Origin of the sequence: Pseudolabrys taiwanensis, assembly GCF_003367395.1 — a bacterium.
In the GTDB taxonomy this organism is placed as follows: domain Bacteria; phylum Pseudomonadota; class Alphaproteobacteria; order Rhizobiales; family Xanthobacteraceae; genus Pseudolabrys; species Pseudolabrys taiwanensis.
In genome coordinates this window covers 5,074,112-5,130,441 of the sequence record NZ_CP031417.1, presented here as the reverse complement: position 1 = coordinate 5,130,441, position 56,330 = coordinate 5,074,112, and the positions used below count along the sequence as shown (strand labels likewise).

General features: G+C 65.3%; 51 protein-coding genes and 2 pseudogenes (2 of these 53 running past the window's edge). 27 read left to right on the top strand and 26 right to left on the bottom strand.

Annotated elements, in window-relative coordinates; genetic code table 11:
* From DW352_RS24435 to DW352_RS24420, 4 genes are all read right to left on the bottom strand, one after another.
* On the bottom strand, positions 1–34 hold the 5' end (the start) of the coding sequence (locus DW352_RS24435) for a hypothetical protein (protein ID WP_115693771.1). 263 nt of this gene lie to the left of the window's left edge; 34 of the gene's 297 nt are visible here — the first part of the coding sequence; its start codon is at positions 32–34; its stop codon lies beyond the left edge, outside the window.
* A 124-nt stretch (positions 35–158) separates the two neighbouring features.
* On the bottom strand, positions 159–1,016 hold the full coding sequence (locus DW352_RS24430) for a 4-(cytidine 5'-diphospho)-2-C-methyl-D-erythritol kinase (RefSeq protein ID WP_115694590.1): 858 nt from the start codon (positions 1,014–1,016) through the stop codon (positions 159–161).
* A gap of 208 nt (positions 1,017–1,224) precedes the next feature.
* The gene (locus DW352_RS24425) at positions 1,225–2,964 is read right to left on the bottom strand and encodes a tetratricopeptide repeat protein (RefSeq protein ID WP_425374621.1); all 1,740 of its coding nucleotides are present in this window, start codon (positions 2,962–2,964) and stop codon (positions 1,225–1,227) included.
* A gap of 168 nt (positions 2,965–3,132) precedes the next feature.
* Positions 3,133–4,782 (bottom strand): electron transfer flavoprotein-ubiquinone oxidoreductase, encoded by a 1,650-nt coding sequence (locus DW352_RS24420; RefSeq protein ID WP_115693770.1) that lies wholly within the window; start codon positions 4,780–4,782, stop codon positions 3,133–3,135.
* Between the two features lie 79 nt (positions 4,783–4,861).
* On the opposite strand from DW352_RS24420, the gene DW352_RS24415 reads away from it, so the two are divergent.
* Positions 4,862–5,659: a uracil-DNA glycosylase gene (locus tag DW352_RS24415; RefSeq protein WP_115693769.1), complete on the top strand. Its 798-nt coding sequence runs from the start codon at positions 4,862–4,864 to the stop codon at positions 5,657–5,659.
* A 199-nt stretch (positions 5,660–5,858) separates the two neighbouring features.
* Here DW352_RS24415 and DW352_RS24410 read toward each other — a convergent pair whose 3' ends face one another.
* Positions 5,859–6,284: an EamA family transporter gene (locus tag DW352_RS24410; protein WP_115693768.1), complete on the bottom strand. Its 426-nt coding sequence runs from the start codon at positions 6,282–6,284 to the stop codon at positions 5,859–5,861.
* A 165-nt stretch (positions 6,285–6,449) separates the two neighbouring features.
* Between DW352_RS24410 and DW352_RS24405 the strand changes: the two genes are divergently transcribed.
* Together DW352_RS24405 and cydB are read left to right on the top strand one after the other, a co-directional pair.
* A complete protein-coding gene (locus tag DW352_RS24405; protein WP_115693767.1) occupies positions 6,450–7,841 on the top strand; it encodes a cytochrome ubiquinol oxidase subunit I in 1,392 nt (463 codons plus the stop codon).
* 18 nt (positions 7,842–7,859) lie between these two features.
* Positions 7,860–8,861, top strand: a complete 1,002-nt coding sequence (cydB, locus tag DW352_RS24400; RefSeq protein WP_115693766.1) for a cytochrome d ubiquinol oxidase subunit II — start codon at positions 7,860–7,862, stop codon at positions 8,859–8,861.
* Between the two features lie 34 nt (positions 8,862–8,895).
* On the opposite strand, the gene DW352_RS24395 is transcribed toward cydB, so the two are convergent.
* Positions 8,896–10,410 (bottom strand): glycosyltransferase family 39 protein, encoded by a 1,515-nt coding sequence (locus DW352_RS24395; protein WP_115693765.1) that lies wholly within the window; start codon positions 10,408–10,410, stop codon positions 8,896–8,898.
* A 163-nt stretch (positions 10,411–10,573) separates the two neighbouring features.
* Positions 10,574–11,305, bottom strand: a complete 732-nt coding sequence (locus DW352_RS24390; protein WP_245434236.1) for a ribonuclease HII — start codon at positions 11,303–11,305, stop codon at positions 10,574–10,576.
* Between the two features lie 196 nt (positions 11,306–11,501).
* On the opposite strand from DW352_RS24390, the gene DW352_RS24385 reads away from it, so the two are divergent.
* Positions 11,502–12,473, top strand: a complete 972-nt coding sequence (locus DW352_RS24385; RefSeq protein ID WP_115693763.1) for a tripartite tricarboxylate transporter substrate-binding protein — start codon at positions 11,502–11,504, stop codon at positions 12,471–12,473.
* 151 nt (positions 12,474–12,624) lie between these two features.
* On the opposite strand, the gene DW352_RS24380 is transcribed toward DW352_RS24385, so the two are convergent.
* Both DW352_RS24380 and DW352_RS24375 read right to left on the bottom strand, forming a co-directional pair.
* The gene (locus DW352_RS24380; protein WP_115693762.1) at positions 12,625–13,065 is read right to left on the bottom strand and encodes a VOC family protein; all 441 of its coding nucleotides are present in this window, start codon (positions 13,063–13,065) and stop codon (positions 12,625–12,627) included.
* Positions 13,062–14,252: a PA0069 family radical SAM protein gene (locus DW352_RS24375; RefSeq protein WP_115693761.1), complete on the bottom strand. Its 1,191-nt coding sequence runs from the start codon at positions 14,250–14,252 to the stop codon at positions 13,062–13,064. Before DW352_RS24375 ends, DW352_RS24380 begins: the two co-directional genes overlap by 4 nt.
* A gap of 143 nt (positions 14,253–14,395) precedes the next feature.
* Here DW352_RS24375 and DW352_RS24370 point away from each other — a divergent pair, with 143 nt between their 5' ends.
* From DW352_RS24370 to DW352_RS24350, 6 genes are all read left to right on the top strand, one after another.
* Positions 14,396–14,971, top strand: a complete 576-nt coding sequence (locus DW352_RS24370; RefSeq protein WP_115693760.1) for a glycosyltransferase family protein — start codon at positions 14,396–14,398, stop codon at positions 14,969–14,971.
* 115 nt (positions 14,972–15,086) lie between these two features.
* Positions 15,087–15,308 (top strand): hypothetical protein, encoded by a 222-nt coding sequence (locus DW352_RS27000; RefSeq protein WP_162827176.1) that lies wholly within the window; start codon positions 15,087–15,089, stop codon positions 15,306–15,308.
* Positions 15,309–15,315: 7 nt separating this feature from the next.
* The gene (locus DW352_RS24365; protein WP_115693759.1) at positions 15,316–16,248 is read left to right on the top strand and encodes a bifunctional helix-turn-helix transcriptional regulator/GNAT family N-acetyltransferase; all 933 of its coding nucleotides are present in this window, start codon (positions 15,316–15,318) and stop codon (positions 16,246–16,248) included.
* Positions 16,249–16,329: 81 nt separating this feature from the next.
* Positions 16,330–16,566, top strand: a complete 237-nt coding sequence (locus DW352_RS24360; protein WP_115693758.1) for a hypothetical protein — start codon at positions 16,330–16,332, stop codon at positions 16,564–16,566.
* Between the two features lies 1 nt (position 16,567).
* Positions 16,568–17,584 (top strand): MvdC/MvdD family ATP grasp protein, encoded by a 1,017-nt coding sequence (locus tag DW352_RS24355; RefSeq protein ID WP_115693757.1) that lies wholly within the window; start codon positions 16,568–16,570, stop codon positions 17,582–17,584.
* 76 nt (positions 17,585–17,660) lie between these two features.
* Positions 17,661–18,455: an SDR family NAD(P)-dependent oxidoreductase gene (locus DW352_RS24350; protein ID WP_115693756.1), complete on the top strand. Its 795-nt coding sequence runs from the start codon at positions 17,661–17,663 to the stop codon at positions 18,453–18,455.
* A 110-nt stretch (positions 18,456–18,565) separates the two neighbouring features.
* On the opposite strand, the gene moaB is transcribed toward DW352_RS24350, so the two are convergent.
* Together moaB and ypfJ are read right to left on the bottom strand one after the other, a co-directional pair.
* Complete coding sequence (moaB, locus tag DW352_RS24345; protein WP_115693755.1) at positions 18,566–19,129, bottom strand: molybdenum cofactor biosynthesis protein B; 564 nt, start codon at positions 19,127–19,129, stop codon at positions 18,566–18,568.
* A gap of 11 nt (positions 19,130–19,140) precedes the next feature.
* Positions 19,141–20,064, bottom strand: coding sequence for a KPN_02809 family neutral zinc metallopeptidase (ypfJ, locus tag DW352_RS24340; protein ID WP_115693754.1), 924 nt, complete (start codon positions 20,062–20,064; stop codon positions 19,141–19,143).
* 253 nt (positions 20,065–20,317) lie between these two features.
* On the opposite strand from ypfJ, the gene DW352_RS24335 reads away from it, so the two are divergent.
* Positions 20,318–21,457 (top strand): site-specific DNA-methyltransferase, encoded by a 1,140-nt coding sequence (locus tag DW352_RS24335; protein WP_115693753.1) that lies wholly within the window; start codon positions 20,318–20,320, stop codon positions 21,455–21,457.
* A 122-nt stretch (positions 21,458–21,579) separates the two neighbouring features.
* On the opposite strand, the gene DW352_RS24330 is transcribed toward DW352_RS24335, so the two are convergent.
* Positions 21,580–21,930: a RidA family protein gene (locus DW352_RS24330; protein ID WP_115693752.1), complete on the bottom strand. Its 351-nt coding sequence runs from the start codon at positions 21,928–21,930 to the stop codon at positions 21,580–21,582.
* A 116-nt stretch (positions 21,931–22,046) separates the two neighbouring features.
* Here DW352_RS24330 and DW352_RS24325 point away from each other — a divergent pair.
* Positions 22,047–22,544 (top strand): annotated as a pseudogene (locus DW352_RS24325) (YciE/YciF ferroxidase family protein); the annotation flags it as partial.
* Positions 22,545–22,788: 244 nt separating this feature from the next.
* Here DW352_RS24325 and mutY read toward each other — a convergent pair.
* Entirely contained in the window at positions 22,789–23,823 is a 1,035-nt protein-coding gene (gene mutY / locus DW352_RS24320; RefSeq protein WP_245434512.1) for an A/G-specific adenine glycosylase, read from the bottom strand.
* 324 nt (positions 23,824–24,147) lie between these two features.
* Here mutY and DW352_RS24315 point away from each other — a divergent pair, with 324 nt between their 5' ends.
* The 3 genes from DW352_RS24315 to smc all read left to right on the top strand — a co-directional run bounded on the left by DW352_RS24315 (position 24,148) and on the right by smc (position 29,249).
* Entirely contained in the window at positions 24,148–24,639 is a 492-nt protein-coding gene (locus DW352_RS24315) for a DUF721 domain-containing protein (protein ID WP_115693750.1), read from the top strand.
* A 100-nt stretch (positions 24,640–24,739) separates the two neighbouring features.
* Entirely contained in the window at positions 24,740–25,414 is a 675-nt protein-coding gene (locus tag DW352_RS24310; protein ID WP_245434235.1) for a DsbA family protein, read from the top strand.
* A gap of 382 nt (positions 25,415–25,796) precedes the next feature.
* Positions 25,797–29,249 (top strand): chromosome segregation protein SMC, encoded by a 3,453-nt coding sequence (gene smc, locus DW352_RS24305; protein ID WP_115693749.1) that lies wholly within the window; start codon positions 25,797–25,799, stop codon positions 29,247–29,249.
* A 200-nt stretch (positions 29,250–29,449) separates the two neighbouring features.
* On the opposite strand, the gene DW352_RS24300 is transcribed toward smc, so the two are convergent.
* Positions 29,450–32,323 (bottom strand): autotransporter family protein, encoded by a 2,874-nt coding sequence (locus tag DW352_RS24300; RefSeq protein WP_115693748.1) that lies wholly within the window; start codon positions 32,321–32,323, stop codon positions 29,450–29,452.
* A 754-nt stretch (positions 32,324–33,077) separates the two neighbouring features.
* Here DW352_RS24300 and DW352_RS24290 point away from each other — a divergent pair.
* The 3 genes from DW352_RS24290 (at position 33,078) to DW352_RS24280 (ending at position 35,602) form a co-directional block, all read left to right on the top strand.
* Positions 33,078–33,641: a LemA family protein gene (locus DW352_RS24290; RefSeq protein WP_115693746.1), complete on the top strand. Its 564-nt coding sequence runs from the start codon at positions 33,078–33,080 to the stop codon at positions 33,639–33,641.
* Positions 33,642–33,766: 125 nt separating this feature from the next.
* Entirely contained in the window at positions 33,767–34,960 is a 1,194-nt protein-coding gene (locus DW352_RS24285) for a M48 family metalloprotease (RefSeq protein WP_115693745.1), read from the top strand.
* A gap of 282 nt (positions 34,961–35,242) precedes the next feature.
* The gene (locus DW352_RS24280) at positions 35,243–35,602 is read left to right on the top strand and encodes a hypothetical protein (protein WP_115694586.1); all 360 of its coding nucleotides are present in this window, start codon (positions 35,243–35,245) and stop codon (positions 35,600–35,602) included.
* 27 nt (positions 35,603–35,629) lie between these two features.
* Here DW352_RS24280 and DW352_RS24275 read toward each other — a convergent pair whose 3' ends face one another.
* The 6 genes and pseudogenes from DW352_RS24275 to petA all read right to left on the bottom strand — a co-directional run bounded on the left by DW352_RS24275 (position 35,630) and on the right by petA (position 41,605).
* On the bottom strand, positions 35,630–36,325 hold the full coding sequence (locus DW352_RS24275) for an SDR family oxidoreductase (protein ID WP_115693744.1): 696 nt from the start codon (positions 36,323–36,325) through the stop codon (positions 35,630–35,632).
* A 28-nt stretch (positions 36,326–36,353) separates the two neighbouring features.
* Positions 36,354–36,899 (bottom strand): adenine phosphoribosyltransferase, encoded by a 546-nt coding sequence (locus DW352_RS24270; protein ID WP_115693743.1) that lies wholly within the window; start codon positions 36,897–36,899, stop codon positions 36,354–36,356.
* 23 nt (positions 36,900–36,922) lie between these two features.
* Positions 36,923–37,885, bottom strand: a complete 963-nt coding sequence (locus DW352_RS24265) for an ABC transporter substrate-binding protein (RefSeq protein ID WP_115693742.1) — start codon at positions 37,883–37,885, stop codon at positions 36,923–36,925.
* A 28-nt stretch (positions 37,886–37,913) separates the two neighbouring features.
* Positions 37,914–38,789 carry an S-methyl-5'-thioadenosine phosphorylase gene (locus DW352_RS24260; protein ID WP_115693741.1) on the bottom strand — a complete coding sequence of 292 codons (876 nt, stop codon included), beginning with the start codon at positions 38,787–38,789 and terminating at the stop codon, positions 37,914–37,916.
* Between the two features lie 183 nt (positions 38,790–38,972).
* A pseudogene (locus DW352_RS27520) lies at positions 38,973–41,044 on the bottom strand (cytochrome c1).
* 33 nt (positions 41,045–41,077) lie between these two features.
* Positions 41,078–41,605 carry a ubiquinol-cytochrome c reductase iron-sulfur subunit gene (gene petA / locus DW352_RS24245; protein ID WP_115693738.1) on the bottom strand — a complete coding sequence of 176 codons (528 nt, stop codon included), beginning with the start codon at positions 41,603–41,605 and terminating at the stop codon, positions 41,078–41,080.
* Between the two features lie 275 nt (positions 41,606–41,880).
* Between petA and DW352_RS24240 the strand changes: the two genes are divergently transcribed.
* The 3 genes from DW352_RS24240 to DW352_RS24230 all read left to right on the top strand — a co-directional run bounded on the left by DW352_RS24240 (position 41,881) and on the right by DW352_RS24230 (position 43,583).
* Positions 41,881–42,372 (top strand): tRNA (cytidine(34)-2'-O)-methyltransferase, encoded by a 492-nt coding sequence (locus tag DW352_RS24240; RefSeq protein ID WP_115693737.1) that lies wholly within the window; start codon positions 41,881–41,883, stop codon positions 42,370–42,372.
* The gene (hemF, locus tag DW352_RS24235; protein WP_115693736.1) at positions 42,369–43,253 is read left to right on the top strand and encodes an oxygen-dependent coproporphyrinogen oxidase; all 885 of its coding nucleotides are present in this window, start codon (positions 42,369–42,371) and stop codon (positions 43,251–43,253) included. Before DW352_RS24240 ends, hemF begins: the two co-directional genes overlap by 4 nt.
* Positions 43,254–43,325: 72 nt before the next feature.
* Positions 43,326–43,583 (top strand): YodC family protein, encoded by a 258-nt coding sequence (locus DW352_RS24230; RefSeq protein WP_115694585.1) that lies wholly within the window; start codon positions 43,326–43,328, stop codon positions 43,581–43,583.
* A gap of 9 nt (positions 43,584–43,592) precedes the next feature.
* On the opposite strand, the gene DW352_RS24225 is transcribed toward DW352_RS24230, so the two are convergent.
* Positions 43,593–44,351, bottom strand: a complete 759-nt coding sequence (locus DW352_RS24225; protein WP_115693735.1) for a sulfite exporter TauE/SafE family protein — start codon at positions 44,349–44,351, stop codon at positions 43,593–43,595.
* Positions 44,352–44,709: 358 nt separating this feature from the next.
* On the opposite strand from DW352_RS24225, the gene DW352_RS24220 reads away from it, so the two are divergent.
* The gene (locus DW352_RS24220) at positions 44,710–45,375 is read left to right on the top strand and encodes an outer membrane protein (RefSeq protein ID WP_245434234.1); all 666 of its coding nucleotides are present in this window, start codon (positions 44,710–44,712) and stop codon (positions 45,373–45,375) included.
* Positions 45,376–45,461: 86 nt separating this feature from the next.
* Here DW352_RS24220 and DW352_RS24215 read toward each other — a convergent pair whose 3' ends face one another.
* Positions 45,462–45,710, bottom strand: coding sequence for a hypothetical protein (locus DW352_RS24215; protein ID WP_115693733.1), 249 nt, complete (start codon positions 45,708–45,710; stop codon positions 45,462–45,464).
* 314 nt (positions 45,711–46,024) lie between these two features.
* On the opposite strand from DW352_RS24215, the gene DW352_RS24210 reads away from it, so the two are divergent.
* Positions 46,025–46,717, top strand: coding sequence for an outer membrane protein (locus DW352_RS24210; protein ID WP_115693732.1), 693 nt, complete (start codon positions 46,025–46,027; stop codon positions 46,715–46,717).
* A 66-nt stretch (positions 46,718–46,783) separates the two neighbouring features.
* On the opposite strand, the gene DW352_RS24205 is transcribed toward DW352_RS24210, so the two are convergent.
* The 4 genes from DW352_RS24205 to DW352_RS24190 form a co-directional block, all read right to left on the bottom strand.
* Positions 46,784–48,022 carry a CCA tRNA nucleotidyltransferase gene (locus DW352_RS24205; protein WP_115693731.1) on the bottom strand — a complete coding sequence of 413 codons (1,239 nt, stop codon included), beginning with the start codon at positions 48,020–48,022 and terminating at the stop codon, positions 46,784–46,786.
* Between the two features lie 88 nt (positions 48,023–48,110).
* Complete coding sequence (locus tag DW352_RS24200; protein ID WP_115693730.1) at positions 48,111–48,374, bottom strand: DUF6111 family protein; 264 nt, start codon at positions 48,372–48,374, stop codon at positions 48,111–48,113.
* Positions 48,375–48,529: 155 nt separating this feature from the next.
* Positions 48,530–49,192 (bottom strand): CoA pyrophosphatase, encoded by a 663-nt coding sequence (locus DW352_RS24195; RefSeq protein WP_115693729.1) that lies wholly within the window; start codon positions 49,190–49,192, stop codon positions 48,530–48,532.
* The gene (locus tag DW352_RS24190; protein WP_115693728.1) at positions 49,192–49,776 is read right to left on the bottom strand and encodes a DUF1285 domain-containing protein; all 585 of its coding nucleotides are present in this window, start codon (positions 49,774–49,776) and stop codon (positions 49,192–49,194) included. The genes DW352_RS24195 and DW352_RS24190 overlap by 1 nt, the downstream gene beginning before the upstream one ends.
* Positions 49,777–49,996: 220 nt before the next feature.
* Here DW352_RS24190 and DW352_RS24185 point away from each other — a divergent pair, with 220 nt between their 5' ends.
* The 4 genes from DW352_RS24185 to DW352_RS24170 form a co-directional block, all read left to right on the top strand.
* Positions 49,997–51,001, top strand: coding sequence for an AAA family ATPase (locus DW352_RS24185; RefSeq protein ID WP_115694584.1), 1,005 nt, complete (start codon positions 49,997–49,999; stop codon positions 50,999–51,001).
* A 3-nt stretch (positions 51,002–51,004) separates the two neighbouring features.
* The gene (locus DW352_RS24180; RefSeq protein ID WP_115693727.1) at positions 51,005–51,958 is read left to right on the top strand and encodes a DUF58 domain-containing protein; all 954 of its coding nucleotides are present in this window, start codon (positions 51,005–51,007) and stop codon (positions 51,956–51,958) included.
* On the top strand, positions 51,958–54,828 hold the full coding sequence (locus DW352_RS24175; RefSeq protein ID WP_115694583.1) for a DUF4159 domain-containing protein: 2,871 nt from the start codon (positions 51,958–51,960) through the stop codon (positions 54,826–54,828). The genes DW352_RS24180 and DW352_RS24175 overlap by 1 nt, the downstream gene beginning before the upstream one ends.
* Positions 54,829–54,974: 146 nt before the next feature.
* A protein-coding gene (locus DW352_RS24170; RefSeq protein ID WP_115693726.1) for a hypothetical protein crosses the window boundary here: on the top strand, positions 54,975–56,330 show its 5' portion. 711 nt of this gene lie beyond the right edge of the window; the window shows 1,356 of its 2,067 coding nt (coding positions 1–1,356); it begins with the start codon at positions 54,975–54,977; its stop codon lies off the right edge, out of view.

Sequence of the window (56,330 nt, the reverse complement as noted above, 5' to 3'; positions counted from 1 at the left end):
CCGCAACGGCAACGATAAGCCAACGGACTTTCATGGTTCTCTCCACTGACGCGCCGGTGCCTATCGGCAATTCGGCGGCTTGGCAACCGTTCCCGTCAAAACGGTCATTTCGAAGACACAACGATTCGAAGACACGGATAAATGTCGCGGTCGTACGGCTAACCGAAGACGGTATCGGCGACCCACCAGCGCGGATGCTCGCTCCGGAGTTGCGCCGCGACCGCAGCGGCTTCCGCGGCCGTCGGCAAAAGCGCAAAGCAGGTCGAGCCCGAGCCCGACATGCGCGCCAGCAGAACGCCCGGCAGCGCGGCGAGCGTCGCCAGAACCTCCCCGACCGCCGGCGCACAGGCCACCGCGGCCTCGGTGAGATCGTTGCCGTGCGCGGTGAGATAATCGATCACCCCTTCCGACCAGTTCGGCGGCGCCGTGAGCGGCTTCTTGCTGGTGCGCTCCAACGAGAGCTTCGCGAAGACGTCGCGTGTCGTCAGCGGCACGCCCGGATTGACGAGGACGCCGAACAACTCGGGCAACCAAAGCGCTTCCGACAGATCCTCACCGATCCCGCGCATGATGCGCGGACGCGGATCGAGGCAGACCGGCACGTCGGCGCCGACCGCGAGCGCGGCAGCGGCCAGATGCGGATCGTCGGCCAGGACGCCATTGGCACGCGCGAGCAACCGCAAAGCCGCCGCGGCATCGGACGAGCCGCCACCAATACCCGCGGCCACCGGCAGATTCTTTTCGAGATGGAAATGACCCGCCTTGAGACCCGGCACACGCTCACTCAGCGCGGCCACGGCCTTGAGCACCAGATTGTCGGCGGCGCGGCCGCAGGCCCCGGCATAGGGGCCGCTGATATCGAGGCCGAGCGGGACGCCGGGCTCGAGACGCACCTTGTCGCCAACGGTCGCGAAGACGACCAGGCTTTCCAGCAGGTGATAGCCGTCGGCGCGGCGTCCGACGATACGCAGCGTCAGATTGATCTTGGCAGGAGCCTGTTCGACCAGCGAGGTCACGCGCAATAAACCTTGAAATGCCTGATTAAAGAAACGCGCCGACGCATCTCCTTCCCTCCCCCCAAGAGCTCTTGCGAGTGGTGGGGGACGGGCCGGGGGTGAGGCAAATGGTTCTACGCAGCCAATCGAAGACGCCCCACCCCGGCCGCGCATCGCTTCGCTTGCGCGGTCGATTCTCCCCACCGCTATGCGGGAGGAGGGAAAGAACTCAGCCGCCGTCGCCGGTCTTCTTCGTCGCCTTGGCCTGGTTGGAGCTTTCGGCAGCGAGACCGTTCTTCAGCTTCTCTTCGATCTTCGGCAGTTCTTCCGGCTCGGGCTTGAGATCGCGCGCATGCGCCCATTGGAAGCGCGCCTCGAGCTCACGGCCGACGCGCCAATAGGCGTCGCCGAGGTGATCGTTGATGGTCGGATCTTCCGGCTTGAGCTCGATCGCACGTTCGAGCTGCTTCACCGCCTCGTCGTAATTGCCGATGCGGTAATAGGCCCAACCGAGCGAGTCGACGATGTAGCCGTCGTCCGGGCGCTGCTGCACGGCTTTCTTGATCATGGACATGCCCTCGTCGAGGTTCACGCCCTGATCGATCCACGAATAGCCGAGATAATTGAGCACGTGCGGCTGATCGGGGTAGAGCTCCAGCGCCTTCTTGAGATCGGCTTCCGACTTCGGCCACTGCTTCGAGCGCTCGTAGCAGATGCCGCGGAAATAGAAGATCACCCAGTTCGACTTTTCCGGGTTCTTGATGAGATCGACGCCCTTGGAATAGACGTCGGCGCATTCGGCGAACTTCTTGTGCCCGCGCAGCACATTGCCGAGCGCCATGACCGCTTCGATGTCGTCGGGATGCCGCTTGATCAGCGCCTGAAGGTGTTTCTCGGCCTCGTCGGAGCGATCGAGCGTGTCGAGGTTCGCCGCCATCTGGATCTCGGCGTTGCGATGCAGCGGCGAGCTCGCGGGGACGCGCTCGTAAGCCTTGATCGCCAGTTCCGGCTTCTTCAGCGACTCGTACAGATCGGCGAGCGACAGCAGCGCCAACGGATGATTCGGCGAGAGGTGCAGCGCGAGCTGGAGATAGACGAGCCCCAGATCCTCGCCGCCGCGGCGGCCGAGCGAAGCACCGAGGCCATAAAGCGCCTCGGCGGCGCCGGCCTGCGCCGACGATACCAGGATCGGCAGCTTCTCGCCGGCCTTGAGCTTGGTCATCGCGTCGACGATCAGCGGATGGCGCGGCAGCACCTTGTCGAAGGCCTCGTAGACCGCCAGCGCCTCCTGCGGCGACTTGTTGCGCGACAGCCAGCTGCCATAGGCCTCGACCACGCGCAGCGCGGAGGCGTCGGCTTTGTAGGCGCGCTCAAACCGCTTGCCGGCTTCCTTCTCCTGCCCGGCGAGATCGAGAATCATGCCGGCGTGCAGATCCTTGAAGATCGCGTACCAGTCGGGACCGGCGAGACGATCGATCGCCGCTACCGCGCCCTTGGTATCTTTGGCTCCGAACTGCGCCCACGACGACAACAAGGTCGCGGTCAGATCGGTGATCGGGCCGCGCACCGACTGCGACAGTTCGCGACGGGCGGCGGTGTACTGCTTCTTCTTCAGTGCGTTCACGCCAAGCACGAGGCGCGCGACGCGATCGCTCTTGTCGGCCGCCGCAACCCGGTCGGCGTATTTGACCGCGTCATCGATGTTGCCGCCGACCAGCAGCGACAGGAAGGTACGATCGAGCAACTCGCCGTTCTTGGGGTCGCGGTTGAGCGCCACCCGGTAGTAAGCGGCGGCGGCGGCGGCATCACGCATCTGCCCGGCATGGCGGGCGGCGAGATAGCTGCCCGATGCCGTCAGCCCGATCAGGTCTTGGTCGCTCGGCTGAGCGGCAAGCTCGATCGGTGCCGCCGCCAACAGGGCGGCGAGCGCGGTGCCGGCAAAGTACCGGCCGAGGCTCCAAGAATTCACTGGCGACGCTCCAAATGGGCGATGGCGGCCGGCTGCTCACGCACCGCCGAGGTTGTGCCGAGAATGGACTTTTTGCGCCGCCCCCGCAAGAACAGCCATCGACGGCGCAGACCGGCAGCTTGAATGGCCCCGTGTGGCAGCATCGTGGCCGTCTGGACCGGCTTCGGCTCACATATTCGGATAATTCGGCCCGCCCGCACCCTCCGGCGGAACCCAGGTAATGTTCTGATTCGGATCTTTGATGTCGCACGTTTTGCAGTGGACGCAGTTCTGGGCATTGATGACGAATTTCGGATTGCCGCCCTCTTCCACCCATTCGTACACGCCGGCCGGGCAGTAGCGGGATGACGGCCCCGCATAGACGTCATGCTCGGAACGCTTCTGCAGGTCCATGTCCTTGACCTTCAGATGCGGCGGCTGGTCTTCCTCGTGGTTGGTGTTGGACAGAAACACCGAGGAGAGCCGGTCGAAGGTCACCTTGCCGTCCGGCTTGGGGTAGGCGATCGGCTTGCATTCGGACGCCGGCTTGAGCGTCGCATAGTCCGGCTTGCCGTGGCTGAGGGTGCCGAACAGCGAGAAGCCGAGGGTCCGCGTCCACATATCGACACCGCCAAGGCCGATGCCGAGCATCGTTCCGTATTTCGACCAAAGCGGCTTGGCGTTGCGCACGCGCGACAGATCTTGGCCAATCGCCGAGCCACGCCAGCCGGCATCGTAATCCGCAAGCTCGTCATGCGCCCGGCCACCTGCCAGCGCCGCGGCAGCGGCTTCCGCCGCCTGCATGCCGGAGAGCATGGCGTTGTGGCTGCCCTTGATGCGCGGCACGTTGACGAAGCCGGCGTCGCAGCCGATCAGCGCGCCGCCGGGGAACGTCAGCTTCGGCACCGATTGATAGCCGCCTTCGGTGATGGCGCGCGCGCCGTAAGAGAGACGCTTGCCGCCTTCGAACGTGTCGCGCACCAGCGGATGCGTCTTGAAGCGTTGGAATTCCTCGAACGGCGACAGATAAGGATTCTGATAGTTGAGATGGACGACGAAGCCGACCGACACCAGATTGTCGTCGAAGTGATAGAGGAACGAGCCGCCGCCGGTCGAATTGTCCAGCGGCCAGCCGAACGAGTGCTGCACCAGCCCCTTCTTGTGCTTCTCGGGCGCGACCTGCCACAGCTCCTTGAGGCCGATGCCGAACTTCTGCGGTTCGCGGCCTTCCTGCAGATTAAATTTCGCGAGAAGCTGCTTGCCGAGATTGCCGCGCGCGCCCTCCGCGAACAACGTGTACTTGGCGCGCAATTCCATGCCGCGGGTGAAATTGGCGTTCGGCTCGCCGCTCTTGCCGATGCCCATGTCGCCGGTGGCGACGCCGACCACCGCGCCGTTGTCGTCGTAGAGCACCTCGGCCGCGGCGAAGCCCGGATAGATCTCGACACCGAGCGCTTCCGCTTTGGTCGCCAGCCAGCGGCAGACATTGCCGAGCGACACGATGTACTTGCCGTGATTGCTCATCAGCGGCGGCAGCATGAGGTTCGGCAGCCGCACCGAGCCGCTCTGGCCCAGCCAATAGAAGCGGTCGTCGGTGACCGTCGTCGTGATCGGCGTATCCTCCGAGCGCCAGTCCGGCAGCAGCTTGTCGAGGCCGACCGGATCGATCACCGCGCCGGACAGAATGTGGGCGCCGACCTCGGAACCCTTCTCGACCACGACCACGGAAATATCCGCGTTGATCTGCTTGAGACGGATGGCGGCGGCCAGGCCCGAGGGACCGGCGCCCACAACCACCACGTCGAATTCCATCGCCTCACGCGCGGGCAGCTCTGTCATGAATGGTCTCCCTTGGGTTTCCTTTTTCCATTTTTAAACACGGGCGGCAATCGTCCGGGCTTCGTGCTAAGGTGCAAAAATGGTTTCAGCCGACATTAAACCCGCGCGGGAGTTGCTCGACTTCTATCTGGAAGCCGGCGTCGATGCCGCGCTGGGCGAAGAGGCTGTGGATCACTTCGCCGAGGAGACGCCGCCGCTCCAACCGGCGCGCACGGCTCCCGCCATATCCGAACCGCGCATCGCCCCACCCGCGGCCCCCTTCGTACCCCCGGCGCCCGACGCCGCCGCGATGGAGGCCCGCGTCGCCGCCAGAAGCGCCCAGACGCTCGAGGAACTGCGCGACATTCTCCAGCGCTTCGACGGCTGCGCACTCAAGGCGACGGCCACCAAGCTGGTCTTCGCCGACGGCACACCCGGCTCGCGCGTGATGTTCGTTGGCGAGGCCCCTGGACGCGACGAAGACATCGAGGGGCTGCCCTTCGTCGGCCGCTCCGGCAAGTTGCTCGACCGTATGCTGGCGGCGATCGGCCTCGACCGTCGTCACGTCTACATCGCCAACATCGTGCCGTGGCGTCCGCCCGGCAACCGCACGCCGACGCCGCAGGAGTCGCAGATCTGCCTGCCCTTCGTCACGCGGCAGATCGAGCTTGCCGATCCGGATATTCTAGTATGTCTCGGCGGCCCTTCGGCACAGACCCTGCTCGGCCTGAAGGAAGGCATCACCAAGACGCGCGGCCGTTGGTTCACCTTCGACACCGGCAAGCGCGAGATTCGCGCCATCCCGACGTTCCATCCCGCGTTCCTGCTGCGCAGCCCGCTGCAGAAGCGCTTTGCCTGGCGCGATTTCCTGGCGATCAAGAAAGCGCTGGAGAGTTAACTGGCGCCGGCTAGCGGTTGTTCGCGATTGCGTCCCTCGATGCTTTCAATGTCATGCCCCGCGCAAGCGGGGCATCCAGTACACGATGGAAAACGAGGTGATTACTGGATCGTCCGCTTTCGCGGACGATGACAGCGTCGGTGAGCGCTTAAGCCTTTTTCCCGGGACGAGCGGCCCTCGCCTGTCCGGAATTGGCGCCCTACCGATACGCAACCAGGATCGCACCGACGGCGATCAGCGCGACACCCAGCCAGTTCGGCGCGCTCAAGCGCTCACCCAAGAACATGACGCCGAACACCGCGACCAACACCACCGACAGCTTGTCGATCGGCGCGACCTTCGCCGCATCGCCGAGCTTGAGCGCTCGGAAATAGCACAGCCACGACGCGCCGGTGCCCAGCCCCGACAGCACGAGAAAGAGATAGCTGCGGCCGGAGATGCTGCTCGGCGCCTGGAATTGCCCGGTCGCCGCGAGCAGCAAGCCGAGCGTGACGATGACGACGATGGTGCGGATGAAGGTGGCGAGGTCGGAACCGATGTTCTCGACGCCGACCTTGGCGAAGATCGCCGTCAGCGCGGCGAAGATCGCCGACAGCGCCGCCCAGACTAGCCATGAAGACCACATGCTCACCTGAGCCACCTCGTCCGCCGAGCCTCGATTTGAAGCGCATTATTAAGCGCAATTGCCAACAATCGGACTACGAATACGTCCACGCTAGGACAATTTGGGAACTATAAATGCGGTCTGGAACTATATAAAGTTGACCAACATGCCCATTGGGAGTTCGCCATGGACTTCGACCCTGTCCTGTTGGCTCGTCTGCAGTTCGCCTTCACCGTCATATTCCATATCATTTTCCCGAGCTTCACCATCGGCTTGTCGGCCTATATTGCGACACTCGGCGTAGTCTGGCTGCGCACCGGCGAAGAACGCTTCCATGTCCTGATGCGGTTCTGGACCAAGATCTTCGCGGTGTCCTTCGCGATGGGCGTGGTCTCCGGCATCGTGCTCTCCTACCAGTTCGGCACCAATTGGAGCCGCTTCTCGCTCGTCACCGGCAACGTGCTGGGACCGCTGCTCGGCTACGAAGTGCTGATGGCGTTCTTTCTCGAAGCGACGTTCCTCGGCATTCTGCTGTTCGGCTTCAATCGTGTGCCGGCCTGGCTATACGTGCTCTCGGCCGCCATCGTCGCTGTTGGCACGGCCTTGTCGGCCTTCTGGATTCTCGCCGCCAACAGCTGGATGCAAACGCCGACCGGCCACGTCATCCGCGATGGTATCGCCTATCCCGTGGACTGGCTGCAGGTGATCTTCAATCCGAGTTTCCCCTATCGTCTCGCGCATATGCTCAACGCCGCCTACATCACCACGGCCTTCGTGGTGCTCGCAGTCGGCGCGCGCTATTTGCTTGCCGGGCGCTACGTTGCCGAGGGACGCACCATGATGCGCATGGCCATCGGCCTGCTCGTCATTCTCGCGCCGCTGCAGCTCTTCATCGGCGACCAACATGGCCTCAACACACTCAAGCATCAGCCGATCAAGGTTGCGGCCATGGAAGGCCATTGGGACGGCTCGAAGCCTGTGGCGCTCGAACTGTTCGCCTGGCCCGATGAGAAAACGGAGACCAACCGCTTCTCGATCGCGATCCCGCACGCGTCCTCGCTCATTCTCACGCATAGTTGGAACGGCCTGATCCCCGGCCTCAAGAGCGTGCCGCCCTCGGAACGGCCGCCGGTCGTGCCTGTGTTCTTCGCTTTCCGCATCATGGTCGGCATCGGCCTGTTCATGATTGCTGCGGCGCTGCTCGGCGCGTTCTTGTGGTGGCGCGGCTCGCTGTTCGAACAGCGCTGGTATTTGCGCGTCATGGCGCAGTGCTGGTGGATCGGCTTCGTCGCGGTGATTTCCGGCTGGGTCGTCACGGAAACGGGCCGCCAACCCTGGATCGCCTATGGCATTCTGCGCACCGCCGACGCGATATCGCCGGTACCGGGCGCGACCGTCGCCGGGACTCTGGCGCTATTCGTTGTCACCTACGGCATCGTCTTCTGGTTCGGCATCTACTACATCAACCGCCTGATCGTGCGCGGCCCCGACCAGCCCGCCGCCGTCAAGCCGAGTGACACCTTCTCGAACCGTCCCATCGCCGCCGCGCGCGACGCCGGCGGCACGACCATCGACTAGAACGCCGGAGAACGTGCGATGGAATGGTATCTGCCGCTGATCTGGTCCGCCATCATCGGCGTCGCCGTCATCCTCTACGTCGTCCTCGACGGCTTCGACCTCGGCATAGGCATTCTGTTTCCGACCGCATCAGACGAGCGCGAACGCGACCAGATGATGCGTTCGGTGGCGCCGTTCTGGGACGGCAACGAGACATGGCTGATCATGGGTGGCGTCGGGCTGTTCGTCGTGTTTCCGCAGGCCTATGCGGTGATCATGCCGGCGCTTTATCTGCCGATGATCATCATGCTGCTGGCCTTGGTGTTTCGCGGCGTCGCCTTCGAATTCCGTCTCGTGTCGCATAGCAAGACGTGGTGGAGCTTCGCCTTCACCGCCGGCTCGACGATCGCCTCCTTCGCGCAAGGCGTCATCCTCGGACACCTGATCGAGGGAATCACCGTGAGCAACGGCGCGTTCAGCGGCGGCCCGTTCGACTGGGCGACGCCCTTTGCCCTCTTGTGCGGACTCGGCCTCATGTGCGGCTACGGCCTGCTCGGTGCCACCTGGCTAGTGATGAAGACCGAGGGACCGGTGGCGCGACGCGCGCGCGGTCAGGCGAAGTTCTTTCTCGTGCTGGTGTTGGCGTTCATGGCGGCGGTCAGCCTGTGGACGCCGCTGATGGAGCCGCGCATCGCCGAGCGCTGGTTCTCGCTGCCCAACTTCTATTTCTTGTGGCCGGTGCCGTCGATCACCGCGCTCACCGCCTATCTCGTCTGGCGCTGGATCAACGAAGAGCGCGACGCGCCGCCCTTCCTAGCTGCGATTGTGCTGTTCCTGCTCGGCTTCGCGGGACTGGTGATCTCCAATTTCCCCTATCTCGTGCCGCCATCATTGACGGTGTGGGACACCGCGGCCGGCCCCGCCAGCCAGATATTCATGCTCATGGGCACGCTGCTCCTGCTGCCGATGATCATCGGCTACTTCATCTTCGTGCACTGGCTGTTCCGCGGCAAAGTCGCCGAAGGCGAGAGCTATCACTGAGCCCTTGTCATTCCGGCCGCAGCGAGAATGACGCTCAAGGCTGCGGCGGCGCGGGCGGCCTGATCATCGCCCAGCCGAGGCGGATGAGCGGCAGGAAACCTTGCATCGTGCGCGCGAAGGATCGCGGCACTTCCGGCACCATGTCGGGAAACTGCTCTTTGATTGCGGTGGGGGGCGTGCCGGCATTGTCGGTCGCTGGCCACACCAAGAGCCCGCCTTGCGTCCGCACATCGGCGGCGGTCGCCCAGGGGCTGCGCTCCGGCGCCCAGGCAAAATACACGTGCGGCCGGCTCGGCGCGGTCATGGCGATCAGCGGCGCGAGCTTGGCATCGCCGGTGACGTAAGGCAGCGGCTTGCCGGTACGGCGCTCATAGACGTCGCCGTAGTAACGCCCCTCCGCATTGGCAGGCTGGGCGATGGCAAGCTCCGTCTTCGTCAGCCAGGGCAACAGCGCCATGCCGAGCACGACCAGCGCCGGCGGCACGACCAAAAGACCGAGCCAGGCCGACGATACGAGCCGCTCGCGATAGAGCTGCACCCGGTTGCCGGCGGCAACGACGATGGCAAGGCCCGAGAGCACCACCAAAGGCGTGACCCGCTCGAGCGGCCCGAGCTTGCCGCTGAGGGCAACGAAGGCGATCGCCGCCAAGGCCGGCGCCAGTGCGAACACATAGACATAGAGCTTGGCGAAGTCCGAGACGGGATGGCGCGTGATTTCCGGCGCATCGTCCTTGCGCTTGCGCGGCCAGCCGCTCGCTAGCAAGACCAGAAGCGCCAGGCCGAGATGCGTGAGCACGAGCGTCACGGCGAACCAGACGGCCGGCGCATGGGTGCCGGTCGCGAGATTGCTGTCGTTGAAGCCGCCGAGCACCAGTCGCCACATCGTGCCAAGCCAGGCCGCGTGCGGAAACACCACGATCGCGAACAGCACCGCGGCGAGCCACGGCTCCGGATGCAGCAAGGCGCGTTGTCCGTTGCGATGCGCGAGCGTGAAGGCCGCGAGCAGGATGATCAAAATGACGCCGGCGTAGCTCGCCAGCAGCAGCAAACCGAGATCGAGCGCCAACAGAAACCAGTAGCCGCGCTCGCGCTCGCCGACGGCGCGCCAGTAATGCAGCAGCGCCAGCGCCCAGAGCGGCGCGGCCAGCACCGCCGGACCGAAATTCGGCGTCGGTACCGTGAACGCGGCGACGCCCACCATCAACAACACGCCGAGCATCGCATGCCGCGTGCCGACGATGCGGCGGCCGAGCGCGAACACCGCCCAATAGGTGAGAACGACACAGGCCTGCGCGAGCGCGTAGAGGCCGAACACGCCGGCGATCCTGAAGGCCGCTTCGCCCAGCCAGAAGGCGAGCGGCGGACCGAGATAGCTGCCGAGCACGAATTCATGACCGATGGCGAGCAGCAGCGGCACGTCCCCGGGCGGCGCGCTGTAGAACAGCGCCGGCACCAGCGTCCACAGGACAGCCTGCGCCAGGGCCACGGTCCAGAACACGAAGGCGGGGCGCCCGCGCAGGAATTCAATGAGGAGGGAAACGTAATGCATGGGGCTTTCTTATCCCTCCTCCGCTTGCGGGGGAGGGTCGGCGAGCGAAGCGAGCCGGGGTGGGGGCGTTCAGCCACTCACCCCACCCGGCTCCTCGCTATCGCTCGGAGCCACCCTCCCCTTACGCGGAGGGACAAGAAAGAAAAGGAATAAAGAACGCGGCCTAAAGAGGCAATAACGTGGACGCGATCGCGTCCGATGGCGCCCCCAAGTCGGCGTTCAAGTCGGCGTTTAAGGCGGCGAGCTTGGCCGCCACCGGCGCGAACGACTTGCGGTGGTGGATGGTCGGCCCGAGCTTCTGCAGCGCGGCAGCGTGCTCGGGCACGCTGTAGCCCATGTGGCGTTCGAAGCCGTAGCCGGGATGCGCCAAGCCCACGCGCGCCATCAGCCGGTCCCGCGTCACCTTGGCGACGATCGAGGCCGCCGCGATCGACATGACCAGCGCATCGCCCGACACCACCGCCTCGCAGTCGCAACCGCAGTCGATCTTCATGTTGCCGTCGACGAAGACCATCTTCGGCCGCACCGGCAGCGCTTTGACGGCACGGGCCAGCGCCCAGAGCGAGGCGCGCAGGATGTTGTCGCGGTCGATGCGATCGGTCGAGCCGAAAGCGACCGCGACCTCGGCGCTGGCGCAGATCTTGGCGTAGAGCTTCTCGCGCGCCTCCGCGTCCAGCTTCTTGGAGTCGTTGAGACCGCGCGGAATACGGGTCGGATCCAGCACGACCGCCGCGGCCACCACCGGGCCGGCGAGCGGTCCCCGCCCCGCCTCGTCGCAGCCGGCGATCGGCCAGACGCCTTGCGTCAGCCAGCGCCGCTCGCGCCGGAACGTCGGGCGCAGCACCGGCTCTTTCAGCGGCAGACCTTGGCTCGCTTTGGCTTTGCGCGGGGGCATCGGCGAGAAGTCGCGCGCAACGCCCGCGAAGTCAATCGCACTGATTTTGCCTTGTGAAATCCGGGGATTGGAAGGGGCGCCGCGCGGAACCGCGCCCCGCGTCGCTGCCATCGATTCCTTGTCCTGACCGCGCGATTGGAATAGTCGATTCCTTGCGCCGTCCGAGCGCCAAGAACGACGCCAGGGGGAACTGCTCATGCTCGTCCGACCGCTTCGCCACACGCTTGCTGCCGTCGCGCTGGCGCTGCTGGCTGCACCGGCGCAGGCCGCCGACGCCTATCCCTCCGGCAAGATCACATTGGTCGTCGCCTTCGCACCGGGCGGCGTGGCCGATACCGTCGGGCGCTTCATCGCGCAGGGGCTGACCGAGCGGCTGAAGCAGAACGTCGTGGTCGAGAACCGCGGCGGCGCCGGCGGCAACATCGCCGCCGCATTGGTCGCGCATGCCGCACCCGACGGCTACACGCTGCTGGTGACGACCACCGCCATCGCCATCAACGAGACCTTGCGCGACACCAAACAATTCTCGGCCAGCGAGCTCAAGACGGTGGCGATCGCCGCCTCGAGCCCCGAATCGCTGGTCACCAATCCGAACAACCCCGCCAACAACGTCGCCGACCTGGTGAAGGCGGCAAAGGACAAGCCGATCACCTTCGGCTCGGCCGGCGTCGGCAGCGGTTCGCACATCGAGGCCGAGTACTTCTTCAAGGTCATCGCCAAGGTGCAGGCGACGCATGTGCCGTTCCAGGGCGGCGCGCCGGCGATGAACGCGACGCTCGGCAATCAGATCGACGTCTGGGCGACGACGCTCGGCGGCGGCGCAGCCGCGCAGGTCGCCGCCGGCAAACTCAAAGGCATCGGCATCGCCGACGAGCAGCGTGCCGCCGTCGTGCCGAACGTGCCGACCTTCAAGGAAGCCGGCTTTCCGGGCCACACAGCCTCGTCCTGGATCGGCGTGTTCGCACCGGCCAAGACCGATCCGAAGATCGTCGCCGCGCTGAACACGGCGATCAACGACACCATCAAATCGTCCGCCGTGCAGGAAAAGCTGACGAGCATCGGCTTCGATCCGATGACCGGCACGCCGGATCAGGCCGAAGCGCTGTTCAAGGCCGAGGTCGAGAAGTGGGGCCGGATGGTCAAGGCGCTCGATCTGAAGATCAATTAGCGCGGCTACGCGTCGTCGTATGCTCCGCTCATTCCCGCGAAAGCGGGAATCCAGCACGCCCTGACAAATTTGCATTTGCGCGCTGGGTCCCCAGCGCAAGTCGGCTGTCGCCGATTTGCGCACGGGAGTGGCGGGGGGACGAGCAGATCATTCAATCCGGCAACGTGAGCCGCCCGTCTTCCGTCAGCGGGAAGCCGGGGTTATGCGCCACTTCCCAAAGATGGCCGTCGGGATCCTTGAAGTAGCCGGCATAGCCGCCCCAGGACGTCTTCTCCGGCGGCTTTGGGATGGTCGCGCCGGCCGACCACGCCCGCGCAATGGCAGCATCGACTTGCGTTTCCGTCGCGCAATTCCAGGCCAGCGCGACGCCGCGGAAATCGACCGGCACGTGGCTCGCCGTGTGCCGCGAATCTTTCGCCAGTTCCGCGACCGACCAGACCGCGAAGGCGCAGGCGCCGGCCTGGAAGAAGCCAACACCCTCGGCGTCGCGCGCGCGGCGCGCAAAGCCGAGCGCCTCGTAAAAGGCGATGCTGCGGCCGAGATTGGCGACGCCCAACGTCACCAACGACAAAACGGCGTTCGGTTCGTTCATGACTCGAACAGGTTCAGTTGCTCGCTGCCGGCCTTCGGCGCGCGGAACGCCTGCGTCGACAAGGCCGTCCGCGTCTTGTTGATGCCGAGCTTCTCGCAGGCCAGCTCGAACCGGCGGCCGATCATCCATGCATAAGGGCCGCTGCCCTTCATGCGCTTACCCCAGGTCGAATCGTAATCCTTGCCGCCGCGCATGTCGCGGATGAGCTTCATCACATGCCGATAGCGATCGGGATAATTCGCCATCAGCCACTCGCGAAACAGATCGCGCACCTCGAGCGGCAACCGCAGCAGCACGTAGCCCGCTTCCTTGACGCCGGCGGTCACCGCCGCCTCCAGGATACGCTCGATCTCCATGTCGTTCAGCGCGGGAACGATGGGCGCCACCATCACCGTCGTCGGCACGCCGGCCTGCGACAACCGACGCAAGGCCTCGAGCCGCCGCATCGGCGTCGCCGCGCGCGGCTCCATCTTGCGCGCCAACTCCGCATCGAGCGTCGTCACCGACAAGGCGACCTTGGCCAGCTTGCGCTCCGCCATGCGCGCGAGAATGTCGAGATCGCGCAACACCAGCGCCGACTTGGTGACGATACCGACCGGATGACCGGCGCGGTCGAGCACCTCGAGAATGCGCCGCATCACCTGGTAGCGGCGGTCGATCGGCTGATACGGATCGGTGTTGGTGCCGATGGCGATGACCTTCGGCTGATAGTTCGGCGACGACAGCTCGCGCTCCAACAGCTCGGCGGCCTCCGGCTTCACGAACAGCTTGGATTCGAAATCCAGCCCGGGCGACAGACCGAGATAAGCATGCGTCGGCCGTGCGAAGCAGTAGACGCAGCCGTGCTCGCAGCCGCGATAGGGATTGATCGAGCGGTCGAAACCGATGTCGGGGGAATCGTTGCGCGTGATGATCTTGCGCGAGGCATCGACCTGCACCGTGGTCTTGAACGGCGGCAGGTCTTCGAGCGACTGCCAGCCGTCGTCGAAGGCGACGCGGGCGAGCGGCTCGTAACGGCCGACGGCATTGCTCTGCGCCCCACGACCGCGCCGGCGCTCATGCTCGACCACAACGCCGAGCAATTCGCTGACATCGTCATACGGATTTGTCGGTCCATGCGCGCCCGCCGATGCGGAGGGCAGCTCCTTCACCGACGGGCGCTTCTGGGCTGCGTTTGGTCGAGCCATGGCCAGAACCTAGTGGCTGAATGTGAACATAACAAGAACATTTTTCGACGGTTCCGTTTTAATCAAAAGCCGACTTGATTTCGTGGCGAGGTCGACAACCGCCACATGATGTGGTGCAACCTGGACGTCACAGTCGCGGTTCCATGCTCAGCGCCATCATCGCCACACACGAATCGGAACGGCCTTTGGTCCCGACGCTCGCCGCGTTGGTGCCGGGCGCCACGGCCGGCCTGTTGACCGAGGTCGTGATCGCCGATGCCGCCTCCGCCGACGAGACGGCCGAGGTCGCGGACATCGCCGGCTGCCGGTTCATGAGCTCGCGCGAACCGGTCGGCGGACGCCTGCGCGCCGCGGCCGCGAGCACGCGCACGCCTTGGCTTTTGTTTCTGCGGCCCGGCACCGTCCCGGAGCCCGGCTGGGTCGCCGCCGCGGAAAACTTCATGGCCGCCACCAGCGCAAGCGAAGCCCCGCGCGCGGCCATATTCAGACCCTCGAGCGCGGCCGACGCCCTACGGCCGGCCTGGGCGGAATTGCTGACGCTTCTGCGCGCCACGCTGGTCGGCGGCGCGCGCCCCGAACAGGGCCTGCTCATCCCCCGCCGCCTTTACGACAGCGTCGGCGGGCATCCCGCAGGCAACGATGCTGAAGCGGCCCTGCTCCGCAAGCTCGGCCGGCGGCGTCTCGCCATGTTGCCCGTCGGCGCCCGGCCGCCGCGCTGACCTCCGCATAGATCGCCGAGCCGCGCGCTGCCCGCCGCTTACAAGCCGCCCGACAGTTACTTGACAAAGTCAATTATAAGGTTGACTTTGTCATCCAACTGGAAGGAACGCCGCCATGGCCGGCGCAACGGTTATCGACGGAGGCTTGCGGGCGACGGCTTTAGCCGAAACGCGGCCGGTGGCTAGCGCGACATCCGCGTCGTCCGCTTCGCACGCACCCCACGATTACGCGGCCTATCGAAAGCAAGCGCACCGCCTGCGGCAGGAAGCAATCGAAGCGGCCGCGCGCAGCCTTTTTCGCGCTTGTCGCGGCAAGCCGACACCACAAAAGGAATAACGAACGTATGTCCGAGCCCGGGCCGGATCGCATCGCCGCCATTCGGCGATTTAATCGCTTTTACACGCGCCAGATCGGCGTCCTGCGCAAAGGCTATCTCGACAGCCCCTACTCGCTTGGCGAGATGCGGGTGCTGTACGAAATCTTCCGCGGCGATGGTCCCACCGCCAGCGACATCGCGCGCGCGCTCGATCTCGACGCCGGCTATATCAGCCGTGTGCTGCGACATTTCGAGAAGCAAGGCCTTATCAGCCGCGAGACCTCGGCCAAGGACGCGCGGCAGAGCCATCTCACATTGACGGCGCGCGGCCGCAAGACCTTCGCGCCTCTCGAGAAGAAATCGCAAGTCCAGGTCGCCGGCATGTTGGCGCATCTCAATGAGGCCGAACAGGCGCGGGTGGTCGCCGCGATGAGTGAGATCGAACGCCTCCTCGGTCATGCCGGCCAGGCCGACAATGAACTCGCCTACACGCTGCGCAATCCCAAACCCGGCGACTTCGGCTGGGTCGTTACCCGCCACGCCGAGCTCTATCTTGAGGAATACGGCTGGGGCGAACCTTTCGAAGGGCTGTGCGCGCAGATCGTCGCCGACTTCGCCAACAAGAACGATCCGGCGCGCGAGCGCTGTTGGATCGCCGAGCGCCACGGCGAGCCGGTCGGGTCCATCTTCCTGGTGCGGGACTCCGACGAGGTCGCGCGTATCCGCCTGTTGTTGGTCGATCCGAAAGGACGCGGGCTCGGTATCGGCAAACGCCTGGTCGACGAATGCGTCGGCTTCGCCCGCGCCGCCGGCTACAAGCAGGTCACCCTATGGACGCACAGCGTGTTGACCGCGGCGCGCCACATCTACGAGCGGGCGGGCTTCACCCTCACCTCCAGCGAGCCGCGGCACACCTGGGGCCAGGACGTCGTCGCGGAATACTGGGATTTGCGGCTTTAGCCGCCTCGTAACCCCTGGTTGTAATGTAGAATTACTGCTATCATTCCCGATGTGCAGATAGCCAAGCCGGGAGGGGTAGCCATGAAAAGAGCCAAACGCGGCGCGAAGAAAACGTCACGGACCAAGCGGGCTGGCGGGCGCGGCAAATTCAGGTCGCTGCTCGCGAATATGGCCGTCACGGTCCATGTGCCGTCCAACGTCTCCGACAAGGAAGTGCTGTCGAAGCTGAAGCAGATACGTGCCGGTTGGACCGCCGCAACATACTGCACCGGCCCGAACGGCACGGTGCTCGATACCCCGGCCGGCCTCGACTTCTGAAATGCACGTCGACCTTGTCGTCGTCGGCTCGCCGACCGACAAGCACGTCGACGCGGTGCTGCGGCCGCTGAAGTCGGCCGGAGTCACCGCGCACTGTCTCGACCAGATCGCGCTCTGGCGCCGGACGATCACCTTTGATCCCGGCGCCGGCCGCCTCAAAGTGGGCCGGCAAACGATCACGTCCTGCTCGCTGATCTGGAATCGCCGCGCCTATCCGACGGCCATCCGTTACATGAGCCGCGGTGAACAGGCCTTCGCGCGTTCGGAATTTTCGCATGCGCTGTTCGGCGCCTTGTGGGCGCTGTGCGGCACGTGGCTCGATGCGCCCGATGCGGTAGCACGTGCGTCATACAAGGCCGCGCAACTGCATTGGGCGACGCGCGACCCTCGCCTGCGCGTGCCGCCGGCCCTGATCACCTCCAACAGCACGAGCGCCAAGACGTTCACGCATGGCAAAGGCGCGCGCCATGTCATCAAGGCGCTGTACCGGGCCATCATCGAAACCCCCAGCACGGCCCATTTCATGTATACGTCCTTGGTCGATGCCGACATCCGCAGGCGATGGACCCGCATCAAGCACTCGCCCTGCATCATTCAGGAATACGTGGCGCGTCAGTATGACGTGCGTCTCAACGTCATCGGCGATCGCGTCTTCGCGACCAAGCTGGACGCGAGCCATATTGCGGCGACCGCTGCCGATGTTCGCCGCGTCAACGACTACAAGGATATCCGATACACGGCGTTGGAGGCGCCCGCGCCCATCGCCCGTGCATGCCGCGATATGTGCGCGCATTTCGGCTTGCGCTTCGGCGCGTTTGATTTCGCCGTCGACGGCGACGGCGTTTGGCACTTCCCCGAACTCAATCCCAACGGCCAATGGTACTGGCTCGAGGAGATGACCGGGCAGCCGCTCGCGGCGGCCTTTGCAGCGGAGATCTTGCGCCAAATCGACGGCGGATCGGTCGCAAGAAAGCGCTCGGCGCCCGTGGACAATAAGGAAGCCCGCAACTTTCCCTGACCGGCCCCTTGGAGCGGCGTGGCCGCGGCCCTATGTCCTGTCCGTCGGACCCTCCCCTCCCTTACGAGCACCCCCCATGAAAATCGATCTGACCAACAAACGCGCCGTCGTCACCGGGTCGACGCTCGGCATCGGCTTTGCCATCGCCAAAGGCCTCGCCGAAGCCGGCGCGGATGTGGTCCTCAACGGACGCTCTGAAGCCTCGGTGAAGAAGGCGAAGGACGCGCTGCTCGCCGCGCTGCCGAAGGCCAAGGTCGACACGGTCGTCGCCGATCTCGCCACCGCCGAAGGCGCCGACGCGCTCGTGCGCGCCGTGCCAGAGACCGACATCCTCATCAACAATGTCGGCATCTTCGAGCCGAAGCCGTTCGAGGAAATCCCCGACGCCGACTGGCAGCGCTTCTTCGACACCAACGTCATGAGCGGTGTGCGGCTGTCGCGCGCTTATGTGCCGGGCATGCGCAAGAAGAGCTGGGGCCGCATTATCTTCATCTCGTCCGAGTCCGGCCTGCAGATCCCCGTGGAGATGATCCACTACGGCATGACCAAGACGGCGCAGCTCGCCATTTCGCGCGGCCTCGCCGAGTCGCTCGCCGGCACCGGCGTCACTGTGAACGCGGTACTGCCGGGTCCGACGCGCTCGGACGGCGTTTCGGACTTCTTCGGCAAGATGGCCAAGGAGCAAGGCGTGGCGCAGGAGCAGATGGAAAAGGAATTCATCGCACAACACCGGCCGTCGTCGATCATCAAGCGCCTCGCGACGGTCGAGGAAGTCGCCAACATGGTGGTCTATGCCTGCTCGCAGCAGGCCTCGGCCACCACCGGCGCCGCCTTGCGCGTCGACGGCGGCGTCGTGCGCTCGATCGCGTGAGCCACATCCGGCCATCCTTGGAGACGCATCGCTACGCGATGCTCCTCAGGATGAGGCGGAGAGAGGCTGCGGCGTATGGGTCCCCGCCTGCGCGGGGACGACAACGACTGCTACGCCGTCGCGCCTTGCGCCTTCGCGCGGCGCAGATGCTCGTCGAGCCGCGGCAGGATCTCGACGAAGTTGCACGGCCGGTAGCGATAATCGAGCTGATGCACCAGGATCTCGTCCCAGGCATCCTTGCAGGCGCCGGGAGAACCGGGCACGCAGAAGATATAGGTCGCGTTGGCAACGCCCGCCGTCGCGCGGGTCTGGATCGCCGAGGTGCCGATCTTCTGATAGCTCACCATCAGAAACAGCATCGAGAAGCCTTCCATCCGCTTCTCGAACAGAGGTTCGACCGCTTCCGGCGTGACATCGCGGCCGGTGAAGCCGGTGCCGCCCGTGGTGATCACCACATCGACATTCTTGTCGGCGATCCAGGCCTTCACCTGCGCACGGATGGCCTCGACGTCATCCTTGACGATCTTGCGGTCGGCGAGCACGTGCCCGGCTTTCTCAAGACGCTCGACCAAGGTCGAACCGGACTTGTCGTCGGCGAAGGCGCGCGTGTCGGACACCGTCAGCACCGCGATCTTCACCGGCACGAAGTTCTTGCTCTCGTCGATACCGGGCATGGTGCCGTCCCTTACAGTGACGCCGCTGCGAACGTGTTGCAGGCGGACACCTTGCCCTCTTTCAGGCCGGTCGAGAACCAGCGCTGACGCTGGGCCGAGGAGCCGTGGGTGAAGGCATCCGGCACGACGTAACCCTGCGCCTGCTTCTGCAAGCGGTCGTCGCCGATCGCCGAGGCCGTCTGCAGCGCCGCTTCCACGTCGCCCGGCTCGATCGACTTCCAGCGCTGATTCGAGTGATAGGCCCAAACGCCGCCGAGGCAGTCGGCTTGCAATTCGATCTTCACCTGGATGCGGTTGGCTTCCGCCTTACTGCCGGCCGCCTGTTGCGCCTGCCGTGCCTTGGGCAGAATGCCGAGCAGGTTCTGCACGTGATGGCCGACCTCGTGCGCGATCACATAGGCTTCAGCGAACTCGCAGGCTTTGCCGCTGCACCCTCTGAAGCGCACCTGCATGTCGCGGAAGAACGAGGTGTCGAGGTAGATGCGCCGGTCGGTCGGGCAATAGAACGGCCCCATCGCCGCCTGCGCAAAACCGCAACCGCCTTGCACCGATCCCGAGTAAAGCCGCAGCCGCGGCGCGCGGTATGTCTGCCCATTGTCCTGGAAGATCTTGGTCCAGACGTCTTCGGTGTTGCCAAGAACCGCGGCGACGAACTGCCCCATCTGATCGCTCGGCGTGCCGCCGCGCTGCGTATTGGACGGCACCTGCTGCTCGTAGCGCGCATTGTTGCCGCCGCTGAGTACCTCGGCACCGCCAATCAGCAGGCTCGGATCGATGCCGAGCGCCCAGCCGATGATACCGAGCACGACGATCGTGCCGATTCCCAAGCCACCGCCACCAATCGGCAGACCGAACCCGCCGCCGCCGCCATAACCACCACCGCCGCCGCGGTCGTCCTCGACATTGTCGCTTCGGCGAAAATCGTCCCAGCGCATCGCATTCTTCTCCGTTCGCAGCGCAAACCTATCGGGAAACTCTAAGGCGCGCCAAAGGCAGCTTTAAAATGCAATCTAAGTGACATTGAGAAAGTTCCCACCGCACCCCGTAACCTCTCGTTAAATAGGCAGAATTTGCCCAGTTCGAGTGACAAACCATAAACCGTTTTTTCACTTTGGAGGGCCATAGTCCTGCGTGTCGGTTGTAGGTCCCGCGTCGCCGACCGCGTCGCCTGAGTCAGAGTTTTGAGTCATGGTAGTGTCGCGTCGCGGGGCGCCCTCTCGGGCGCCCCGTGTTGTTTCTGAGCCTCTCCCGCAGCACCGTATCGTGCTTGGCGACTGCGTCGCCGAGATGAACAAGCTGCCCGCGGCTTCCGTCGATCTGGTGTTCGCGGACCCGCCTTACAATCTCCAGCTTGCCAGCGACCTCAAGCGTCCGGACGACTCGCATGTCGATGCCGTCACCGACGATTGGGACAAGTTCGCAAGCTTCGAGGCCTACGACACCTTCACAAAAGATTGGCTGCGCGCCTGCAAGCGCGTGTTGAAGCCGTCCGGCACCATCTGGGTGATCGGCAGCTATCACAACATCTTCCGCGTCGGCGCGATCATGCAGGATCTCGGCTTCTGGATCCTCAACGACGTGATCTGGCGCAAGACCAATCCGATGCCGAACTTCCGCGGCCGTCGCTTCACCAACGCGCACGAGACGCTGATCTGGGCGTCGCCCGACACCAAGGGCAAGGGCTACACGTTCAATTACGAAGTGCTCAAAGCCGGCAACGACGATGTGCAGGTGCGCTCCGACTGGACTATCCCGCTCTGCACCGGCGAAGAACGCCTCAAGGGCGCCGACGGCAAGAAGCTGCATCCGACGCAGAAGCCCGAGTCGCTGCTCGCGCGCGTCATCCTGTCGTCGTCGCGCGTCGACGATCTGGTGATCGACCCGTTCTCCGGCACCGGAACCACCGGCGCCGTCGCCAAGCATCTCGGCCGCCGCTTCATCGGCTTCGAGCGCGAAGCGAAATACGCCAAGGCGGCGCAGAAGCGCATCGACGAGATGCAGCCTTTGGAAGCGCCGTCGATCGCGCCGTTCATGACGGCGCGCGAAGCGCCGCGCGTGCCGTTCTCGGCGCTGATCGAGCGCGGTCTCGTCACGCCGGGCGCGCGTCTCACCGACGCCAAGAAGCGGCACAAGGCCATCGTCCGCGCCGACGGCGCCATCAGCATCGGTAGCAACGTCGGCTCCATCCACCGCATGGGCGCGCTCGCCCAGGGCCTGGAAGCCTGCAACGGCTGGACCTTCTGGCACATCGAGACGCCGAAGGGCCTGACGCCGATCGACTCCTTCCGCGCCAAGGTGCGCGAGGAGATGAGCGAAGCGGCGGAGTAGCGTGTCGTCGTCCCCGCGCCGGCGGGGACCCATATGCTGCGCCCGGTCGAAATGCCGCGGCGAATGCGTCCCGGGCCTCGCTCGCAAAAGCTCGCTCGCCCGGGACAACAGTCAGACGCCCCTCAGCGCGCCGCCACCACCATGATCTCGACCTTGTAGTCGGGCGTCGCGAGCTTGGCCTCGACCGTGGCGCGGGCCGGGGTGTTGCCGGCCGAGACCCAGGCGTCCCACACCGCGTTCATCTCGGCGAAGTTGGCCATGTCGGTGATCCAGATATTGGCCGTCAGGAGCTTCGACTTGTCGGTGCCGGCCTTGGCGAGCAGTCCGTCGATCTGGGCCAGGATGTCCTTGGTCTGGTCGGTGACGCTCTTGCCCTTCGGCTCGTTGGCGACGATGCCCGCCAGATAGACGGTGTTGCCGTGCGCCACCGCCTTGCTCATGCGCGCGCCGACTTCGTGACGTTCAATGCTCATGCTCTTCCCTCGTGTCGAAAGTTAAATCCGGGGCCTTGCTAGCGATCTTTGCCCCGTTTGGGAACCCGGACGGGGAACAAAGCTTTAGTGCTGCGAACACACGCGGGAGGCGACCCATGGGCTGGTTTTCATCCGACATCCACAACGTCGACGATCTGTTCGTGCATTCGCTGCAGGACATCTACTACGCCGAACATCAAATCCAGAAATCGCTGCCGGATATGGTGGCCAAGGCGTCCGACGCCGAATTGAAGAAGGGCCTGCGCGCGCATCTGACGCAGACCAAGGCTCAGATCAAACGGCTCGACCAGGCATTCAAGAAGCTGAAGATGAAGCCCGAAGGCACCAAATGCCCCGCCATCGACGGCATCATCCAGGAAGCGAACGAGATCGCCGGCGAAATCGACGACAAGATGGTGCTCAACGCGGCGCTGATCGCCGCGGCGCAGGCGGTCGAACATTATGAGATCACGCGCTACGGCACGCTGGTCGCCTGGGCCCGGCTGCTCGGCCACACCGACGTCGCCAAACTGCTGGCGATGAACCTCAAGGAAGAGAAAGCGACGGACAAGAAGCTGAACGGCATCGCCAAGCGCAAGATCAACAAGAAGGCGTTGGCGCGCCGCAAGCCGAGCCAGCGCGAACTCGAAAAGACCGAAAACGCGATGCTGGTCGCCGCGGCCGGGATACCGGCGTTCGGGTAAACGACGCGTACTACACCGCGTAAATGAGCCGTCACCCTGAGGTGCTCGACGCGAAGCGTCGAGCCTCGAAGGGCGACGGCGGGCAGTCCACGGCCGTTCATCCTTCGAGGCTCGCTGCGCTCGCACCTCAGGATGACGGGACAAGGTTCGAGCGTTACTCCAACGCGTGTGCCAGCACCTTGCGCATCACGGTCGGCAGCGCCTCGGCATGCGCCTCAGCAAGCTTCACCCAGCGTGCGCCCTCCGGCGCTTTGGTTGCGCGCGGCACTTCGGCCGCGAACACCGTCAGCTCCAGCGGAAAATGCGTGAACACATGCGTGACCGTGCCGGGCAACCGGCGCCATGCCGCGTCCAAGGGCGCTGCCGCTTCGGCGTCCTTCAATTGAAAATCGTGCGTCCAAGCGCTGCCCGGCACTTCCGTCATCTTGGCGAGCAGGCCTTTGTCCGGCCGCGTCCGCAACAGGATGTGTCCATCGGCGCGCAGCACGACGAAGGCCGCGCCGCGCCTGAGCTTGCCCTCGCGCTTGGGCGCCTTGCGCGGAAACGTCTCCTGATCGCCGCGCTCTCGCGCCAGGCAGACATCGTTCCAGGGACACAGCGAACACGCCGGCTTCTTCGGCGTGCAAATGGTCGCGCCGAGATCCATCATCGCCTGTGCGAAGTCGCCCGAGCGCGACGGCGGCAACAGCGATAGCGCCAGTTCCTTGATGCGCGGCTTCGCCGCCGGCAACGCCTCTTCAATGGCGAAGAGCCGCGTCACCACGCGCTCAACATTGCCGTCGACCGGCACCGCGTCGGCATCGAAGGCGATCGCCGCCACCGCGCTCGCGGTGTAGTCGCCGATGCCGGGCAGATCGCGCAAACCGTCGAGCGTGTCCGGAAAGACGCCGCCATGCCGCTCGACAACCGCGACGGCGCAAGCGTGCAGGTTGCGCGCGCGGGCGTAGTAGCCGAGCCCGGCCCAGGCGCGCAGCACGTCATCGAGCTTCGCCGCAGCCAGCGCGGTCACCGTCGGCCATTGCGCCAGGAACTTGGCGTAATAGGGCCCGACCGTCTTCACGGTCGTCTGCTGCAACATGATCTCCGACAGCCAGACCCGGTACGGCTCCTGCCGCTGTCCTTTCCGGGCCCGCCACGGCAACACCCGCGCGTGGCGGTCGTACCAGGCGAGCAAAGCCTGCGAGTCAATGTTTGGGCTCGCTGCTTGCTCAACCTGTTCCCTCCCCCTCGAAACCCGGGCTTGCCCGGGTTTCGACTTATCGTGCGCAAGTCGGGCAAGCCCGACTTGCGCCGGGGTAGGGTTAGGGAGGGGGGTGGAAACTTGCGCCACCTTCGACGATACCCCCCTCCCGCCCGCCTTCGCTGAAGCTTCGGCGGGCGACCTCCCCCGCAAGGGGGGAGGTGAAGAGAGGTCCTGGCGCGCGCCTTCTTCCTCAATGGCGCTGATGTTCTTTCTGCGACGAGGGCCGGCTGCTACTGTCATGACGCCGACCTTGGCACGAGACACCCCTTCATGAGCACTCCCGCGCGCGGTTTTCCCCGGCCGTTGTCCGACCTCCTCGGCGCCACCTTGACGGATGTCATGAAGGCGCAGGGCTTTGCCTCGGGCGAAATCCTGGCGCGCTGGGCGACCATCGTCGGGCCGGACATCGCGCCCTTCTGCGAGCCGCTCAAGATCAACTGGCCGCGCCTGAGCCCCAAGGCCGAGGCTGGCGATGCGCCGCCGGAGCCAGCCACTTTGGTGCTGCGGGTCGAAGGGCCGATGGCGCTCGAAATCCAGCACATGTCGGGCGCCATCCTGGAGCGGGTCAACCGGTTCTTCGGCTGGCAGGCGGTCGGCCGCCTCGCGTTGCGCCAGGCGCCCTTGCGCCGCCGGGTGCGCCGGGCGCCGCCGAAACCGCCCGATCCGGCCGTGGTCGACCGCATCGCCGAGAGCCTTCCGGTCGAGGATGAGGCTTTGCGCAACGCCTTGGCCCGCCTCGGCGCCGTCATCAAACGAAAGTGAGGCGCGAGCTGGCCGGGAAACTCGGCCTGCCATTGCCACATTTCTGAAGTCCAGCTAGCCAGTGGCGGCGAAAACCCGCCTTTCAGCGAAGGAGCTTCCGTTGCAGATTTCCCGCCGTGAGTTTTGCCAGGCCGGCGCCACTTTGGCGCTTGCGACCGCCCTGCTCGGCAGCACCGCGCTTCCCTTTGCCGGCGAGGCGCTCGCGCAAGCGCAAACGACGATTTCGCCCCTGGAACTAATGAAGCCGGATGCCCTGCCGGAAATGGCGCTCGGCGACGCGAAGGCGTCGGTGACGATCGTCGAATACGCCTCGATGACCTGCCCGCACTGCGCGCATTTCCAGGAAACCACCTTCCCGGACCTGAAGAAGCGCTACATCGATACCGGCAAGGTACGTTACATCTTCCGCGAATTCCCGCTCGACAACCTCGCCGCCGCCGCCTCGATGCTGGCGCGCTGCGCCGCCGATACCGACTCTGGCAAGTATTTCGCGCTGACCGACACGCTGTTCCGTCAGCAGCGTACCTGGGCCGTGGAAAAGCCGCTGCCGCCGCTGCTCGCCATCGCCAAGCAGGCCGGCTTCACCGAGCAGACCTTCAACGCCTGCCTGTCGAACCAGAAGATCCTCGACGGTATCGAAAGCTCGCGTCAGCGCGCCATCAAGGATTTCAAAGTGCAGTCGACGCCGACCTTCTTCATCAACGGCGCGCAATATGCCGGCGCGATGACCATCGACGAGATGGCCAAGATCATCGATCCGCTGCTCAAGAGCTGAACTTAAGCGCATACCGATTCCGGGTCCGCAGCCGCAAGGCCGGACCCGGAATGTTTTAGGCAAGTGCATTTAGCCGCGTGCCAACAGCTTTTTTCGCGTTGGAACCGCCCTATTTTCGCCGCGCCGCCTCGCGAAATGTCTGGAAAACCAGCCACGATTCGTGCGCGGCTGTTGCTCAAGCGGGCCCGGCTGTTCATTCTCCCGGCCAATGCGGCAACTGATCATCACGGTCCGGGCCGGCACGCCGAACGCGGCGGATCGCCCGGCTGTTCTCCGTAACCGCCCGCGGGATGATGGGTTTTTCCCTGGCGCGCATAGCCTCGCGAAAACGTGCGTTTTCGAGCGGACATGCAAAGCGTGATTTAGTACGAGGCCTGACGTTATGAAGCTGACCCGGCTGCGTCTGTTAGGGTTCAAGACCTTCGTCGAACCGACCGATTTCCTCATCGAGCCGGGCCTGACCGGCGTTGTCGGTCCGAACGGTTGCGGCAAGTCGAACCTGGTCGAAGCTTTGCGTTGGGTGATGGGCGAGAACTCGCACAAATCCATGCGCGCCGCGTCGATGGACGACGTCATCTTCAACGGCAACAACTCGCGCCCGGCCCGTAACAACGCCGAAGTCGCGATGACGATCGACAACGGCGATCGTACGGCGCCGGCGGCCTTCAACGACACCGACATGCTGGAGATCGCACGCCGCATCGAGCGCGAATCCGGCTCCAATTACCGCATCAACGGCCGCGACGTGCGCGCCCGCGACGTGCAGATCCTGTTCGCCGACGCTTCGACCGGCGCGCGTTCGCCGGCGCTTGTGCACCAGGGCCGCATCGGCGAGATCATCCAGGCCAAGCCCGAACAGCGCCGCCGCGTGCTGGAAGAAGCCGCCGGCGTCGCCGGTTTGCATGCGCGCCGGCACGAAGCCGAGCTGCGCTTGAAGGCGGCCGAGACCAATTTGCTGCGCGTCGAGGACGTGATCGGCCAGCTGACGACGCAGATGGAAGCGTTGAAGAAGCAGGCGCGCCAGGCCGTGCGCTATCGCACCGTGTCGGCGCAAGTGCGCAAGGCCGAAGCCACGCTGCACCACTTGCGCTGGCTGGCTGCAAGCTTCGAGGTCACCGAAGCCGAACAGGCCAAGGATCTCGGTGTGCGCGAAGTCGCGGCCCGCACCGAAGCCGAAGCGGAAGCCTCCAAGCGCCAGGCGCTGGCATCGGCGTCCCTGCCTGAACTGCGCGAGGCGGAAGCCGCCGCCGGTGCCGCTTTGCATCGCATCAAGCTGGCGCTTGCCGATCTCGACCGCGAAGAGCAGCGCGCCAAGGATCGCATCGCCGAACTCGACAAGCGGCTGTTCCAGTTCGCCTCCGACAAGGAGCGCGAAGAGCGTCTGGTCGCCGACGCCGAAGAAGCCATCGCCCGCATCGCCGCGGAAGACGAGACGATCCGCAAAGAGGCGCATGCCAATGCCGGCCGCCGCTCGGGCGCCGACGCCAAGGTGGCGGAAGCCGACGCCGCGCTGGCCGAGGTGGAGAAGGTGTTCTCCGAACTCACGGCCAAGCTCGCCGATCTGACCGCGCAGCGCCATCAGCTCGAGAACGTGATGCGCGAGCACGCGAACCGCGCGTCGCGCATCGAAAGCGAGATGTTCGAGGTCGAGCGTGAACTGTCGGCGCTGCAGGCGAACGAAGGTCCCGATCTCGCCGAACTGACCGCCATCGTCGAAACAGCGCAGGCTGCTGCTGCTGCTGCTGACGCGGCGGCGCTTGCGGCTGAGGCTGCGCACCAGGAAGCGCGTCACGCGCTGGAGGCCTCGCGCGCGCCGCTCGCCGAAACCGAACGCCGCGTACAGCGGCTCGAGACGGAAGCCAAAACGCTGTCGAAGGTGCTCGCGGTCGACACCAAGAATCTGTGGCCGCCGGTGATGGACAGCGTCGCCGTCGACAAGGGCTACGAGAAGGCGCTCGGCGCCGCGCTCGGCGACGATCTCGACGCGCCGATCGATCCGTCCTCGCCGATGCGCTGGGCGGGCGCCACCATCGACCCCACCGATCCGGCGCTGCCGGAAGGCGTCGAAGCGCTCGCCAAGCACGTCGCAGCGCCCGACGAACTCTCCCGCCGCCTGAGCCAGATCGGCGTCGTTGACCGCGCGGAGGCGCAGCGTTTCGTCGGTCAGTTGAAGCCGGGTCAGCGTCTCGTCTCGATCGAAGGCGATCTGTGGCGTTGGGACGGCTTTGCCGCCGACGCGCATGCGCCGACCGGCGCCGCGCGGCGTCTCGCCGAGCGCGCCCGCCTCGCCGAAATCGAGTCCGAGCTGCAGGTCGCGCGCGCCGAGGCGGAAGCCGCGCGCACGACCACCGAGAATGCCGATCAAGCCCTTCGTGCCGCCGCAGCCGCCGAAACCGAAACGCGCGCCGCCATCCGCGAGCGCCAGCGTGAAGTGTCGACCGCGCGCGACCAGTACGAAGCGGCCGAGCGCGAAGCCAACCGTCACGCCGCGCGCAAGTCGGCGCTGTCCGAAGCGCAACAGCGCCTGACCGCGAGCCGCGACGAGATCGCCGCCGCCAAGGCGGAAGCCGAAGCCGCGCTCGAAGCGCTGCCTCCGGCCGCCGATCTCGAAACCGAACTCTCGCTCGTGCGCGACGACATCACGACCAAGCGCGCGACGCTCGCCGAAATGCGCGCCGAGCAGCAGGCGATCGTGCGCGAGGCCGAGCTTGCCGATCGCCGCCTCAAGGCGCTGGCCGCCGACATGACGGCCTCGATGCAGCGCCAGGAAGGCGCGCGCATGCAGCTCGCGACGCTCGAGCAGCGCGTCGCCGAAGCGCAGACCGCGCGCGCAGAGCTTACCGATGCGCCGGAGGCCTTTGCCGAGAAGCGCGAGGCGCTGATCAGCGAAGTCGAGCTGGCCGAGGCCGACCGCCGCGGCTGCGCCGACCGCTTGCAGGAAGCCGAGAACCAACTCGCCGAAGCCGACCGCGACGCCCGCGCCGCGCTGGAAGCGGCGAGTCAGGCGCGCGAGGGCGCCGCCCGCTCCGAGGAGCGCTTCGAAGCGGCCAAGCGGCGCCTCGCCGACATCGCGCGCGAAATCCACGACACACTCGAGGTCGAGCCGGCGCAAGTCGCCGAGCTTGCCGAGCTCAATCCGGGCGATCCGCTGCCGGACATCGTCGAGACCGACGCGACGCTCGAGCGTCTGCGCCGCGAGCGCGAGCGTCTCGGTGCGGTCAACCTGCGTGCCGACGAAGAGCTGCAGGAAGTCGAGGCGCAGCACACCTCGCTTGCCGCCGAGCGCGACGACCTCGTGCAGGCGATCGGCAAGCTGCGCCAGGGCATCCAGAGCCTTAATCGCGAGGCGCGCGAGCGGCTGCTGGTCTCGTTCGAGCAGGTGAACAAGCATTTCCAGCATCTGTTCACGCAGCTCTTCGGCGGCGGCACCGCCGAACTGCAGCTCATCGAGAGCGACGATCCGCTCGAAGCCGGTCTCGAAATCCTGGCAAAGCCCCCGGGCAAGAAGCCGGCGACCTTGTCGCTGCTCTCGGGCGGCGAGCAGGCGCTGACCGCGATGGCGCTGATCTTCGCGGTGTTCCTGACCAACCCGGCGCCGATCTGCGTGCTGGACGAAGTCGACGCGCCGCTCGACGATCACAACGTCGAACGCTTCTGCGATCTGCTCGACGAGATGACCAAGTCGACCGACACGCGCTTCGTGATCATCACGCACAACCCGATCACCATGGCGCGCATGAACCGGCTGTTCGGCGTGACCATGGCCGAGCGCGGCGTGTCGCAGCTGGTGTCGGTGGACCTCGAAGCCGCCGTCCGCTTCCGCGAAGCGGGTTAATTGCCGGCTCCGTAGGGTGGGTTAGGCGCCAACGGGTCCGCGCAAAGCGCGGCCCGATGACTGGCTCTGCGCCATAACCCACCGTCGATGTTTCATGCAAAAATCAAAAGGCGGGTTACGCGCCTTCGGCGCTAACCCGCCCTACAAACTTGTACGGTGGGCACGGCGCTACGCGCCTTTGCCCACCCTACGATTAATCATCAAAACACATACCGCAGCCGCCCGCTGAGCTGGTGCGCCTGAAAGTCGTGGCCGCCGAACTTGAAGTCGTAGCCCAGCATCATCTGCAGGCGCGTCGCGACGTTCGCTGTCAGCCCGGCGCCGACCACACCGAAGTCCGTGCCCGAGCCCGCCGCCGTCGTCGCGAAGGTGCCGGGCAGCGCCTGATCGACGAAGCTCGCGCGAATGTCGCGTTCCTTGTCGAGGAATTCGTGCTGCCAGCTCGCGCGCAGCTCGGGCGTCACGATGCCGAAGTCCGTCCGCCAATCGTGCCGGAAGCGGGCACCGAGGCTCGACCGGAACGAATCCGCTTTGTCGCCGTCGACCGAGAGCGCCGCGCCGCCGGTTTCGGTGAAGGCGTCGACGCGCACCATGGTGTATTGCGCGCCGAGTTCGGGCGTCACGGTCCAGCCGCCATAGCGCAGATCGACACCGACCGTGCCCTGCGCCGCATACTGATCGCCCTTGGGGCTCGACGTATTGGCCGTGCCGAGCGCAATGCGGTTGTTGTCGTATGAATTGCGGCCGTAGACGAAGGCGCCGTTCACGAACCAATTCTGCCGGTAATAGGTGCCGTAGGCGCCAAGCATCCAGGTGTTGATCTTGCTGGTCGAACCGATCGTATCGAGATCGGCATTGGTGCGCGTGTAGCCGCCGAGCACGCCGACCACGAGGTCGGGCGTGAAGCGATAGTCGACACCGGCGGTGAACCCAGCCGCATTGAACTTGCTTTCCGGCGAATTCGACGTCGCGCTCTGACGCGCGAACAGCGCGTTGCCGTAGAGGAACATGCCCCAGGGCGTGTCGCCTTCGATCATGCGCGGCGCTTTGGTCACGCCGCCCGTCGCCTTCGCCATCGCGGCAAAGGCCGGGTTCTGCGCCATCGAGGCATTAGCGGCATAAGCGTTCGCCACTGCCTCGCCGACCGTGCGCGGCATCTCGCCGTTCACCAACGCGGCGACGGTGTCGACGTTGGCGGCGTCGAACGCCAGGACGCCGTCACGCACGTTGGACAGGCGGTTGCCGGCGATGGTCGTGGTCTGGAAAGCGTTGTTGAAGCCCGCCGTGGTCAAACCCTGGAACGCCGTCGGCGTGAGCTGTGCCAGCGCTGCGCTCACGTTGCTCGCCGAGGCAACCTGGTCGATCAGCGTCTGCGTATTGACGTTGGCCGCACCGGTCATGTTGTCGAAAACCGAGGCGATGCCCTGCGTCGCGCCGCTGGTCGCGTAAGACGAGAACGAGCGAACGATGCTATCGCCGAAGCTCTGGAAGTTGACGTAGAGCGTGCCGCCGATGTTGACCGTCTGGCCGGTCTGCAGCGCGGCGATCTTCTGCGCCGAAAGGCCGACCTTGTAGTACTTCAGCACGTTGCCGGCGCCGCCGCTATTGGCGCCGCCGTCGACCAGACCGACGATCTTGGAGCCCGGCATTACCACCATGGTGTCGTTGCCGCCTTCGAGATTGATGGCGCGGCCGTTGTTGCCGATGATCGTGCCGTAGTTGACGAGCGTATCGGCACCCTCGCCCATCTGGATGGCCGAGCCGTCGCCGCGGATGAAGCGCGCGGAGCCGGCGGCGTAGGTCACGCCGTTGAGCGTGCCATGCGCCGGATCGACGCTACCGTCCTGCAGGGTCACAACACCGTTCGGATCCGGAATGGCACCGTTGCCGATGATGGTGCCGCGGTTGACGATGGTGTCGTTGTCGGCGGCGGTGCCGGTCTTGTTTTCGAGACGGATGGCGAATCCGTTCAGGCCGACGACGGTGCCGTAGTTGGTGATGGTCGTCGCCGCCGAGCCACTACGGGAGTTGTCGGCATTCGAGTCGTTGTTGACGACGATGCCATAGCTGGCGCCGCTGATCATACCGTAGTTGAGGATCGTGCCGCCGCCGATCGAGACGCCTTCACTGTTGTTGGCGCGGCCGCCGGAGTCGTAGCCGCCCGCCCCGGTGCCCTCGATGAGGCCGTAATTGGTGATCGTTGCGGCGAAGTCGACGTCGACACCGTCACCATCGCCCGTGCCGCTCCCGTTATAGGCGCCAGTGATGCGGCCATAGTTGACGACGGTACCGGTGCCATCGGAGCCGACGCCGGAGCCGTTGCGGCCGATGATGGTGGCGCCAGCTTCGTTGGTGACGTTGACGTTGGCGTCGGTCGTGATGCCGTGGCGGAAGCCGGAGATGGTGCCGCCGGTTTTGTTGATCACCGTGCCGGCATGCGCTTGAAAGTCGATGCCGTCGTTTTTGTCTCCGACCACGCCGTCCGAATAGATCAGGCCATAGTTGGTGACGACGCCACCCTCGCCCGGGCGAATCGCGTCGTTGACGGTCGATTTGATGATGCCCGTCGCATAATTGACGATGTTCACCTTGGCGGTGGTGGTGGTGATGGCATCAAAATCGAGGCCCTGTCCGCCGGTCGAAAGGATAGTGCCGAAATTGTAGACGTTCACCGTGCCATTGCCGATGTCGCCATTGATGCGGAAGCCATCATTGCCGATGCCGGTGATGGTCGCGCCGGCACGATTCCAAAGCGTGATATTCCGCGGCACGGTCGAGCCGCCATTGGTATCGATGCCGCGCGTGGTGCCGGTGATGGTGCCGGAGTTGTCGATGGTGACGCCCGGTGCCGGCGAGGGATTGCTGCCGTTGACGGTCCAGGTGATGCCGGTGGCATCGGATATCGTGCCGCCCGCGGCCACCACGCCCGTGTCGGTTCCGACGACCGTCTGTCCTGCGACGGTCTGTCCGTTATTGACGGTGAAAGAGGCGGCCAAGGCCGGCAGAGGCGCCGCGAGCGCAGCCACGGAGACAACAAGCGACAGACGGCTTACGCCGTTCGACCAACACGACATCCCGACCCCAACCCTTTTACGATACGTTTACGTTCGGGTCGGGTGGTAATTTGGCACCATGACAGTTGCGTGAAACCGCCACGAATGTCGGGTGCAGGACGAAAGAAAAGTGCCGCGTGGCTGCTTCGCAACGCCGTGCCGGCAACCAAAGGGCGTGAGCTACGCCGCAACGACCTCGGCGGTCGCGGACCTGATTCCAACGCGTGGCGCGCCGTTCAGCCACGCGGAGGCCGGCTGCCATATGTGATCCTGCCCGCAGGCCGGGCAGCGCATCTTGGCTGCAATGTGAGGTAGCCGACGGAAGTCACCGACTTCCATCTCGATCGCCGTCGAAACCGCCCGTCCCGTCGAAGGGCATCGGATCATCACGGTACTCATGGCAACGTCTCCGTGTCGCTCGCCTCCTCGCACGCTCGCATGGAACTCGATGATCGTGTCGTCGTTACGGCCGCGGAGGAAACCGGCAAAAAAAGATTCCGTGATCGACATCCGACCAGGAACCAACCGCTGGGGTCGGCGTTAATGCCCCGTATGTAGTTTTTGTCGGGCGGCTCCCCCCCTTACCCCCCGAATAGCCGTCTGGCGAAAGGCCCCGAGCTCAGGCTCGGGGCCTTTTTTTTTCGCTCGGTGTTTTGAACCGCTGGCGCGGGTTCCGCGACCCATCGGATGTCGGCGGCTTATCTCGCCGCAATGGCGACATCTGGCGGTTCCAGATAACCTGGGTTCCATCGACCGCTTTTCAGGAGCACTCCCCATGTCCACCACTGGCTGGATCGTCGTCGGCGTGATTGTCGTCGCCGTGATCTGGGTGATCAGCGTCTACAACAGCCTCGTCGCCATGCGGCAGCGGGTGAACCAAGCCTTTGCCGATGTCGACGTGCAGCTCAAGCAGCGGCACGACCTGATCCCGAACCTGGTCGAAACGGTGAAGGGCTATGCAGCGCACGAGCGCGGCACGCTCGAGGCGGTCGTCCAGGCGCGCAACGCGGCCATCGCCGCGCCGGGCGTGGAACAGAAAGTCGCCGCCGAAAACATGCTCACCGGCGCGCTGCGCCAATTGTTTGCACTGTCGGAAGCCTATCCGGACCTCAAAGCCAACCAGAACTTCCAACAGCTCCAGGCCGAGCTCTCCGATATCGAAAATAAGCTCGCCGCTTCGCGCCGCTTCTTCAACAACGCGGTGCAGGAATACAATACGGGGATCGAGCAATTCCCGGCGGCGCTGTTCGCCGGCACGTTCGGCTTCACGCACCGCACGTTCTTTGATCTCGGCGACGCGCGTCCGCAGCTCGAACAGGCGCCGAGCGTTAAGTTTTGAGTTCTGTCATTCCGGGGCGCGGGCATCTTCGCCCGCGAACCCGGAATCCAGAGACAAGCTCCGCATCATCCCTCTGGATTCCGGGTTCGGCGCTGCGCGCCGCCCCGGAATGACGGAAGACAACCATGGCCGCCTACGGTCTGTACACGCACATCCAGGCGAACAAGCGCCGCTCGGTCGCGCTGATCGTCGGACTGTTCTTCCTGGTCTATGTGCTGACTTACGCCGGCGCGCTGCTGGCCGAGGTCATGACCTACGGCAACGCGCCGCTCGACTACCTGACGCGCGCGGCGTTGTACGATGCCGTCAAAGCCGCGCCTTTCGTCACCGTCGGCACGATCGTCTGGATTCTCATCGCCTACAAATTCCACCAGGCCATGATCGACGCCGTCGTCGGCGCCCACGACGTGACGCGGCAGGAGGAGCCGCGCCTTTACAATCTCCTGGAGAATCTCTGCATCTCGCGGGGCATCACCATGCCCAAGCTCAAGATCGCGGACGGCGATGCGCTCAACGCCTTCGCGACCGGCCTCAACGAGAAGCAATATTCCATCACGGTGACGCGCGGGCTGATGAACGCGCTGAACGACCAGGAGATGGAAGCCGTGCTCGGCCACGAGCTCACCCACATCCGCAACGGCGACGTCCGCCTCCTCGTGATCGCCGTGGTCATCGCCGGCGTGATCTCGTTCTTCGGCGAAATGATCTTCCGGCTGTTCTTCCAGACCAGCTTCTACGGCGGCGGCCGGCGCTCATCGTCGAGCAGCGACGGCGACCGCAAGGGCGGCGCCGGCCTCGCCATCGTCATCGCGCTGGTGCTGATCGCGGTCGCCTGGATCCTGTCGATCGTCATCCGCTTCGCGTTGTCGCGCCGCCGCGAATTCCTCGCCGACGCGGGCTCGGTCGAACTCACCAAGAACCCCGACGCGATGATCTCGGCGCTGCGCAAGATCGAGAACCGCGGCGAGCTGGCCGCCGCGAACTCGGCGGTGATGGAGATGTGCATCGACAATCCACGCACGGGCTTTGCCGATCTCTTCTCGACGCATCCGTCGGTCGACGCGCGCGTGGCGGCGCTGGTGCAATATGCCGGCGGCCACGATCCGGGGCCGCTTACGGTCGAGCCCGCGCCCGAGCAAGGCCAAATCGAGCAAACGCCGCCGGGACCGTGGAGCGAACCGCAACCACAAGATCAAAGCGGCACGACCAGCGGCCCTTGGGGCAGCGCGCAAAATCAGCCAAGCGGCAAACCTTTCCTGCCGGGCCAGCCGCCCATCGACCCCGGCAACGGCCAAGGACCGTGGGGACCGAAGCGTTAGCCTCGACTGTCATGCCCGCGCAAGCGAGCATCCAGTTGCCGATGATAGCCGCGCAGCGTGCAAAGGCACTTCGTCAAGATCCGTAGAAACGGATCGGCGCGCTCCATCGCAACAACACGATTACAAAAAACCGCGATGGCGAGCGGTATTGTAGCGATTGACCTCTATCAATGCCGCGCACGTCGATGCGCGGGCATCGTGTCGCGCACTTAAGTCGGCATACCGTTGCAGTTCATGCGCCGTCGGTCTCGGCCCCGGACGCTAAAGGATATGGAGCGCGCGATGAGAGCAAAGGCAGTATTGTACGCCATTTTCCTCGTGACCGCGGTCGGCGCGACACAAGCCGACGCGCAGCCGATCAATCTCACCGGCAAATACAAATGTTGGCAGACCTGCCGGTACGGCCTCGTCGGCGGCAACGTCTACATCACGCAGAACGGTTGGGACATCAACGTGCTGAACGAAGCCGGCGAGTCCAGCCGCGCCTGGTTCGATTGGTTCTCACCAACGCGCATCTGGTTTGAAAGCTGGAATACCGGCGCCGTCTATTCGCCCGACGGCATGACGATTCAATTCGACCGCGGCACGCTGTGGCAGCGCGACCTCGGTCTGCCGCCACCTCCCCCGCGCCGGCGGCGGTAGAAGCGGAACGCGCGGCTGCCGGCGCGATCAAACCGATCGCGTCAGCCCGCCGTCGACGCGCAGGTTCTGCCCGGTGATGTAGCCGGCGCCATCCGACACCAGGAAGGCGACGGTCGCGGCGATCTCTTCGCTCGTGCCGTAGCGCTGCATCGGCACGGCGTTACGCCGTTCTTCCGTCGCCGGCAGGCTGTCGATCCAGCCGGGCAGCACATTGTTCATGCGCACGTTGTCGGCAGCATAGCGGTCGGCGAACATCTTGGTGAACGCGGCGAGCCCGGCACGAAACACCGCCGAGGTCGGAAACATCGCGCTCGGCTCGAACGCCCAGGCCGTGGAGATGTTCACGATGGCGCCGCGCTTCTGTCCGGCCATGACCGGCGCGACCAGCCGCGTCGGGCGGATGACGTTCAGCAGATACGTATCGAGGCCGGCGTGCCATTGCTCATCGGTGATCTTGAGCAGATCGTCGCGGGGCCCGTGGCCGGCGCTGTTGACGAGCACGTCGACACGACCCCACGCGGCCATGACATCGTCGACGAGACGCTGCAGGTCGACATTCGACTGATTGGAGCCGGTGACGCCGATGCCGCCGAGTTCCTTGGCGATCGCCTCGCCTTTGCCCGACGACGAGAGGATTGCGACTTTGTAGCCCTCTTGTGCCAAGCGCCGCGCGACGGCGGCACCCATGCCGCTGCCGCCGGCTGTCACGATTGCGACCTTCATCGACGTGTCCTCCGCGGCGCGCGCCAGTTTAATGCCCTTCGAAGCCAATCAGCGTGCGCACCGGCACGCCGAGCTTGCGCAGCTTCTCGGCACCGCCGAGGTCGGGCAGATCGATGACGAAGCAGGCGGCAAGCACTTCGGCGCCCAATTGGCGCAGCAGCTTCACCGCGGCTTCCGCCGTGCCACCGGTCGCGATGAGATCGTCGACCAGCACGACGCGCTCGCCGGCAACCAGCGCGTCCGCGTGCATCTCGATGATGTCCTCGCCGTATTCCAGCGCATAAGCGACGTTCACCGTCTTGTGCGGCAGCTTGCCCTTCTTGCGGATCGGCACAAAACCCGCCGAGACCTGATGCGCCACCGCGCCGCCGAGGATGAAGCCGCGCGCCTCGATGCCCGCGACCTTGTCGATCTTCATGCCGGCCCAGGGCTGCACCAGTTCGTCGACCGCACGGCGGAACGCCCGCGCGTTGCCGAGAAGTGTAGTGATGTCGCGAAAGACGATGCCGGGCTTGGGATAGTCCGGGATCGAACGGATGGAATTGCGCAGGTCGGTTCCGATATCAGCGTTCATCTCGGTCCTTTTTCGGTTACCGCCTAGCGGCGGCTGTCGTTCAAATAGCTGTCGTCGACGAATTTGCCGCGATCGTAACTGGAGTCGCGGCCCATGACCTCCGCCTCCTGCATGGTCGCGAACACGCGCCGCAGACTCAAGTCGGTGAGCGAAAGGTCGCGCGCCATGACGTCCATGCGCGCTGTGTCCTCGAGCGCACGCTTGGCATTGGCCGGGCTGGTGCGCAGCTCTTTGGCGCCGAGGGTGGCAGAAGCGTCCGGATGGGCGAACATGTAATCGGTGCCCTTGCGCAGGGCGCGCAGGAATCGGACGACCAGATCACGATTGGTAGCCGCCCACATGTTGTCGACCATCACCGAGGTGAACTGATAATCCGGCACGAGATCCGCGATCGGGCCGAGATTGCTGAAACCGTCGGCCTCGGCTTCGTAGCTCAACGGATAAGGTTGAAGCCCCGCGTCGATCTTACGTTCTTTCAGCAGGCGGGCGCGCGCCGGCGAACCGCCCACCGCTTCGACCTTGACGTCGGCGACAGCAAAGCCGCCTTTCCTGGCGATATCCTTGACGAAGAAGGTCGTGCCCTCGTGCATCGACACTACGCCGATGGTCTTACCCTTGAGATCGGCGAGCGTTTTGATTTCGGGCTGCGCTATGATGTAGTGCGGCGGCCGCTGCGCGGTGCCGGCGATCAGCCGCATGCTGCCCCCTTTATAGCCGTCCTGGACAACGGACTCGATCGAGGAGATGCCGATCTGGATCGTGCCAGCCTTCAGGTCGGTGAATATCTTATGGGCATCGTTGTAGACCTCGATCGAAGGATCGATGCCTTCCGCCTTGAAGAACCCCTGCTCGGCCGCGATCCAGGCCGGGAGATAGAAGATCGTCCGCGAAACGACGCCGATCTTCAACGGCGTCTGCGCCGACGCGCACCCGGCGCCACTCAAAACGGCCGCCACGATCCCGGCAGCGATGCCCAATAGTCGCATGGAAGTCTCCTCCTGTTTTTTAAGGAGGTTATCTGCCCAGCACGCGTCCCGCCACAGCCTCGAGCTTCTTGAGCAGTTCGGGATCGCGTGCCTCCGGCGCGGTGATCAGCGCCGTGTCGAGCGCGCGGTCGGAGCCGACCGGGCACCGCTCGTGCTCGCGCGGGAAGTCGGCGGCGAGGCGCGCGACGAGACGCTTGGCGCGCTCGGAATTGTCCTGCATCACACCGACGATGTCGGCGACGGTGACCGCGTCGTGCTCGGGATGCCAGCAGTCGAAGTCGGTGACCATGGCGACGGTCGCGTAACAAATCTCGGCTTCGCGCGCGAGCTTGGCCTCCGGCATGTTGGTCATGCCGATCACCGAATAGCCGAGCGTCTTGTAGGTCATGCTCTCGGCATAGGTGGAGAACTGCGGGCCCTCGATGCAGACATAGGTGCCGCCGCGCACCACCGGGATGCGTTCCTTGCCGGCGGCCTCGTCGAGGCGATGCTTGAGCCGCGGCGACACCGGATGCGCCATCGACACGTGCGCAACGCAGCCTTTACCGAAGAACGACGTCTGGCGCAGATGCGTGCGGTCGACGAACTGATCGACCAGCACGAAGGTGCCGGGCGGCAGCTCTTCCTTGAAAGAGCCGCAGGCCGACAGCGACACGAGATCGGTCACGCCGGCGCGTTTGAGAATGTCGATGTTGGCGCGGTAGTTGATGTCGGATGGCGATAGCCGGTGTCCCTTATCGTGCCGCGACAGGAACACGACCGGCAGGCCGCCGATATCGCCGATGCGCAGGGGCCCTGACGGCTCGCCCCAGGGGCTGTCGATGCGCTCCTCGCGCACGTTTTGCAGGCCCGGCAGATCGTAAATGCCCGAGCCGCCGATGATGCCGAGAACGGATTTCGTCATGGGATCCCCACACGCCGTGGTCGTCATCCGCGCAAGCGGATGATCCAGTATAGGAAGGCGCCAGTCAAAATCGCGCTTACGCCCCGGTACTGGATGCCCCGCTTTCGCCGGGCATGACAAGCCCCAAAAACAAAGGGCCCCGTTTCCGGGGCCCTTTGCAATCTCGTTCCGTTCGGTCGCGGCTCAGTGCACCGCGGACCACACCTTCTTCTTGGTGAAGTACGTGAGGCCTGCCAGCACCAGCAGGAAGATCATGACCTGGAAGCCGATGCGCTTGCGCGCGATCATGTGCGGCTCGGCGGCCCACATCAGGAAGGCGGCGACGTCCTTGCCGTACTGATCGACCGTCTGCGGCGAGCCGTCGTCATAGGTCACCTGACCGTCCGACAGCGGCTTCGGCATCGCGATGGAGTGCCCCGGGAAGTACTTGTTGTAGTTGCCGCCCGGCGGCAGCGCGAAGTCCTTCGGCGCGTCCTCGTAACCGTTGAGCAGCGCGTGGATGTAGTCCGGGCCCTGCTCCTGATACTGCGTGACGATGTCGATCAGGAACCAGGGGAAGCCGCGCTCATAGGTGCGCGCCTTGGCGATGGTCGAGAAATCCGGCGGCGCAGTGCCGCCGTTGGCAGCGGCGGCCGCCAGCGCGTTCGGGAACGGCGACGGGAAATAATCGGCCGGACGGCCCGGACGTTCGATCGGCTCACCCTTGTCGTCGAGATCCTTGATCTTGTAGTCGGCGGCGACGGCAGCCGCCTGTGCTTCCGAGAAACCCGGACCGCCCGGCTCCGCGAGGTTGCGGAAGGACAGCAGGCTCATCGAGTGACAGGCCGAGCAGACTTCCTTGTAGATCTTGAAGCCGCGCTGGAGCTGCGCCTCGTCGTACTTGCCGAAGGGACCGGAGAACGACCACTTCTGCGGCGGCGGGACCGGCGCGCCATGCTCCTGGGCCTGCGCGGCACCGATGCCGACAAGCGAAGCGGCGAGCGTGAGAGCGATGAAGGTGCGCTGCATCGTCATGACCATTCTCCCGCTCAGGCCTTCGCGCCCAGAACCGAGTCCGAAATCGAATTCGGCAGCGGCTTGGCTTTCTCGAAAATTCCGAGAAGCGGCAGGATGATGATGAAGTGCGCGAAGTAGTAGACCGTCAGGATGCGTGCGAGCACGGTGTAGATGCCTTCAGCGGGCTTTGAGCCGAGCCAACCGAGGCCGAGGCACACCAGTACGAACAGCCAGAAGAACTGGCGGTACAGCGGCCGGTAACGGGCCGAGCGCACGCGCGAGGTGTCGAGCCAGGGCAGGAAGGCGAGGATCAGGATCGAGCCGAACAGCGCCAGAACGCCGAGGAGCTTGTCCGGGATGGCGCGCAGGATCGCGTAGAACGGCAGGTAGTACCATTCCGGCACGATGTGCTGCGGCGTCACCGCCGGGTTGGCGACGATGTAGTTGTCGGCGTGGCCGAGATAGTTCGGGATGTAGAACACGAACCAAGCGAAGAACAGGCAGAACACGACCATGAAGAAGCCGTCCTTCACGGTCGCATAGGGCGTGAACGGCACCGTGTCCTTGTCCGACTTCGGCTCGATGCCGGTCGGGTTGTTCTGGCCGACCACATGCAGCGCCCACACGTGCAGCACGACGACGCCGGCGATCACGAAGGGCAGCAGGTAGTGCAGCGAGAAGAAGCGGTTGAGCGTCGGGTTGCCGACCGCATAGCCGCCCCACAGCCAGGTGACGATGGTCTCACCGACGCCGGGAATGGCCGAGAAGAAGTTGGTGATGACGGTGGCGCCCCAGAAGCTCATCTGGCCCCACGGCAGCGTGTACCCGAGGAAGCCGGTCGCCATCATCAGCAGGTAGATGATCACGCCGAGGATCCAGAGCACCTCGCGCGGCTCCTTGTAGGAGCCGTAATACATGCCGCGGAAGATGTGGATGTACACGGCGATGAAGAACATCGACGCGCCGTTCGAGTGCAGGTAGCGCAGCAGCCAACCGTAGTTGACGTCGCGCATGATGCCTTCGACCGACTTGAACGCCAGATCGACATGCGGGGTGTAGTGCATCGCCAGCACGATGCCGGTGATGATCTGCACGCCGAGCATGAACGACAGGATGCCGCCGAACGTCCACCAGTAGTTCAGATTCTTGGGGGTCGGATAGGCGACGAAGGAGGAATGGATCAAGCCGCCGATGGGCAGCCGCGTCTCCAGCCACTTGAGCACCGGATTTTGCGGCTGGTAGGTCGAATGTCCGCTCATGATCGAACCTTTAAAGAAACAATCTGTCGCGGATCAGCCGATCCGGATCTTTGTGTCGGAAACGAATTGATAGGGCGGCAGCACGAGATTCTTCGGCGCCGGACCTTTGCGGATGCGCCCGGCGGTGTCGTACTGCGAACCGTGGCACGGGCAGAACCAGCCGTGGTACTCGCCCTCGTGGGCGATCGGGATGCAGCCGAGATGGGTGCAGATGCCGATGACGACCAGCCAGGGCTCATGGCCCGGCTTGGTGCGCTGCGCATCGCTCTCCGGATCGGGAAGAGTCGCGACATCGACGTTCTTGGCTTCGTCGATCTCTTTCTGCGTGCGGTGGAAAATGAAGATCGGCTTCGAACGCCAGAACACCTTGATGATCTGACCGTCGGCGATCGGCGCCAGGTCGACCTCGATCGGCGCGCCGGCCGCGATGGTCGACGCGTCGGGATTCATCTGCGCGATCAGCGGTACGAGCACCGCAGCGGCGCCGACGGCACCGACGGCGCCAGTGGCAATGTAGAGAAAATCGCGGCGCGTGTGCTCCGCCGAAGACACGGTCGTCACGTCTTGAGCCCTCTCCTCCGGCTGGCTAAAGCAAGCATCCGCCCACGGCTAGGAGCCTTGAAGACCTCAAGGAAAGTCCCCATGGCGGCGGAGCGGACCGGTTCGCGGCGATCCCGCTTTGCGGCAGGACGCGCTACTTTGGTGGCGTTCTATTGGCACCCTTGCGGTGCGAGCGCAAGCCCGCTATCGCGCCCGCACCCCGCGGGTGCACAAATCCTTCGTCTAGAGGGGCTTAGCGCCGGCCGCGGCGCGGCAAACGGACCGGCTTTCGACCCATGCGGATTGCCTTGTACGAACCCGATATCCCCCAGAATACAGGGACGATTCTGCGCACATGCGCCTGCCTGGGGGTCGAGGCGCATATCATCGAACCGGCCGGCTTCCCCGTGACCGACCGCGCCTTTCGCCGCGCCGGCATGGATTATCTCGACCGGGTGACGATCGTCCGGCATGCCTCCTTTGCGGCTTTCGAGGAGTGGCGGCGCGCCGCACGGCTCTCGCTGGTGCTCCTGACCACGGCGGCCGAGCGCACCTACACCGACCACGCCTACTCCGACCGCGACCTGCTGCTGCTCGGCCGCGAGAGCGCCGGCGTGCCGGAGGCCGTCCACCGCGCGGCCGATGTCCGGCTGCGCATCTCGATCCGCCCGGGCCTGCGCTCGCTCAATATCGCCGTCGCCGCCGCCATGGTGGCCGGCGAGGCGCTGCGGCAGACGGGCGGGTTTCCAAGCACGCCCGACACGCTGCGAGAGGCAAACATCCGATGACCGACCTCGATTCCCGCAAGGCCCGCGCGCGCGCCTGGTTCGAACATCTGCGCGACGATATCTGCGCCGCATTCGAGGCGCTGGAAGATGCCCTGCCCGCATCCGCGCCGCTCGCCGACCGCGCGCCCGGCCGCTTCGTGCGCACGCCCTGGCAACGCACCGACCACACGGGCAACCCCGGCGGCGGCGGCGTCATGGCCATGATGCGCGGGCGCGTGTTCGAGAAGGTCGGCGTGCATTGCTCGACCGTGTTCGGCGAGTTCGCACCCGAATTTCGCAAGGAGATTCCCGGCGCGAACGACGACCCGCGCTTCTGGGCGTCCGGCATCTCCTTGATCGCGCACCTGCACAATCCGCATGTGCCGGCCGTGCATATGAACACCCGCTTCGTCGTCACCAGCAAAGCCTGGTTCGGCGGCGGCGCCGATCTGACGCCCGTCCTCGACAAGCGGCGGACGCAGGAAGACCCCGACACGGTGGCCTTTCATGCCGCGATGCGGGCGCCATGCGACGCGCACAAACAAGTCGCCGACTACGCCAAGTTCAAGACATGGTGCGACGACTATTTCTTCCTCAAGCATCGCAAGGAGATGCGCGGCATCGGCGGCATCTTCTACGATTATCTCGAGAGCGACTGGGACGCGACCTTCGCCTTCACGCAAGATGTCGGCCGCGCCTTCCGCGACATCTATCCTCAGCTCGTACGGCGCAATTTCACCACGGCCTGGAGCGAGGCGGAGCGCGAGGAGCAACTCGTCCGCCGCGGCCGTTATGTCGAATTCAACCTGCTCTACGACCGCGGCACGATCTTCGGCCTCAAGACCGGCGGCAATGTCGACTCGATCCTGTCCTCGATGCCGCCCGTGGTGACGTGGCCGTAACGTCTTATCGCCGTGATGCTGCTGTCATCGATGCCCGTTACGTTTGCCTCCATTCCACTCATGGAGGCTTTCATGGCGTTTGAAGCGGGCGAAGTCGTCGTACTGAAGTCCGGCGGGCATGCAATGACCGTCATTTCCGTCGATGCGGACCAGGCCCAGTGCATCTGGACCGGCGAAGACGGCGACCTTTTCCGCGAAACGATCCCGACCGTCGCGCTCGAAAGCGCGCAGGAGATCGACGCCGAGGATGAGGCCGAAGACGACGAAGACGCGGCGCTCGACGACGAGGATGAAGAAGGCCACGCCGAGAAAGAACTCAGCCCGGCCTGATCGGCCGGCTTAGCGGACCGCCGCGTAGATCATCGTCGCCGCGCCCGCGATCACGACCGCGTCGAGAATTGCCGTGTGCACATGCACCGGCATTTTCTCGACGAAGGCGCGGGCGAGGAATGCGCCGGGCACCGCCACGGTGCCGATCAGCAGCGCGAAGGCGATGACCTGCGCGTCGACGATGCCGGTGGCGCCGAATACGCCGATCTTCACGACGCCGATCGCGATCGAGACCGCCGAGTCCGTGGCAATCACTGCGGCGCCTTCGAGGCCGGCCGCCATCAACAGCGACAGCAGCAGCACGCCCGAGCCGGCGGTGCCGCCCACTACCAAGCCATAACCGACCGCGCCGACGGCCAGGCCGCCTTTGCCGCAGGTGACGCCGTGGTGCTTGAGCAGCCGCCGCAGCGGCACGGTCACCATCAGCATGACGCCGATGACCAACGCCGCGCCGGCGTTGGACAGCCGGCTGTAACCCCAGGCGCCGATCGCGCAGGTCGGCACCGCGGCGACGAGCACGATCGCGCCGCGGCGCCAGTCGGCATAGCGCATGAAGGCCGCCAACCGGCTCGCGTTCGAGGCCATCGACGACAGCGCGATGATCGGAACGACCGGCGCCGCCCCGACCATCGGCACGAGCACGAGCGGCATCAGCGCGCCGGTGCCGTATCCGGCGACGCCGCCGACGATCGACGCAAACAAGGCGACGGTCGCAACGAGCAGCAGTTGCCACAACGAGATGTCGGCAAAGCCTGAAAGGAGTTGCATGGGGCGCGCCCGGAACGTTCGGCGCGGCTTATCCGATCCGCTGAGACCCGCCTATGGCCCGGCGCGCAGACCTGGGTCGCCCTTTCCCGGCCGCCAAGAGATCACGCATCCCGATGAGTATTCGTGCACGCAGCCGACCGAGGCTCGCAGGCATCGGAATGTATTGGAGCCAACACAACACGACACATAAGTGACGGCAAAAGTTCCGATGGGATCAAATATTACCGCAAAAGCGGAACTCTATTGCTTTCCTGCAACACAATCTGTTTTTCACGTGACGGCACCTTGGTTTCATCGTGTTGGCGCGTTGGAGGGCTGCACGTTCCGTCACAACGACCAACTCCAAGGGGGTTCTGCTATGCGTAAATTCTCGATGGCTCTCGCTGGTCTCATGCTCGCCGCGACGTCCGGCGCTTATGCCGCTGACCTGCCCCGCAAGGCGCCCATGGTGCAGCCGGTCGCCCCCATCCAAATGTACAATTGGACTGGCTTCTACGCCGGTGTGAACCTCGGCGGCGGCTGGACCAACACCAGCTCGGGCTCGATCAACAGCGACCTCAGCGGCGTGATCGGCGGTGGCCAGATCGGTTACAACTGGCAGACCGGTCCAATCCTGCTCGGTATCGAAGGCGACTTCCAAGGCTCGAGCCAGCGCAGCAGCGGCAGCGCCACGATCGGCGGCCTGACCTACAACGGCGAAAGCAAGATTCCGTGGTTCGCCACCGTGCGCGGCCGCCTTGGCTACGTGACCGGTCCGTGGCTGATCTACGCCACCGGCGGTGCGGCCTGGATCAACTACCAGCTCGACATCACGGCGCCGGGCGGCTCGGTCAGCGACCACACGACCAAGTCGGGATGGACGGTCGGCGGCGGCGTCGAGTGGATGTTTATGCCGAACTGGAGCGCCAAGCTCGAGTACCTCTACCTCGACACGGACACCACCACGGCCACCCTGTTCGGCGCGAACTTCGACGCCCGCGCCAAGCAGAACATCGTCCGCGCCGGTCTGAACTATCACTTCTGATCGCAAGATCGCCAAGCAACCCGTTAAGCGAAGGGCCGCCCTCCGGGGCGGCCTTTTTCGTTGGGGCGTTCTGTCGGGCGGCAAAGCTAGTCCGCCGTCGGCAACCGCCGCATCGTGAATTCAATTTTATCGTCCGGCAGTTCGCGCCAGCTTTCGATTTCCGTCATGTACGCCGCCTTGGGATAGCGGGCGAACAGCTCGCGCGCTTTGGCGCGCGCAGCTTCGCGCGGCAGGGCAAAGGTCTCGCGCCTGAACGAGTCGCGCGCGAGTTTGCGGCGTCCGCTCGTGTGCGCGAGACGGCCGGCAAGGTCCTGAGGGCGATCGGGACGAGTCATGTGTGAAGAATCGGGTTGCCGGCGGCCGGTTTCAAGGCGCCGACCGTCGGCCGGATCGATCGCCTTGAGTACATGATTACTACCGTAAAAATAGAGCACTAACGAGTTACCATAATAAGTTGCATCCGCGCAACAACGCCGGAAATAGCGAACGTCCTGCACCGCCTTACGCAGTGTCCCGGATTGAGTCCGTCCCACGCTTGCGTCAGCTTTCAATCACAGAGGATTTCTGGAGATTGGGCCAAGGCCCGTTCTTCACCGACTAACCGACCTGCGCGCCGCGATGCGTCGCGTGAACTCGTAAGGAGGGTAGAATGCGTCGTCTTGTTGCGGGGTTGCTTGGCGCTACGCTTCTGGGTGGTGTCGCAGCACAAGCCGCTGATCTGCCGGTGAAGGCGCCGGTCTATAAGGCTCCGCCGCTTCCGATATACAACTGGACCGGTTGCTATCTGGGCGGCAACGTCGGCGGCGTCTGGGGCAGGTCGAACATCAACATCCCCGGCTATCCATCGAACTTCAACATCAACAACTCGAGCTTCATCGGCGGCGGCCAACTCGGCTGCAACTACCAGATCCAGCAGTTCGTCCTCGGCATCGAAGGCGACTGGGACGGCATGAGCCTGAGCGGCGATGCGCTCAGCGGCGGCGCCGCGTCCGAGCGCTACAGCGTGAAATGGAATTGGGAAGCGTCGGTGCGCGGCCGCCTCGGCTGGGCGCCGGTCAACACGCCGTGGCTGTTCTACTTCACCGGCGGCGCCACCTGGGCACATATGAGCAGCGCCAATTTCATTCCGGGTGTTGTGAGCACCACCGCGCTGTCGGGAACGCACAACGGTTGGACCGTCGGCGGCGGCGTCGAATATCAGCTCACGCCCAACTGGATCCTCGGCGTCGAATACCGCTACTCGCAATATCAGAAGAAGACCTACCAGTATCTCGGGCCGGTCGACGTCGATCTGAAGACCAACGCGATCATGGGGCGGATAAGCTATCTCTTCCACCTCTGAGCCGGCGACAGACGGCTGCTACGCTTTGTTCCGCGCCGGCGAGCGCGGGACATTGCATGTCGAGCATCAGCTGAACCGCTTGACGATCGCCTGCAAGGACTCGGCGTCCGCCGGAAATCCAGCCGCGATCCAGGCATCCTCCGCCGCGCGCATCGCGGCGCCGAGCGCCGGGCCTTGCGCGACGCCGCGCGCCATGAAATCGGCCGCGCGTATCGGAAAGGCCGGCGCGCTCCACCGCTGCGGAAAAGACGCCAACGCGCGCCACGCGGCATCGTGATCGGACGCCGGCGAGCGTGCCCAAGCGAGCATCGCGGCGTCGCTGAAAGCCGGCTCCTTCAACCGGTAGAGCAGAACGCGCGCGCGCGTCTCGTCGACGGCAGCCGAGAACTTTCGCCAGTTGTCGGCCATCGCCGACAGGCGCGCATGCTCGGCATTGGTCAGCCGAAGCTTCTGCCACAGCCGCTCGGCATCCTCGGCGATCGCGACACCGAGCGCCGCGAGACGCCGCGTGGCGTCGGGCGCGAGCGCGAGCGCCGCTTCCACCTTGGCCATGTTCTCGAAGCCGGCAAGATAAGGCACGCCGCCGAGCACGCGCAGCAGCAGGCCGGCATGCGCCATCGCGGCCAGCGTCGGCCCCGCGCGCGATGCGACCAGGAGCTTCATCATCTCCATGCGCACGCGCTCGCGCGACAATTGCGCGAGGCCGTCGCGCTCCAAAATGCAGGCCGCGAGCCCTTCGGCGTCGGGATGATTGTGGCCGTAGGCGGCGTGGAAGCGGAAGAAGCGCAGGATACGCAGATAGTCTTCCCGGATGCGTTGGCGCGCGTCGCCGATGAAGCGCACGCGCCGCGCTTCGAGATCGGCGAGGCCGTTGGCATAATCGTAAACCGCGCCGTCGCGCGTCACCGAAAAGGCGTTGATGGTGAAGTCCCGCCGGTGTGCGTCGCCGGCCCAGTCGCGGCCGAACTCGACCTTGGCATGACGGCCGTAGGTCTCGACGTCCTTGCGCAAGGTGGTCACTTCGTAGGGATGCTTGCCGATCACCACCGTGATGGTGCCGTGGTCGATACCGGTCGGCACCGCCTTGAAGCCGGCGGCGGTGACGCGCTTGGTCACCTCCTCCGGCGGCGCGGTGGTGGCGACATCGATCTCGTTGACGGCCATACCGAGCAGGCCGTTGCGCACCGCGCCGCCGACGACGCGCGCTTCCTCGCCGTCGCGGTCGAGCACGTCGAGCAGTCGAGGCAAGGCGCCTTGCTTGAGCCAAACGGCATCAAGCGTGCGGTCGGTGCGGCCAGCGTTCATGCCGCACCGATTCTCCCCTCCCCCCGCGAAGCGACGCGGAGCGGCGGGGAGGGGAATGCTGCGCCGTGCTCTCTCATCATCCCAAATGTCACTTCATCTGCCCCGGCACGAATTTGCCGTCCTCGATATGCGCCGGCACGTAAGTCGAGCCGACCGGCGCACCGGAAAAATGCGCGAAAAAGACAAAGCTGCCGGCCACCAGGATCAACGCGACAATCGCCAGGCTGACGATGCGCTGTACCGGCCATGAATCCGGATGCAACACGCCCGCCTTCGTCGCCCAAAGGAAGACGACATACAAAACGAACGGCAGCACGAAGAGAACGATCTCGGTCAAAACCGGGCGGATCATTGCGGTGCTCCATCCCTCCCCCGAAGCGGGAGGGTGGTCAGCGAAGCTGACCGGGTGGGGGAGCGCTCACGAGAACAACGCCACCCGCCCGCTCGCTGCGCTCGCGGCCACCCTCCCCTTTCAGGGAAGGGATTAAGAGTCTTCCCGTGCATCTTTCACTCTCGGTAGATCCGGTCATACAGATTACGCAAAATACCGGCGGTCACGCCCCAAATATAACGTTGCTCGAAGGTGATCGCGTAGAAATGTCGCGTCACGCCCTGCCATTCGCGGGAGTGACGCTGGTGGTTGGCGATGTCCATGAGAAATGCCAGCGGCACCTCGAACACGTTGTCGACTTCGCTCGGATTGAGCGTCAGCGTAAAGCCCGGCTCCACACGCGCGACCAAAGGTACGATGCGATAGCCGAGCGTCGTCATATAAAGGTCGAGATAACCGAGCGGCTCGACATGCGCGCGGTCGAGGCCGATCTCCTCCTCCGCCTCGCGCAGCGCCGAGTGCTTGGGCGTTTCGTCGCTTGCCTCGATCTTGCCGCCGGGAAACGAGATCTGGCCGGGATGGTCGGGCAGATGCTGCGCGCGTTGCGTGAGCAGCACCGTCGGCTCCGGATGATCGACGACGGGCACCAGCACCGCGGCCGGACGGATCGGCCGCACCGCCGCGATCTTCTCCATCACGGGGTCCGCGTCGTGGTCGCCGCGCTTGGGGATCACATTGGGATCGGTGAGCCCTTGCGGCATGACCAGATCGAGCCGCTCGCCCGCGCGCGTGAAGAACTCCGCCGCCGACAACACGGGCGTCGTCACCATCTCCTGCATCAAGCCATCTCCCGTAAGGCGCTCGCTTCCGCCATCGGGAAGAATTCGCCGTTGGACGTCACGCCGAACATAGCCTTGCCGCCGATGTCACGCTCCTCGCCGAGTTCCACAAGATCGTAGAACAAGGCCCGCGTCACTTTGGCCCACAGGTCGCGGCGCACGTGTACATAAGGCTTCAGCCCACCCGTCTCCGGCTCCGGCTCGAAACGCAAGCGGTGGCCGGGTCCCGCCTCTATGACATCGTCCACATTGGTGCGAAAGCGCAGGACCTGACGCGGCGTCCGCGCGACGTCGAGTTCGACGGCGAGAAAAGGCGCGTCTTCGACGACAATCCCCACCTTTTCGACCGGTGTGACAAGAAAATAGCGTTCGTCTTCCCGCTTCAGGATCGACGCAAACAGCTTCACGAGTGCGGGCCGGCCGATCGGTGTCTTCTGGTAGAGCCAGGTACCATCCACCGCGATTTTCATGTCGATGTCGCCGCAAAAGGGCGGATTCCAGCGCTCGACCGGGGGCGGGCCGCCTTTTTCGCGGGGCAGCGATGCCGTGATCGCTTCCAGTCCACCCTGCCCTGTCTTCGCCATTGTTACCCTTCGATAATCTTGAAGTTACGAGGCTGTTCGCATCTTCGTGATCGCACCGCCGCGGCGCGGAAGATAGCGTAGAGTTGATCCCAGAATGAGGCAGATTCGGCCGCTGTCACGCCACTAATCTGCTCTGGTGTGTTTGTTGCATGGATGAAGCGGGTAGAGCGCAAGCCCCCCGGCTGATGGCCGAAAGCGCGATGAAAGGATTGTCATGGCGATGGCAAGCGGCGAAAGCCTGGAAAAGCTGGAAGATATGATCGTACGCACGGCGGAAACCGCCGCCGCCAATGTGCGCGCCGCGAAGGAGACGATCAGCACTGTCATTTTCGGCCAGGAAACGGTCATCGAGCGGGCGCTTGTCACAGTCCTCGCCGGTGGCCACGCGCTGCTCGTCGGCGTCCCCGGCCTCGCCAAGACCAAGCTCGTCGAAACCATGGGCACGGCGCTCGGGTTGGATGCCCGCCGCGTGCAGTTCACCCCGGACCTGATGCCGTCCGACATTCTCGGTACCGAGGTGCTCGAAGAGGGTCAGGGCGGCCGCCGCTCGTTCCGCTTCATCCCCGGTCCGGTGTTCGCGCAATTGCTGATGGCCGACGAAATCAACCGTGCTTCGCCGCGCACGCAATCCGCGTTGCTGCAGGCGATGCAGGAGCAGCATGTGACGGTGGCCGGCGCACGCCACGATCTGCCAAAGCCTTTCCACGTTCTGGCGACGCAGAACCCGCTGGAGCAGGAAGGCACCTACCCGCTGCCCGAAGCGCAGCTCGACCGCTTCCTGATGGAGATCGACGTCGATTATCCGAGCCTCGAGGCCGAGCGCAAAATCCTGTTCGATACGACAGGCGCCGAGGAAGCCCGCGCCAAGGCGGCGATGACCGCGGAGGATCTGCTCTCCGCGCAACGTCTCGTGCGCCGTCTGCCGGTCGGTGAGACGGTGGTCGAAGCGATCCTTCAACTCGTGCGTTCGGCGCGTCCCGGCGATGAGGCCGGTAATCTCGGCAAGCTGATCGCCTGGGGCCCCGGCCCGCGCGCCAGCCAGTCTTTGATGCTGGCCGTGCGCGCCCGCGCGCTGCTCGACGGACGCCTCGCGCCATCCGTCGATGACGTCGTCGAACTGGCCGAGCCCGTGCTCAAGCACCGCATGGCGCTGACCTTCGCCGCGCGCGCCGAAGGCGAAACGATCGGCAATGTCATTGCGCAGCTCAAGCGGCGCGTCGGATAACGAATGGCCGATTCCGCACGGAACGACACCGAAGATCAGGCAGTCCAGGCCGCGATCGGCAAGAGCCGCAAGCTCGCCGCGCGCGTGCCGCGGCTCATCCTGGAAGCGCGGCGCGTCGCATCCACCGTCATTCACGGCCTGCACGGCCGCCGGCGCGCGGGCTCGGGCGAGAACTTTTGGCAATACCGGCGCTTCGTCAGCGGCGAACCGGCGAGCGCTGTCGATTGGCGCCGCTCCGCGCGTGACGAGCATCTCTATGTGCGCGAGCGCGAGTGGGAAGCGTCGCACACGATCTGGATCTGGCCCGATCGCTCGCCGTCGATGGACTTCGCCTCCGATCTGACGGAGTGGACCAAGCTCGACCGCACCCTGGTCGTTTGCTTCGCGCTGGCGGAAGTGCTGGTGCAGGGCGGCGAACGCGTCGGCATTCCGCAGTTGATGCGGCCCACCGCCAATCGCAACGTCATCGAGAAGATGGCGCAGAGCATCGTTCACGATAACAACGAACGGCCGAGCCTGCCGCCGAACTTCGCGCCGGCGCCGTTCTCCGAAGTGCTGTTGTTCTCCGATCTCTGGTCGCCGATCGCCGACTTCCGCCGCACTATCGGCCAGCTCGCTGCAAATGGCGCGCGCGGCCACGTCGTGCAGGTTTGCGATCCGGCCGAAGAGAGCTTCCCCTATTCCGGCCGCGTCGAGTTCGTCGAATCCGAAGGGCTCGGCAGCGTCACCGCCGGCCGCGCCGAGACCTGGCGTCAGGACTATCAAACGCTCGTCGCCAACCACCGCGCCGCGCTGCGCGCGGAATGCGAACAGTTTGGCTGGAGCTTCATCGTCCATCACACCGATCGCGGCCCGACCGAGCTGTTGTTCGCGCTGCATGCGCGCATGGGCGCTGGCGCGCATGCCGTCGTCCAAAGCCGTCAGCCCGCGCGCACGGGGGCGGAAGCGCCGTCATGATCCCGTCCTTACCGCTCGCCTTCGCTCAACCGTTGGTCCTGCTCGGACTCGCCAGCCTGCCGCTGCTATGGTGGCTGCTGCGGCTGGTGCCGCCGCGCCCGCGCCGCGTCAACTTCCCGCCGACGCGGCTGCTGTTCGAGATTTCGCCGAAGGAAGAGACCCCCGCGCGCACGCCTTGGTGGCTCACCCTTCTGCGTCTGCTGCTCGCCGCGCTCGTCATCTTCGCGGCCGCCGGACCGCTGTGGAATCCGCCGGTCGGCTCGGCGACGCGCAACGCGCCGTTGTTGATCCTGCTCGATGACGGCTGGTCGGCCGCGGCGTCGTGGGATCAGCGTCTGCGTACCGCCGACGAGATGATCGCGCGAGCCGAAGCCAACGACCGCGGCGTCGCGGTGTTGCCGCTGTCCGAGACCGCGCGCGATATCTCGCTGCAGGTGGCCGGCGCCGCGCGCGTGCAGATCAAGCAGATCAAGCCGAAGCCTTACGCCGTCGATCGTGCCGAAGCGCTGCCGATCATCGACCGCTTCCTGAAGAACTCGCCCAACGTCGAGCTCGTCTGGCTCTCCGACGGCGTCGATCTCGGCAAGGGCGAAGCCTTCGTTGCGGGCTTGAAGCAGATCATCGGCGATCACCCGCTGACCATCGTGCAAGGCGGCATCGCGCCGGCACGCGCGCTCGCCGCCGCCGACAATGCGGCCGGCGCGCTGACGGTGAAGGTGCTGCGCGCCGACGGGAGCAGCGGCGACAACGGTCTCGTCAACGCCATCGATCTGAAGGGCCTGCCGCTCGGCGAAGCGCCGTTCTCGTTCAAGGCCGGCGAGCGCGAGACCGAAGCCAAGATCGATCTGCCGGTCGAAATCCGCAACGACGTGGCGCGCCTGGAGATCGTCAGCGAACGCTCGGCCGGCGCCGTGCAACTGCTCGACAAGCGCTGGCGCCGCCGCACCATCGGCGTGGTCTCCGGCTCGACCTCCGACCGCTCGCAGCCGCTGCTCGGCGCCAGCTATTATCTTTCGCGCGCGCTCAATCCGTTCGCCGATGTGCGGCTCGCCGAAGGCGTGGCGCCGGCCGAGGCCGTGCAGCGCTTCCTCGATCAGCGCCTGCCAATGATGATCCTTGCCGACGTCGGCAATGTCGCGGAGTCGCTCGAGCCGCTGAACAAATGGGTCGAAGACGGCGGCGTGCTGGTGCGCTTCGCCGGGCCGCGCCTTGCCGCCTCCGACGATAATCTCGTACCGGTGCGTCTGCGCCGCGGTGGCCGCATCCTCGGCGGCTCGTTGAGCTGGGACAAGCCGCAGCCGCTCGCCGCGTTCTCGCGCGATGGCCCGTTCAACGGCATGCCGGTGCCGAAGGATGTCACCGTCACGCGTCAGGTACTCGCCGAGCCCGATGCAACGTTATCCGACCGTACCTGGGCGACGCTTGCCGACGGTACGCCGCTCGTCACCGCGCAGCGCCGCGGCAAGGGGTTGATCGTGCTGTTCCATGTCACTGCCGACACGCGCTGGTCAGACCTGCCGCTGTCGGGCACCTTCGTCGATATGCTCCGCCGCATCGTCACGCTCGCTGGCGCGACGCCGAGCAACGACACCGCCGCGACCAGCACCACCGGCACGCGCGCGGTGCCCGCCGTGCCGCCGACGCGCATTCTCGACGGCTTCGGCGCCTTCGCGCCGCCGCCGCCGACCGCGCGGCCAATCCCGACCAACTTCAACAGCCACGCGACCTTCGATCATCCGCCCGGCTTCTACGGCCCGCCGGAAGGGCTCGTTGCGGTGAACACGCTCGGGCCGGCCGACCGGCCGATGCCGCTCGATGTGTCCTCGCTCGGCGCGCGCGTCGACGTCTATCGCCAAGGCGAGCCGGTGGATCTGCGCGGCCCGATGTTCATCGCCGCCTTGATCATGCTGCTGATCGACGCGCTGATCGTGATCATGATGGGCGGCGGCCTCGGCGCCATGCGCCGGCGCCGCAGCGCCACCGCTGCGCTGACCATCGCCGCGCTCCTTGCCGCTCTCAGCTGGCAGGGCGCGGCGCGCGCGCAGCCAGCACCGCCGCAACCGACACCGACGCAACAGCAACAGCAGATCCCGCCACTGACGCAGCAACAGCGCGACTTCGCCATGAAGGCGACGTTGCAGACGCATCTTGCTTACATTGTCACCGGCGACGCGTCGGTCGACGAGATCAGCAAGGCGGGCCTGCAAAGCCTGACGCTGTTCCTCGCGCAGCGCACCGCGCTCGAAGCCGGCGAGCCGATGGGCGTCGATCCGGCGCGCGACGAACTCGCCTTCTTCCCGGTGATCTATTGGCCAGTGGTGCCGGGCGCGGCCAAGCCGTCGCAAGCGGCGCTGGAGAAGGTCGACACCTTCATGAAGAACGGCGGCACCGTGCTGTTCGACACGCGCGACGCCGTCGATGCGCCCCCCGGCTCGCCGATGCAGGGGCCCGGCATGGTCGCGTTGCGCACCATTCTGTCGTCGCTCGACATACCCGAGCTCGAGCCGATCCCGCGCGATCACGTGCTGACCAAGACGTTCTTCCTGCTGCGCGACTTCCCCGGCCGTTTCACCGAGGGCCAGCTCTGGGTCGAGGCGACGGCGGCCGATAACGACGAGGACAGCGGCGGCAAGCGGCCGGCACGCGGGGGCGACGGCGTGTCGTCGATATTGATCACGTCGAACGATCTCGCCGGCGCCTGGGCGATGCGCCCGGACGGACAACCGATGCTGCCTCTGGTGCCGGGCGAACCGCGCCAGCGCGAATTCGCCTTCCGCGCCGGCGTCAACATCGTGATGTACGCGCTGACCGGCAACTACAAGGCCGATCAGGTGCACATCCCCGCCCTGCTCGAGCGGCTGGGGCAGTAAATGACGATGACGAAGCGGCGCACCATTTTTGTCGTCCCCGCGAAAGCGGGGACCCATACGCCGCAGCCTATCGAGAGACTGCGGCGTATGGGTCCCGGGTCTTTCTCGCTCCGCTCGCTCGCCCGGGACGACAGAGGCCATAAAGCATGAACCTCGGCATCTCATTCGCGCCCTTGGTGCCCGCCTATGTGGTGTGGGTCGCGTTCGGCGTCGCCATCGTCATCTCGGCGCTGCTGCTGATCGCGCGCAGCCGCGGCGCGCTCATGCGCACCGTGGCGATGGCGCTGTTCGTGCTGGCGCTCGCCAACCCATCGCTGACGCGCGAAGACCGCGACCCCATTCCCTCCGTCGCCGCCGTCATCATCGACAAGAGTCCGAGCCAGGATTTCGGCGACCGCAACCAGCAGGCGGAAGCCGCGCGCGCCACGGTGACCGAACGGCTGAAAGCTATTCCCGGCCTGGAAGTGCGCGTCGCGGAAGCCGCGCAGGCCGATGGCGAAAACGACGGCACGCGGTTGTTCTCCGCGCTGTCCTCGACGCTCGCCGACGTGCCGCCCGACCGCATCGCCGGCGCGATCATGATCACCGACGGCCGCGTGCACGACGTGCCGGCCGACGTCGCCGCGCTTGGCTTTGCCGCGCCATTGCACGCGCTGATCACCGGCCACAAAGACGAGATCGACCGCCGCGTCGTGCTGACGCAAACGCCCCGCTTCGGCATCGTCGGGCAGGCGCAGACCGTCGGCTTCCGCGTCGACGACCAGGGCGCGCGCGTCGGCAGCGCGCAGGTGACCATCCGCCGCGACGGCGAAGTGCTGGAACAGCGCACGGTGCCGGTCGGCACCGAGACCAAAATCAACGTACCGATTCCGCACGCCGGGCAGAACATCGTCGAGATCGAAGCCTCCACCATTCCCAACGAGTTGACCGACGTGAACAACCGCGCGGTCGTCTCGATTGACGGCGTGCGCGACAAGCTGCGCGTGCTGCTGGTGTCGGGCGAGCCGCATGTCGGCGAACGCACCTGGCGCAACCTGCTCAAGTCGGATGCCTCGGTCGATCTCGTGCACTTCACGATTCTGAGGCCGCCGGAGAAGCAGGACGGCACGCCGATCAACGAATTGTCGCTGATCGCCTTCCCGACGCGCGAGCTGTTCCAGCAGAAGATCTCGGAATTCCAGCTCATCATCTTCGACCGCTACGCGCGTCAGGGCGTGCTGCCGATGATCTATTTCGACAACATCGCCCGCTTCGTGCGCGACGGCGGCGCGGTGTTGATCGCCGCCGGTCCCGATTACGCCAGCCCGACGAGTCTGTGGCGCACGCCGCTCGACGTCATCCTGCCGGCCGAACCGTCCGGCGACGTCACCGAGCAGCCGTTCTTCGCGCAGCTGACGCAGGCCGGCCAGCGTCATCCGGTGACGCGCGCGCTCGAAGGCTCCGACACCAACCCACCGCATTGGAGCCGCTGGTTCCGCCTCGTGGACACACGCCGCACCACC

Excerpts from the sequence above, each read along its gene's own strand:
- DW352_RS24205 (WP_115693731.1), bottom strand. The coding sequence starts at position 48,022 with ATGAACGCTGGCCGCACCGACCGCACGCTTGATGCCGTTTGGCTCAAG.
- DW352_RS27000 (WP_162827176.1), top strand. The coding sequence starts at position 15,087 with ATGGCCGGCGCAACGGTTATCGACGGAGGCTTGCGGGCGACGGCTTTA.
- moaB (WP_115693755.1), bottom strand. The coding sequence starts at position 19,129 with ATGCCCGGTATCGACGAGAGCAAGAACTTCGTGCCGGTGAAGATCGCG.
- DW352_RS24290 (WP_115693746.1), top strand. The coding sequence starts at position 33,078 with ATGTCCACCACTGGCTGGATCGTCGTCGGCGTGATTGTCGTCGCCGTG.
- DW352_RS24390 (WP_245434236.1), bottom strand. The coding sequence starts at position 11,305 with ATGCCCCCGCGCAAAGCCAAAGCGAGCCAAGGTCTGCCGCTGAAAGAG.
- smc (WP_115693749.1), top strand. The coding sequence starts at position 25,797 with ATGAAGCTGACCCGGCTGCGTCTGTTAGGGTTCAAGACCTTCGTCGAA.
- DW352_RS24415 (WP_115693769.1), top strand. The coding sequence starts at position 4,862 with ATGGTTTCAGCCGACATTAAACCCGCGCGGGAGTTGCTCGACTTCTAT.
- DW352_RS24280 (WP_115694586.1), top strand. The coding sequence starts at position 35,243 with ATGAGAGCAAAGGCAGTATTGTACGCCATTTTCCTCGTGACCGCGGTC.
- DW352_RS24385 (WP_115693763.1), top strand. The coding sequence starts at position 11,502 with ATGCTCGTCCGACCGCTTCGCCACACGCTTGCTGCCGTCGCGCTGGCG.
- DW352_RS24350 (WP_115693756.1), top strand. The coding sequence starts at position 17,661 with ATGAAAATCGATCTGACCAACAAACGCGCCGTCGTCACCGGGTCGACG.
- DW352_RS24270 (WP_115693743.1), bottom strand. The coding sequence starts at position 36,899 with ATGAACGCTGATATCGGAACCGACCTGCGCAATTCCATCCGTTCGATC.
- ypfJ (WP_115693754.1), bottom strand. The coding sequence starts at position 20,064 with ATGCGCTGGGACGATTTTCGCCGAAGCGACAATGTCGAGGACGACCGC.
- DW352_RS24190 (WP_115693728.1), bottom strand. The coding sequence starts at position 49,776 with ATGGCGAAGACAGGGCAGGGTGGACTGGAAGCGATCACGGCATCGCTG.
- DW352_RS24300 (WP_115693748.1), bottom strand. The coding sequence starts at position 32,323 with ATGTCGTGTTGGTCGAACGGCGTAAGCCGTCTGTCGCTTGTTGTCTCC.
- DW352_RS24185 (WP_115694584.1), top strand. The coding sequence starts at position 49,997 with ATGGCAAGCGGCGAAAGCCTGGAAAAGCTGGAAGATATGATCGTACGC.
- DW352_RS24365 (WP_115693759.1), top strand. The coding sequence starts at position 15,316 with ATGTCCGAGCCCGGGCCGGATCGCATCGCCGCCATTCGGCGATTTAAT.
- DW352_RS24375 (WP_115693761.1), bottom strand. The coding sequence starts at position 14,252 with ATGGCTCGACCAAACGCAGCCCAGAAGCGCCCGTCGGTGAAGGAGCTG.
- DW352_RS24230 (WP_115694585.1), top strand. The coding sequence starts at position 43,326 with ATGGCGTTTGAAGCGGGCGAAGTCGTCGTACTGAAGTCCGGCGGGCAT.
- DW352_RS24355 (WP_115693757.1), top strand. The coding sequence starts at position 16,568 with ATGCACGTCGACCTTGTCGTCGTCGGCTCGCCGACCGACAAGCACGTC.
- DW352_RS24285 (WP_115693745.1), top strand. The coding sequence starts at position 33,767 with ATGGCCGCCTACGGTCTGTACACGCACATCCAGGCGAACAAGCGCCGC.
- DW352_RS24405 (WP_115693767.1), top strand. The coding sequence starts at position 6,450 with ATGGACTTCGACCCTGTCCTGTTGGCTCGTCTGCAGTTCGCCTTCACC.
- DW352_RS24420 (WP_115693770.1), bottom strand. The coding sequence starts at position 4,782 with ATGACAGAGCTGCCCGCGCGTGAGGCGATGGAATTCGACGTGGTGGTT.
- DW352_RS24210 (WP_115693732.1), top strand. The coding sequence starts at position 46,025 with ATGCGTCGTCTTGTTGCGGGGTTGCTTGGCGCTACGCTTCTGGGTGGT.
- DW352_RS24370 (WP_115693760.1), top strand. The coding sequence starts at position 14,396 with ATGCTCAGCGCCATCATCGCCACACACGAATCGGAACGGCCTTTGGTC.
- DW352_RS24195 (WP_115693729.1), bottom strand. The coding sequence starts at position 49,192 with ATGCAGGAGATGGTGACGACGCCCGTGTTGTCGGCGGCGGAGTTCTTC.
- DW352_RS24380 (WP_115693762.1), bottom strand. The coding sequence starts at position 13,065 with ATGAACGAACCGAACGCCGTTTTGTCGTTGGTGACGTTGGGCGTCGCC.
- DW352_RS24395 (WP_115693765.1), bottom strand. The coding sequence starts at position 10,410 with ATGCATTACGTTTCCCTCCTCATTGAATTCCTGCGCGGGCGCCCCGCC.
- DW352_RS24180 (WP_115693727.1), top strand. The coding sequence starts at position 51,005 with ATGGCCGATTCCGCACGGAACGACACCGAAGATCAGGCAGTCCAGGCC.
- DW352_RS24410 (WP_115693768.1), bottom strand. The coding sequence starts at position 6,284 with ATGTGGTCTTCATGGCTAGTCTGGGCGGCGCTGTCGGCGATCTTCGCC.
- DW352_RS24265 (WP_115693742.1), bottom strand. The coding sequence starts at position 37,885 with ATGCGACTATTGGGCATCGCTGCCGGGATCGTGGCGGCCGTTTTGAGT.
- DW352_RS24275 (WP_115693744.1), bottom strand. The coding sequence starts at position 36,325 with ATGAAGGTCGCAATCGTGACAGCCGGCGGCAGCGGCATGGGTGCCGCC.
- DW352_RS24315 (WP_115693750.1), top strand. The coding sequence starts at position 24,148 with ATGAGCACTCCCGCGCGCGGTTTTCCCCGGCCGTTGTCCGACCTCCTC.
- DW352_RS24200 (WP_115693730.1), bottom strand. The coding sequence starts at position 48,374 with ATGATCCGCCCGGTTTTGACCGAGATCGTTCTCTTCGTGCTGCCGTTC.
- cydB (WP_115693766.1), top strand. The coding sequence starts at position 7,860 with ATGGAATGGTATCTGCCGCTGATCTGGTCCGCCATCATCGGCGTCGCC.
- DW352_RS24330 (WP_115693752.1), bottom strand. The coding sequence starts at position 21,930 with ATGAGCATTGAACGTCACGAAGTCGGCGCGCGCATGAGCAAGGCGGTG.
- DW352_RS24225 (WP_115693735.1), bottom strand. The coding sequence starts at position 44,351 with ATGCAACTCCTTTCAGGCTTTGCCGACATCTCGTTGTGGCAACTGCTG.
- DW352_RS24335 (WP_115693753.1), top strand. The coding sequence starts at position 20,318 with ATGGTAGTGTCGCGTCGCGGGGCGCCCTCTCGGGCGCCCCGTGTTGTT.
- DW352_RS24215 (WP_115693733.1), bottom strand. The coding sequence starts at position 45,710 with ATGACTCGTCCCGATCGCCCTCAGGACCTTGCCGGCCGTCTCGCGCAC.
- hemF (WP_115693736.1), top strand. The coding sequence starts at position 42,369 with ATGACCGACCTCGATTCCCGCAAGGCCCGCGCGCGCGCCTGGTTCGAA.
- DW352_RS24260 (WP_115693741.1), bottom strand. The coding sequence starts at position 38,789 with ATGACGAAATCCGTTCTCGGCATCATCGGCGGCTCGGGCATTTACGAT.
- DW352_RS24240 (WP_115693737.1), top strand. The coding sequence starts at position 41,881 with ATGCGGATTGCCTTGTACGAACCCGATATCCCCCAGAATACAGGGACG.
- DW352_RS24360 (WP_115693758.1), top strand. The coding sequence starts at position 16,330 with ATGAAAAGAGCCAAACGCGGCGCGAAGAAAACGTCACGGACCAAGCGG.
- DW352_RS24220 (WP_245434234.1), top strand. The coding sequence starts at position 44,710 with ATGCGTAAATTCTCGATGGCTCTCGCTGGTCTCATGCTCGCCGCGACG.